The sequence below is a fragment of the Bdellovibrionales bacterium genome (assembly GCA_016714165.1).
GTDB lineage: Bacteria > Bdellovibrionota > Bdellovibrionia > Bdellovibrionales > UBA1609 > JADJVA01.
Genome location: JADJNU010000005.1, coordinates 1 through 57,671 on the forward strand (window position 1 = coordinate 1; position 57,671 = coordinate 57,671).

Annotated in this window: 48 protein-coding genes and 1 pseudogene (1 of these 49 running past the window's edge); 33 read left to right on the forward strand and 16 right to left on the reverse strand. The window is 43.6% G+C overall.

What is annotated here, in order from left to right; genetic code table 11:
- Positions 1-322: 322 nt before the first annotated feature.
- Positions 323-487 (reverse strand): sodium/proton-translocating pyrophosphatase, encoded by a 165-nt coding sequence (locus IPJ71_17765; protein MBK7845496.1) that lies wholly within the window; start codon positions 485-487, stop codon positions 323-325.
- Between the two features lie 1,538 nt (positions 488-2,025).
- Here IPJ71_17765 and IPJ71_17770 point away from each other — a divergent pair.
- The 7 genes from IPJ71_17770 (at position 2,026) to IPJ71_17800 (ending at position 5,461) form a co-directional block, all read left to right on the forward strand.
- Entirely contained in the window at positions 2,026-2,436 is a 411-nt protein-coding gene (locus tag IPJ71_17770) for an AAA family ATPase (protein ID MBK7845497.1), read from the forward strand.
- A gap of 86 nt (positions 2,437-2,522) precedes the next feature.
- The gene (locus IPJ71_17775) at positions 2,523-2,945 is read left to right on the forward strand and encodes a hypothetical protein (protein ID MBK7845498.1); all 423 of its coding nucleotides are present in this window, start codon (positions 2,523-2,525) and stop codon (positions 2,943-2,945) included.
- On the forward strand, positions 2,932-3,309 hold the full coding sequence (locus IPJ71_17780) for a hypothetical protein (protein ID MBK7845499.1): 378 nt from the start codon (positions 2,932-2,934) through the stop codon (positions 3,307-3,309). Before IPJ71_17775 ends, IPJ71_17780 begins: the two co-directional genes overlap by 14 nt.
- Before the next feature lie 100 nt (positions 3,310-3,409).
- Positions 3,410-3,670: a hypothetical protein gene (locus tag IPJ71_17785; protein MBK7845500.1), complete on the forward strand. Its 261-nt coding sequence runs from the start codon at positions 3,410-3,412 to the stop codon at positions 3,668-3,670.
- A 46-nt stretch (positions 3,671-3,716) separates the two neighbouring features.
- Positions 3,717-4,337, forward strand: a complete 621-nt coding sequence (locus IPJ71_17790) for a hypothetical protein (GenBank protein MBK7845501.1) — start codon at positions 3,717-3,719, stop codon at positions 4,335-4,337.
- 291 nt (positions 4,338-4,628) lie between these two features.
- Entirely contained in the window at positions 4,629-4,883 is a 255-nt protein-coding gene (locus IPJ71_17795) for a hypothetical protein (protein MBK7845502.1), read from the forward strand.
- 137 nt (positions 4,884-5,020) lie between these two features.
- Positions 5,021-5,461: a hypothetical protein gene (locus IPJ71_17800; protein MBK7845503.1), complete on the forward strand. Its 441-nt coding sequence runs from the start codon at positions 5,021-5,023 to the stop codon at positions 5,459-5,461.
- A gap of 82 nt (positions 5,462-5,543) precedes the next feature.
- On the opposite strand, the gene IPJ71_17805 is transcribed toward IPJ71_17800, so the two are convergent.
- Positions 5,544-5,942: an excisionase family DNA-binding protein gene (locus tag IPJ71_17805; GenBank protein ID MBK7845504.1), complete on the reverse strand. Its 399-nt coding sequence runs from the start codon at positions 5,940-5,942 to the stop codon at positions 5,544-5,546.
- 230 nt (positions 5,943-6,172) lie between these two features.
- On the opposite strand from IPJ71_17805, the gene IPJ71_17810 reads away from it, so the two are divergent.
- The 9 genes from IPJ71_17810 to IPJ71_17850 all read left to right on the forward strand — a co-directional run bounded on the left by IPJ71_17810 (position 6,173) and on the right by IPJ71_17850 (position 16,373).
- Positions 6,173-9,046 carry a DEAD/DEAH box helicase family protein gene (locus IPJ71_17810; GenBank protein ID MBK7845505.1) on the forward strand — a complete coding sequence of 958 codons (2,874 nt, stop codon included), beginning with the start codon at positions 6,173-6,175 and terminating at the stop codon, positions 9,044-9,046.
- Between the two features lie 375 nt (positions 9,047-9,421).
- A complete protein-coding gene (locus IPJ71_17815; protein ID MBK7845506.1) occupies positions 9,422-10,846 on the forward strand; it encodes a hypothetical protein in 1,425 nt (474 codons plus the stop codon).
- A gap of 52 nt (positions 10,847-10,898) precedes the next feature.
- On the forward strand, positions 10,899-11,129 hold the full coding sequence (locus tag IPJ71_17820) for a hypothetical protein (GenBank protein ID MBK7845507.1): 231 nt from the start codon (positions 10,899-10,901) through the stop codon (positions 11,127-11,129).
- A 298-nt stretch (positions 11,130-11,427) separates the two neighbouring features.
- Complete coding sequence (locus tag IPJ71_17825; GenBank protein ID MBK7845508.1) at positions 11,428-11,826, forward strand: hypothetical protein; 399 nt, start codon at positions 11,428-11,430, stop codon at positions 11,824-11,826.
- 385 nt (positions 11,827-12,211) lie between these two features.
- Entirely contained in the window at positions 12,212-12,526 is a 315-nt protein-coding gene (locus IPJ71_17830) for a hypothetical protein (protein MBK7845509.1), read from the forward strand.
- Between the two features lie 371 nt (positions 12,527-12,897).
- On the forward strand, positions 12,898-13,383 hold the full coding sequence (locus tag IPJ71_17835; GenBank protein ID MBK7845510.1) for a hypothetical protein: 486 nt from the start codon (positions 12,898-12,900) through the stop codon (positions 13,381-13,383).
- Between the two features lie 7 nt (positions 13,384-13,390).
- The gene (locus tag IPJ71_17840) at positions 13,391-14,458 is read left to right on the forward strand and encodes a DEAD/DEAH box helicase family protein (GenBank protein ID MBK7845511.1); all 1,068 of its coding nucleotides are present in this window, start codon (positions 13,391-13,393) and stop codon (positions 14,456-14,458) included.
- A gap of 108 nt (positions 14,459-14,566) precedes the next feature.
- Positions 14,567-15,718 (forward strand): hypothetical protein, encoded by a 1,152-nt coding sequence (locus IPJ71_17845; GenBank protein ID MBK7845512.1) that lies wholly within the window; start codon positions 14,567-14,569, stop codon positions 15,716-15,718.
- 241 nt (positions 15,719-15,959) lie between these two features.
- Positions 15,960-16,373, forward strand: a complete 414-nt coding sequence (locus IPJ71_17850) for a hypothetical protein (GenBank protein MBK7845513.1) — start codon at positions 15,960-15,962, stop codon at positions 16,371-16,373.
- A gap of 842 nt (positions 16,374-17,215) precedes the next feature.
- Here IPJ71_17850 and IPJ71_17855 read toward each other — a convergent pair.
- Both IPJ71_17855 and IPJ71_17860 read right to left on the reverse strand, forming a co-directional pair.
- A complete protein-coding gene (locus tag IPJ71_17855) occupies positions 17,216-17,416 on the reverse strand; it encodes a hypothetical protein (GenBank protein MBK7845514.1) in 201 nt (66 codons plus the stop codon).
- 839 nt (positions 17,417-18,255) lie between these two features.
- Positions 18,256-18,621, reverse strand: coding sequence for a hypothetical protein (locus tag IPJ71_17860; protein ID MBK7845515.1), 366 nt, complete (start codon positions 18,619-18,621; stop codon positions 18,256-18,258).
- 387 nt (positions 18,622-19,008) lie between these two features.
- Between IPJ71_17860 and IPJ71_17865 the strand changes: the two genes are divergently transcribed.
- Positions 19,009-19,359, forward strand: a complete 351-nt coding sequence (locus tag IPJ71_17865; protein ID MBK7845516.1) for a hypothetical protein — start codon at positions 19,009-19,011, stop codon at positions 19,357-19,359.
- Entirely contained in the window at positions 19,346-19,513 is a 168-nt protein-coding gene (locus IPJ71_17870; protein MBK7845517.1) for an excisionase family DNA-binding protein, read from the forward strand. The genes IPJ71_17865 and IPJ71_17870 overlap by 14 nt, the downstream gene beginning before the upstream one ends.
- A 94-nt stretch (positions 19,514-19,607) precedes the next feature.
- On the opposite strand, the gene IPJ71_17875 is transcribed toward IPJ71_17870, so the two are convergent.
- The 5 genes from IPJ71_17875 to IPJ71_17895 all read right to left on the reverse strand — a co-directional run bounded on the left by IPJ71_17875 (position 19,608) and on the right by IPJ71_17895 (position 23,045).
- Positions 19,608-19,814 carry a hypothetical protein gene (locus IPJ71_17875; protein ID MBK7845518.1) on the reverse strand — a complete coding sequence of 69 codons (207 nt, stop codon included), beginning with the start codon at positions 19,812-19,814 and terminating at the stop codon, positions 19,608-19,610.
- Between the two features lie 3 nt (positions 19,815-19,817).
- On the reverse strand, positions 19,818-19,991 hold the full coding sequence (locus tag IPJ71_17880) for a hypothetical protein (GenBank protein ID MBK7845519.1): 174 nt from the start codon (positions 19,989-19,991) through the stop codon (positions 19,818-19,820).
- A 267-nt stretch (positions 19,992-20,258) separates the two neighbouring features.
- Entirely contained in the window at positions 20,259-20,426 is a 168-nt protein-coding gene (locus tag IPJ71_17885; protein MBK7845520.1) for a hypothetical protein, read from the reverse strand.
- A 289-nt stretch (positions 20,427-20,715) separates the two neighbouring features.
- Entirely contained in the window at positions 20,716-22,053 is a 1,338-nt protein-coding gene (locus tag IPJ71_17890) for a hypothetical protein (GenBank protein ID MBK7845521.1), read from the reverse strand.
- Positions 22,054-22,247: 194 nt separating this feature from the next.
- Positions 22,248-23,045: an AAA family ATPase gene (locus IPJ71_17895; protein ID MBK7845522.1), complete on the reverse strand. Its 798-nt coding sequence runs from the start codon at positions 23,043-23,045 to the stop codon at positions 22,248-22,250.
- 847 nt (positions 23,046-23,892) lie between these two features.
- Here IPJ71_17895 and IPJ71_17900 point away from each other — a divergent pair.
- Entirely contained in the window at positions 23,893-26,373 is a 2,481-nt protein-coding gene (locus tag IPJ71_17900; GenBank protein ID MBK7845523.1) for a sodium-translocating pyrophosphatase, read from the forward strand.
- 172 nt (positions 26,374-26,545) lie between these two features.
- On the opposite strand, the gene IPJ71_17905 is transcribed toward IPJ71_17900, so the two are convergent.
- The gene (locus tag IPJ71_17905) at positions 26,546-27,247 is read right to left on the reverse strand and encodes an SDR family NAD(P)-dependent oxidoreductase (GenBank protein ID MBK7845524.1); all 702 of its coding nucleotides are present in this window, start codon (positions 27,245-27,247) and stop codon (positions 26,546-26,548) included.
- 113 nt (positions 27,248-27,360) lie between these two features.
- Here IPJ71_17905 and IPJ71_17910 point away from each other — a divergent pair.
- The 5 genes and pseudogenes from IPJ71_17910 to IPJ71_17930 all read left to right on the forward strand — a co-directional run bounded on the left by IPJ71_17910 (position 27,361) and on the right by IPJ71_17930 (position 34,021).
- Positions 27,361-27,546 (forward strand): annotated as a pseudogene (locus tag IPJ71_17910) (hypothetical protein).
- Positions 27,547-28,663: 1,117 nt separating this feature from the next.
- The gene (locus IPJ71_17915; protein ID MBK7845525.1) at positions 28,664-29,449 is read left to right on the forward strand and encodes a hypothetical protein; all 786 of its coding nucleotides are present in this window, start codon (positions 28,664-28,666) and stop codon (positions 29,447-29,449) included.
- Positions 29,450-29,500: 51 nt separating this feature from the next.
- On the forward strand, positions 29,501-30,877 hold the full coding sequence (locus IPJ71_17920; GenBank protein ID MBK7845526.1) for a hypothetical protein: 1,377 nt from the start codon (positions 29,501-29,503) through the stop codon (positions 30,875-30,877).
- A 2-nt stretch (positions 30,878-30,879) separates the two neighbouring features.
- Positions 30,880-32,493 (forward strand): hypothetical protein, encoded by a 1,614-nt coding sequence (locus IPJ71_17925; protein ID MBK7845527.1) that lies wholly within the window; start codon positions 30,880-30,882, stop codon positions 32,491-32,493.
- Positions 32,477-34,021 (forward strand): hypothetical protein, encoded by a 1,545-nt coding sequence (locus IPJ71_17930; GenBank protein MBK7845528.1) that lies wholly within the window; start codon positions 32,477-32,479, stop codon positions 34,019-34,021. Before IPJ71_17925 ends, IPJ71_17930 begins: the two co-directional genes overlap by 17 nt.
- Positions 34,022-34,345: 324 nt before the next feature.
- On the opposite strand, the gene IPJ71_17935 is transcribed toward IPJ71_17930, so the two are convergent.
- Entirely contained in the window at positions 34,346-37,819 is a 3,474-nt protein-coding gene (locus IPJ71_17935; GenBank protein ID MBK7845529.1) for a fibronectin type III domain-containing protein, read from the reverse strand.
- 339 nt (positions 37,820-38,158) lie between these two features.
- Here IPJ71_17935 and IPJ71_17940 point away from each other — a divergent pair, with 339 nt between their 5' ends.
- Both IPJ71_17940 and IPJ71_17945 read left to right on the forward strand, forming a co-directional pair.
- Positions 38,159-39,616, forward strand: a complete 1,458-nt coding sequence (locus IPJ71_17940; GenBank protein MBK7845530.1) for a TolC family protein — start codon at positions 38,159-38,161, stop codon at positions 39,614-39,616.
- Between the two features lie 29 nt (positions 39,617-39,645).
- On the forward strand, positions 39,646-42,780 hold the full coding sequence (locus IPJ71_17945) for an efflux RND transporter permease subunit (GenBank protein MBK7845531.1): 3,135 nt from the start codon (positions 39,646-39,648) through the stop codon (positions 42,778-42,780).
- 15 nt (positions 42,781-42,795) lie between these two features.
- Here the strand turns inward: IPJ71_17945 and IPJ71_17950 are convergent, their stop codons facing one another.
- Positions 42,796-43,668, reverse strand: coding sequence for a hypothetical protein (locus tag IPJ71_17950; GenBank protein MBK7845532.1), 873 nt, complete (start codon positions 43,666-43,668; stop codon positions 42,796-42,798).
- Positions 43,669-44,036: 368 nt separating this feature from the next.
- Here IPJ71_17950 and IPJ71_17955 point away from each other — a divergent pair, with 368 nt between their 5' ends.
- Positions 44,037-45,266: an ankyrin repeat domain-containing protein gene (locus IPJ71_17955; GenBank protein MBK7845533.1), complete on the forward strand. Its 1,230-nt coding sequence runs from the start codon at positions 44,037-44,039 to the stop codon at positions 45,264-45,266.
- Positions 45,267-45,304: 38 nt separating this feature from the next.
- On the opposite strand, the gene IPJ71_17960 is transcribed toward IPJ71_17955, so the two are convergent.
- Both IPJ71_17960 and IPJ71_17965 read right to left on the reverse strand, forming a co-directional pair.
- Positions 45,305-46,753, reverse strand: a complete 1,449-nt coding sequence (locus IPJ71_17960) for a peptide ABC transporter substrate-binding protein (protein MBK7845534.1) — start codon at positions 46,751-46,753, stop codon at positions 45,305-45,307.
- 34 nt (positions 46,754-46,787) lie between these two features.
- A complete protein-coding gene (locus IPJ71_17965; protein ID MBK7845535.1) occupies positions 46,788-47,072 on the reverse strand; it encodes a hypothetical protein in 285 nt (94 codons plus the stop codon).
- On the opposite strand from IPJ71_17965, the gene selD reads away from it, so the two are divergent.
- The 4 genes from selD (at position 47,063) to IPJ71_17985 (ending at position 53,349) form a co-directional block, all read left to right on the forward strand.
- On the forward strand, positions 47,063-48,121 hold the full coding sequence (selD, locus tag IPJ71_17970; protein MBK7845536.1) for a selenide, water dikinase SelD: 1,059 nt from the start codon (positions 47,063-47,065) through the stop codon (positions 48,119-48,121). The two genes, IPJ71_17965 and selD, sit on opposite strands and share 10 nt — an antisense overlap.
- 165 nt (positions 48,122-48,286) lie before the next feature.
- On the forward strand, positions 48,287-48,598 hold the full coding sequence (locus IPJ71_17975; protein MBK7845537.1) for a hypothetical protein: 312 nt from the start codon (positions 48,287-48,289) through the stop codon (positions 48,596-48,598).
- Between the two features lie 221 nt (positions 48,599-48,819).
- A complete protein-coding gene (locus IPJ71_17980; GenBank protein ID MBK7845538.1) occupies positions 48,820-52,896 on the forward strand; it encodes a hypothetical protein in 4,077 nt (1,358 codons plus the stop codon).
- Positions 52,897-53,013: 117 nt separating this feature from the next.
- Positions 53,014-53,349 (forward strand): hypothetical protein, encoded by a 336-nt coding sequence (locus tag IPJ71_17985; GenBank protein MBK7845539.1) that lies wholly within the window; start codon positions 53,014-53,016, stop codon positions 53,347-53,349.
- A gap of 55 nt (positions 53,350-53,404) precedes the next feature.
- Here IPJ71_17985 and IPJ71_17990 read toward each other — a convergent pair whose 3' ends face one another.
- Together IPJ71_17990 and IPJ71_17995 are read right to left on the reverse strand one after the other, a co-directional pair.
- Positions 53,405-54,136, reverse strand: coding sequence for a VTT domain-containing protein (locus IPJ71_17990; GenBank protein ID MBK7845540.1), 732 nt, complete (start codon positions 54,134-54,136; stop codon positions 53,405-53,407).
- Positions 54,123-55,184: a cupin-like domain-containing protein gene (locus IPJ71_17995; protein ID MBK7845541.1), complete on the reverse strand. Its 1,062-nt coding sequence runs from the start codon at positions 55,182-55,184 to the stop codon at positions 54,123-54,125. Before IPJ71_17995 ends, IPJ71_17990 begins: the two co-directional genes overlap by 14 nt.
- Positions 55,185-55,292: 108 nt before the next feature.
- Here IPJ71_17995 and IPJ71_18000 point away from each other — a divergent pair, with 108 nt between their 5' ends.
- Both IPJ71_18000 and IPJ71_18005 read left to right on the forward strand, forming a co-directional pair.
- Complete coding sequence (locus tag IPJ71_18000; protein ID MBK7845542.1) at positions 55,293-56,888, forward strand: B12-binding domain-containing radical SAM protein; 1,596 nt, start codon at positions 55,293-55,295, stop codon at positions 56,886-56,888.
- 48 nt (positions 56,889-56,936) lie between these two features.
- A protein-coding gene (locus IPJ71_18005; GenBank protein MBK7845543.1) for a hypothetical protein crosses the window boundary here: on the forward strand, positions 56,937-57,671 show its 5' end (the start). It continues 2,043 nt past the right edge of the window; only the first 735 of its 2,778 coding nucleotides appear in the window; its start codon is at positions 56,937-56,939; its stop codon lies beyond the right edge, outside the window.

Genomic DNA, 57,671 nt, shown 5'->3' on the forward strand with positions numbered 1-57,671 from the left:
CTGGCCCAACATTAAGTAGCTCACTATACATAACTCCAATTAGAAAGGAGGCAGGGAAATCCCCACCCATACAAGCCCAATTAGGGGGCTTCAAAATCAAAATGCTTAGCTTGGGAATATTTGGCTTTAAGAAATGGCCATAGTGACCCAATATGATCCAATAGATCGGAAGAATCATAGGAACCCTTGCAAAAATCCAAACAATAAATTTGGCTTGCAATGTCTGTCCTTCTCCCATCAGAAACGCGCCTTCAGGAACCATTGCGTTCCGACGGCGAAGATAATAAAGGAAATAAGGGCTACTCGACCAACACCATAAGTCTCAAAACCGGCCGCTGTTGGGCCTACTGAGGTCCCCCGCGTTGTCGCCCACACAATCAGCTATGACACCAGGATTTCTCACGTCATCCTCCTTGATCTGAATACGATCTTCATCAGATCGAGCCGATATCTGAGATTTTGTGAAAATCCCTCCGCAAACACGCAAAGCTCAGGGCACCAGAGATTCCCCAATGGCGATCCAATGAAGCGGGAACCCGCCGCCTCGGCGAGCTTAAAAAACAAAAATCAGGATCGCGGGAACCAGCTCAACACAAATCAATACGACCCCGATCGACATACCCGCACGAAGGGACCTCCATTACAGGATAGGGTTTGCCTGCCAGAGAAGAGAAACTGGTGCGACTGTTTGCGTGGGTGTTAAGTCAATTCAAACCAAGCTACAAAAAGAAGCGAGAATCCCCCAAACCGACCAAAAGAGAATGAGAGCCACCCGTTCAAGCCTTCTGTCAACAAACCGAAATAACCGATAATGCATACGCCAATGCAAGCTTCAGAACCACAAATAGCTTCCCTGTTCAAACAGAAGTTAGGTTTTGCAGGTCTCATAAATTAAGATTGGAGACCTCAAGCATTGATTTGAACAGGCAAACTTCTTACACAGAGGAACTCCTTAAGACCAAAAATGATGCAAACCGCAGCAGGCCACCGAACACCAAGATCTGGGGTTCACAAGATCGCCCATCAATGGAAAATGAACGTCCAAATTAGGCAAAATCAAATCAGCCTCTGAGCCAAATGCAAGACCTGCTAGGCCCAAAGCAAAGACCGCAACAGCAAACGAAATAGGGTTTCCACGTCAACTTCATATCGTCCTCTTATGTCAGTTAGAAAATTCTTTTGTTTGGAGTTGCTGTTCTTAGCTTCACAGCAGTCAGCTTGTCAAAAATTTCCTGAATAATTTCCTGGAGTAATACGAAGCAACGCGACGTATAATCATAAGGAAGAATCCTCTCACGATTCAGATGCCCGGGGAATCCATCTAAAGGCACTTTTTGAGAGTACAATTTTGCGATGAGCCATTTGGATTCTGGAGGGCAATGAGACTGCAAGCGAAGACTGGAAATCTCACCATTCAGTCCCGATCTGGGCCCCGTCGCTAACACTCTGGGAAACCCTATGAATATAGACACAGTCCTCACCTTTCTCGCATAGCCACCCTCCCTACAAGATGGTCGCCATAAATTTCAATGGCGTTTAGCAAAAAGCGAAGTAACGAACCTAGCAGGTTCTCCTGACTCGCAGAGTCCATTTTCGACCGCCAGTTGCCAAATCGCCTTCGAAAGCCTTGATTGGCATATGTATAGGGACATGCACAGGCATAAAGAGAAATACGCATATGGATGATATTACCGCTGTTAAAAAATCCGAAAGGCCCCAGGTCTCTTGTCCTGACTCATCGAAGAGGCCCAAAGTCGAATGAGCTGGAGAGCACTCAGATCCCCATTTCTCCCATTTAATGTGACCCTCGGCCAATCAGCCAATCATAAGTGGCTGGCTAATCATCTATGGCTGATGCCAATAGACTTAGGGACGGTAAAGTAAAAATTTTGCTTTACCGAAGCTCGTCACTATTTCACCATAATGTTAAATGGACCTTTATTCGAAATAGCAGGCCAATTACGAAAGCCCCAATGGAGGCGGGTTTATTGGATTTCCACGCAAGAACTATCCGATTCGTTAATTGTGACTCCTCAACGAATTAGCGCTTTAAGCAAGGCTAATATTCTTGATGAAGAATCAAGTCTCAAGAACAAATGTACGCGGCGGCGTTCAGCTTTTCAGTCACCGCGGTATAGTTATTCAAACAAGAAGACAATCGCGATCAGCAACAATAAGGGTGGAGTAGGCAAGACCTCCATCGCCACTTCTATGGCCCGCAGAATGGTAGACCTCGGTTTTGAGGTACTTGTGGTTGATTTGGACCCACAGGCAAACAGTACCATGTTTTTTCTTAACGATGAAAGTCTCCAAAAGAAGATCAGATACGTGCTCCACGATGTGATCACTGGAAAGTGCAATATCGAAGATGCTGTCATTGATGTCGATGATGGCCTCAAGGTGCTGCCATCTAGTCTGCTCAACTCCACGTCTTGAAACTGAGTTGAGTGGGTTTCAGAAGAATCCTGCAACCTACATTGAAACCTCATTAAAGATCAGAATTCCAATTTTGTTATTTTGACATGTCGCCCAGTTTTTCACAGATCAATTTTCTTGGAAGTTTGGCAGCGGATCTCATTATTATCCCCACTCTCTTGACCAGGTTTAGCATCGAGGGAGTCCAGATGACTCTGGAATCTTTGCGAGAGTGGCTGATGGAATATGAATTTTACCAGCCGGAGGTGAGAATTCTCATCAACCAACTGGATAACCGCCTGTCGTCCCAGCTCGGCTGGGTCGTGTCCTTAAAGGAATCCCTCGGAACATTAGAGAGCAACACGAAAGCAGAACTGTTTTCCACGGTAATTCGTGCAGACAATACGATAAATCGTGTTCAGTCTGGACAGTCAGACCTGTCGCCAACTTCAAATTTCTATAAAGACATCGCTCAACTCGTTGACGAGATCATTGGCCTTTCCAAACTCCCAGCTGATGTTAGTCAGTAAGCCTAAGGCAGACGGGACATGGCTAAGCTTGACGATCTCTAGAAAAGGCATCGAAGGGACCAAAGGTGCCCTCGGTGCGCACTGGAAAAAAGGGCTATGGAATAAAGGAGACCATGGCCTCCTTGAAGGCCAGCGAAGAAAGAAGAGACTCTGGAAAGAGACTTCTACAAACCTTGACGCCGATGTGAAACCTTTAATGGTCTCTGATCTCAAGAGCGAACTGAATCCTAAAATCGATTTAAACGATCGAGGATTGTCGACAGAGAACGTTGATCTACCCCTTCTAATGACATGGCAATTTTCAATTCAGAGGCTTCTGATGCCTCTGAAAAAAGCGAACACAAAAAGCGAACACAAAAAATGAAGAAAGCGAACACAATCTCGCTGATAGTGTAGATCTGAATCGCAATCACTTTGTTTTTCCATCGCCAAATCTCACTCTAAAAGATACCTCAAATGAGGTTATGCGAACACAGATAGCGAACACAGATAGCGAACACACTGACGACTTATCTAATGGACAGACCCACGCGGATTTTCTGAACAATCCGAACACAGATAGCGAACACAAAGATGGTGAAAAGCGAACACAAATAGCGAACACAATTTTTGATATACATAGTGATTCTAATGAATTAGACAATAATGATGGATTGACAACCACGCAGAACTCAAATCCTAATCGAACACAAATAGCGAACACAAAAATAGTTCATTCTCGTTAAATAGAATTGATAGCGAACACAAAATGATTTAAAGCGAACACATTCTTTGTTAGAGAAACGCGATCAACGGTCTCAATACCCCAAGAATCATCTAGAATTCGAAATTCAAAATACTGGCAAGAGTTTTATAAATGCGAACACAGATAGCGAACACAAAGATGGTATAAAGCGAACACAGCAGGAATCGAACACAGATAGCGAACACCACACGAACACAAAGCGAACACTACACTGGACACAAAACCCGAACACACCGTCCAGCCAAATTTATCGAACTGATCACTCCGTGCAAAATCTTTCAGGCAATCGCCTAAAGATCTTTGAAAGTATTCTTGAGCTCTGTTTGCAATCAAGAAGCCGCACGATTTCGACAACTCATGAATACCTCGCAAAGGCTTCAAACATTAGGCTTGGCTCAGTAAAAACAACGACACAACGGATGAAATTAGACGGTTTTCTCACAAAAAGGCCGCTTGGATTAGGAAGGGGATGTCTCATCGAATTTGGCATTCCAGATCAGCATTTTGATGGCTACCTGGCCATACAAATGACCTCTAAAGCGAACACAAAAATCCCTCAAAGCGAACACAAAGCGAACACGTTACCGGACACAACGCGCTCTAGTAGTAGTAGTGTAAATTTAATTAAAAAATACTACTACTACTAACAACCAACCATCAGAAGCAAACCAAAACCCTGCACTCTCGTTAGGACCAGTAGATCTCCCAATTGATTGGTCAGATATTCAAATACCTCCTTCTCTCCAGGATATCGGATTTGGAAGAACACAAATTCGACAGCTTTTCCATACGGGTACACTTTTAGCGTCGGAAGTGCAGGACTCTTTAGATGCCTTTGCTTACGATCTTGATTCAGGACGGGTAAAAAGCCGGGGATCCAAGTTAGGCTTTCTGATGGGCATTCTGAGACGTTCTGGAACCTATGTTTCGAAGCCTACATGAGCGAACTTAAAATGCAGGTAGAGGCAAATGAGCTTCGCAGACGCGAAACAATGGACCTTCGTCGTAAAACAGAAGAGTCAGCCTTGATCGCGGCGGCCACCGAAATATTTGAAAAATTGACAGACGACGAAAAAAGACGCTTAGTGCCAGAGACGCATCTTGCAAAGTTAGGCAGCGTCTCATATCAAAAACTAGTCTTGGCAAGAATTATTGAAAACGAAAAAGTGCGCCACGGTGCCAATATCTTCTGATCAAGATCTTAACCAGATGGACCATCTTGATAAACGATTAGGCGCATTTTTCTATTGTTTCGGGGATTAAAAGAAATTAAAAGTAAGGCGCTTCATTACGCAACCGGCAAATATTTCCGGAGAAGGTGGGAGACGATATGCAGCTTATGGACTTCTTGTCTCAAATGGATCGGACTTCTGTGAATCTTGAATACGCGAAAAATCAACTTGAGCAGGCTAGACTTAAGTTTGAACAGGCAAAAACTGAGTTTGATGAGACGCTGATGCTGGCTGATAAGTTCAACCTTTCAAAGGCTAAGCTAAAAAAACTAACCGATGATCGAATTCAATCTCTCAGGGAGAATGTGGGAGGACTCATCGGAGCGGAGCAAGCGACAGAATCATCAAAGTCGCCCAAGTTAAAGCCGAAGAAGTCCGCTGTTAAGAAAATATCAAATAAGAAGGAGCCGGAGTCGGAAGGTGGAATTGATACAGACAGTCATGGTGGCGCTCTTTTTGAAGGTCAAGAGGCTGAATCGGTAGAGGAACTTGCAGTCAAACAATCTGAGATTTCTGGAAGTTCTGGTCTGAATCACTAGCTGCGAGCCTGATGTTTTCAAAATGGTGGCGCGAATTATTATTCCTTTTTCATGCAGTGCTTCCTTTCGTAGGCCTTTAGGTTCAGTTCGGAAAGCGAGAGTGGCGGCCCCTTGTTCTAGTGCAAGTCAGGAGGCCCTTCTCAACCAAACGATGTACCGTCATGCGACTGACACCGAGTCGCTCCGCTACCTCAGAGGCTGTCATATATTGAATTCTCCCCCCATCAACTGACATTTTCTGCTTAGACGGGGAGGGAGCACTTTTCCCAGCGGACTGATGTTCCAGAAGTCTTTTCTGAACTTTAAGCCAAACATTTGCGAGTGCGGTGGCAATTTTAAGAACATATTCGGGGTTTAGTTTGCCTTGGGTAGGGGCGTTTTCAACGACACTAATACCCAAATCAGGCACAGAAAGAACAATAAAATCAAGATGTTGCTTTATGACAACAGGATAATGAAGCGAGGACAATCTAGGTTTCACACATCGAATCGTAACAAACGTAACATCAAAGTAACAGCCAAACTCCAATTTTTACGCTTCAAATCATGTATGATTATTGCAGTTTTCTTACGTCAATTGAACTTGACACTGCGCATTTAATTGCCCTAGATTCAGCCACCCTGATTTTGATGGCTCCTCTCAAGAATTGTGGCTAATGGGAAGATTTAGGGGAAGTTGTCTTTTTCGGGCCTCGTAATGGGAGCAAATCAGTGCCGTCTTTGAGAATATTGGCTTTTTTTTCAGCTGCGATCATTCTGGGTAGTTTTGGTCATTGGTTTGAAGCCAGGGCCTCCTCGTCAAATTCTAAGTCTTGCAGATTATTTGTAACAGACTCAGCCAGGCCTGAAGAATCCACCCTTCCCTATAATGGCCTTTCCCAGTGGCTTTCAAAAGAACCTTTGTTTTCTGGTCTTCCGTGGACCGTGACCTCAGAAGGGATAAGTCTTAAAGGGTTGGTGATTCAGTCGACAGAGGACGTTGAGGCAAGGCTTGTGATATCCCCTGAGCTCAAGCGACTCTATTGGCCAAGCCGTGGCCTCACGGATGGAGTCTCTGCTGGAGATATTATTCTCCAGGCTTTGGTTGGAACGCAATTTCACCCCTACAATTCAACAGCCAGTGGGCCAAAAATTCTAAAAGATTCTCAAAAAGAAGCCGTTGCAGTCATAGAATCTTTTCGTAACCGTGGCCGTGATAGGATATTGCTGGTAGCCCCTCCCGGGTTTGGTAAGACCGAGGTTGCAGTTGAATTTTTATCTAAGTCTAGATCCGCTTCAGGTCTTCGCCTTATTATTGCAGACCGAGTCCTTAATCTAAGAGACTTTTCAGAGAGTCTAAATCTTAAGGGTATTCCACACGGTCTTTGGTCGGCAAAATCTCAAGAGCCTCCTAATTTAAGAGCGGCCGTTCCGGAATCCATGTCAGGTGAAAAATATGTCGTCACAACGACGGCCACCCTTAGAAATCAATTTAAAAGTTTGAATGAGAAAGAAAGAGGGGAACTCGCGAGGGTCTTAAAAGTGATGGTCTATGATGAAAGCCAACATTTGGGAGCTCCCCTCATGCGCGAATTCTTAGAAGACATAAGTGCTCGGGATGATTTTTCTGGGTTTATTCTTGGTCTTACGGCAACTCCTGTCCACCGAGACATCTCTCTTCAGGAGATGTTCTACAATCAGAGCTATTGGGTTCATCTTGACCGTGCGGATAATGTGATGAATCAGACTGAGTTTCTCGAAAGAAATGTCAGCGATGTGGTTGAGCAGCTTTATCGGACTTTTTCAAAGGGAGAGCTGACTCCATTTGATCAGTTGTTTTTTCTCTCAAAAGAGATCTTTGAGATTGAGGATCTCTTTGTTCAAGGTCTGGACAATCTTGATGTGCCAGGCGGTCGCTACGTCATAAATCCAAAACATTACGAATATATTGCTCGGTTTTTAAAGAGTCTGATTCAAGAAAAAAATAAGATACTGATTGTCGCAAACTCAATTGAAGAAGCTGAATCATTGAGCAAGGTTTTTAAGAACATTTTCTCAGACTTTTTTGTCGATTTTATCCACTCAAAGCAGGAGATGGACGCAAACTTAGAAATTTTGGAGAATTTTAAGAAATCACAAAAGGGAATAATTGTTTCGGTCCGTATGCTCGATGAGGGGGTTAATTTATCAGATCTTGATTTATTGATCGATCTTAACTCCTCGGCCAGTGTCACTCAGTTTTTGCAAAGACTGGGTCGATTATTGCGTCTTAGGGAAGGAAAAACTTGGGTTGAAGCTGTGAGTTTAGTGGTGATCAATGAGGAAACAGCAAGTGAATTGCTGATCCTCATGAATGAACTAAAAAATATTAGCCAACCCCGGTCGAACGGACGAAGACAACTTGAGAGAATATTTCCAGCGGTTTCAACGGTTGGTTTCAATCAGGATATCTTAGCTAAAGTTTCGTGGGGCAGGCTGGAATCCAGCATTCAGCAGTTCTGGCAAAAAAGCCGGAATAAATGGCGAAGTTTTGAAGCAGCAAGGGAATGGGCAAGGGGAAGTGGTATTCAATCTTCAATTGAATGGAATAAGGCCTCAAAAAAAGGTCTCCTTCCTGTGGATATCCCAAGTAGTCCACGTGACGTGTATTCAGGAGAGTTCCAAGGTTGGGGAGATTGGCTGTCTACTGGCAGTCATTCGCGTTGGGGTATGCAATGGCGAACCTTTGAAGGAGCAAGGGAATGGGCAAGGGAGAGCGGAATTAAATCCAGTACTGAGTGGATTAAGGCCTCAAAAGAAGGCCTCCTTCCTCAGGATATTCCATCTAACCCAGGTAGTGTGTACCGAAGTCAGTTCCAAGGCTGGAAGGATTGGCTTGGTACGGGCTGGCGATCTTTTGAAGAAGCAAGGGAATGGGCAAGGGGAAGTGGAATTAAATCTAGTTCCGAATGGAGGAAGGCATCAACTGAAGGTCGGCTTCCAGAGGATATTCCAAGTATCCCAAGTAGGGTGTACCGAGAAGACTTCAAAAATTGGAAAGAATGGCTTGGTACGGGCAGGCGTTCTCCTCGCTGGGATATTCAATGGCGATCTTTTGAAGCAGCAAGAGAATGGGCTAGGGGAAGTGGCATTAAATCTGGTCCTGAGTGGATTAAGGCCTCAAAAGAAGGTCTCCTTCCTCAGGATATTCCAACTGGCCCGCGTAACGTTTACCCAGGAGAGTTCCATGGTTGGGAAGATTGGCTTGGTACGGGCTGGCGATCTTTTGAAGCAGCAAGGGAATGGGCAAGGGGAAGTGGAATTAAATCTTACTTTGAATGGATTAAGGCCTCAAAAAAAGGCCTGCTTCCTGAGGATATTCCAAGTAACTTAAATAAGGTGTACCGAGGACAATTCCAAGGTTGGAAGGATTGGCTTGGTACCGGTTGGCGATCTTTTGAAGCAGCAAGGGAATGGGCAAGGGGAAGTGGAATTAAATCTAGTTCTGAATGGAGGAAGGCCTCAACTGAAGGCCAGCTTCCTCAGGATATCCCAAGTAAACCAAAAGACGTGTACCGAGGACAGTTTCAAGGTTGGAAAGACTGGCTTGGTAAAGAGATCAAGTGAACCAGCACTCGAGATAGTGCTATTTTACTAGGTTCAGACGGATCCCTTTCGTCAGAAGCTTCAGCGCATTACAATCATCCAGACAGATTATAGGAATTTTCTTACATAAATGAAAACAATTGACAAGAATAGTGCATTACGTCATAAGGGGCCACCCAAGGTGTGGGGGAATGCCCAATTTAGATTTTCTCATCGCGCCCTGTCTGTGTGCCCGGGATTCAAGAAAAGGGATTTTAATGTGAAAGAAATTATTGATTGTCTGCTTATTAGGTCTATCTACCACGGCTATTTTAGCTGAGGAGCCCGGGCCGAATAAGCTCGTTCAAAGCCACATTTGTGTATCACTGTTTTAAATAGTTTCTATTGGAGAATGATATGAAAATGATTTTTAGAATGCCTCTGATCTTCTTGGCCGTCTTATCTTTCTGTGGGTGCAGTGAAAATAGATCGGAGAAAGGCAATCCAACTCCCGAACCCAAAGTCCAAAAAAATGATGATAAAAGCACCGCTGGCGGAAAGCCCAGTCTGGAGCTGGGGCCCGAAGAACGTCTGCACGATGCCGAGGTGAAGTTACGACAGTATTTGCAAGTTAATTCAGAGGACAAAGTGAATTTTGAACTTAAGCTGAGAGAAACTGGCTCAGACATTGATTCAATTTCAGAATTCAAGGTTACATCATTTTATTACAATCGTTGCGATCAAATATTCACAACATTCCTTGGTAACGATCAAGAATCGTTTTCATCCGACCGAATTTTGTCCGCTCTCAAGTCGGTACTAAACTCAGGCGACCAAAATGAAGTTGGACCTCAGAGACGTCAAACAATACTATTTCTGGGCTGTTTGACAGCGAGCCCGACTATTCAGAAACTCCTGTTTCATAACGATATTAATGATCTCAAATCAATACTTGCTGCGATTGAGGATATAAATAAAGATGTTGTTTCTCGTTGGAAAGATAATTCCCTCGGAGAATACGACTACGTACTGGCTGATTTTGGCTATACGTCCAGAAATTTGATTTCTCATTCAATTTTGGATTTATCTCATTCTTTGTGCAAGGAATATCCGTTTTTGCTGGATAACGGTGAAATCGGTTTAATATCAGGCTATATGAGAATCCGACAGCACTTAGATAAAATTCTGGAAATTCTTAAATTAAATGAAGACGGCGTTCCACAAATTGCTTTGGATTTGAATACGATTTCAGAACAACTTCACAACATCGCGGCAGAAACCAAGATACAAGACACTTCAGAAAGTGTGAGCCCCGTGACGAAATTAGCGCGGGACTACATGGGAAGAAACATTGTACGTAAAATAAATCAGGTTTTACGCCAAGCCAATGAAATTCCGCGAATAGACGATACGAAATCGTATGAGGATTTCCGAAATGCACTAAAGAACTTCCACTCGCTCGTTATGAAATTCAACCTCCATTTTCACGTTGAGATAGAATCATTCGACGCAAATGAAGGTGCCAAAAATGATTTTTCAGAGATCGACCAAATTACTAGCCAGATGGAACCAACAGGGAAAAAATTTGGTCTTTCGTTATTACGTTTTCGATCCCAATTTGAGGAACATTATTCACAGGATTATCTGAACGGCATATTGGAAATTGGAAGCCGCCACCAGCAAGGCACAGCGAACGTCAACAGAGGTATTAAAAGTAACCAATTTGGCTACGAAACTGACTACGTATCTGACTCATCTCAAAACCTGAATCCAGAAAAATTAAGCAAGTGCTTTGGTAATCCGAGCATAGATTTACCTGGTGAAGGTGCAGATCAAAAATAGTTGTTTGTATATGTGAGATTCCGCAGTAGAGCTTCCATTTCATTTGCGGCCAGTGAACGGATACAATTGGACAGATGGACGTAGGATTCGACCCATTTCTACCCTCGACCAACAAAAGTTTGGAGGTGAATTTGAAGTTCAACTGCGAAATGTCACCATCAAGGTGCGAGTAAATATCTTTGGGCGCATATATGAAGAGTTTAAAGGGCTTGATGCCGCTCAGCGAATTATCATCGAGTGCTTCGGCCCAAGCGCGCAAGAAATCTACGGAAGCAGCCCTTAGCTCCTTCAAATCGAAGCTAGATTCAAATGACCTCTGATCCCATTTCTTTGGGAAAGGGAGAGCTCCGTTCGGACTCCTTAGAATTTCTCTAGAAAACCCAAAATTTGACTCCAACAGATAAAATTGGATAGATGGACGTAGGATTCGACCCATTTCTACCCTCGACCAACAAAAATTGAGAGGTGGATCTGAAGTTCGACTGCGAAATGTCACATTTTGAAGGAATCAAAGACTCAATCGACGAGGTAAGTTGATGGGTTACACATTTTTGCCTCTCTGAGAAAGAAAAAGTGAGCCTGTGAAGACAAAGAAGCCGGAAAAGAGCAAGGCTACACGAGTTGCGGCTGTATCCACACAACATGAACTGATTGAATGCGATTTGGAATTTCCAAGGCTTGTTGAGGAACTATCTGAGCTTGAAGCTCCAGAGATGGATCAACTTGAGGCTACAGTTGAAAAAATCAAGCAAATGACCTGGGATCAGGTATATAAGACCTCATCAAGAACCCAAAAGCGAGGTCTCAACTGGGAGCCGATTGAAGGCCAGCTCACGCAGTCAGGTAAAACCATAGCTTCCAATCGAATATCAAAGAAATTTCGTGCGAGGGTTTGTCGAGATGGAAAATTCATGGTGTTCATTTCCTTACATCCAGATCATGACAGTGCCTATAATGAAGGCGGTGGTGAAGACCTTTAGCTTCCCCAGTGCTTTCACTGCGAGGCTACACCTTGAAGGTGCACATTCGGCAAAATGACGGATTGGGCTTTCAAATTCGAGAGCCGCTGAGTCCTCGAGAGACGGTTATAAGCCTAAAAAAATCAATCAGGTGACGGTTTTTCTTAACTCGAGAGTGATGGCTCATCCAATTAAAATGTAACAATCGTGACGGGCGGGAAGGACATTATCGCCGTCAAATTCTGCGCCTTGTTAGCGCGAATTGAAATTAGCATGAATATTGCTGGAGGGAGGACTAGCAACGGTGCCAGTCCAATTGAAATGGTTTACGGAGCCTTTTGCATGCCGATTATTGGATTTTTTGTGTCACAAAGTGTAATTATAACCGAACCAAGGAGACCAAATTATGAAGAAATTAATACTGGTGGCAGCCCTACTGGGCGTAGTGCCATTATCAAGTTTCGCAGAAGAAACTAAAGGAATCGAAGGCCTTCGACGGTATAACTGCAATATCGTTTCAGAGACTGGTGAAATTGAGGCCGTCTTACCTGTCGAAAAGACAGTGTTGGCAGAATCTCAGAACCAAGCCACAGCTTTGTATCTCCTCCACATTGAAGCGAATGCGGTATCCAGGCTGGTATCCGTCCCTTACATGACTGCTGGGACTACCGTGACCAAATACGCTTCTTTGCGCGAAGTATCTTGCGAGTTAATTAAATAGCTTTCTCCGCCGTAATGCTATTCTAAGGTGGGCGCATGGTGTTACTTATTGTTCTATGCTTGAAAAGGCCCAGGAATCCTTACCTGGGCCTCTCCAGAGAACTTCAGACCCGTCCGCCCTTATTGTTTTACACGTTCACTGACCGCACCTAACGCGAAGATAGTGGTGAAGACCTTTAGCTTCCCCAGCGCTTACTTTGAGATGCCGTTCTTGAATGTAGGAATTTTCTTACATTAAATGAGGATTGACACTGCGCATTTAATTGCACTAGATTCAGCCACCCTGATTTTGATGGCTCCTCTCAATATTGCGGCTAATGGGAAGATTTATTGGAAGGTATCTTTTTCGGGCCTCATAATGGGAGCAAATCGGTGTCGTCTTTGAGAGTATTGGCTTTTTTTTCAGCTACGATGATTCCGGTTTTTTTGGGAAGTTGGTTTGAAGCCAGAGCTTCCTCGTTAAATTCTAAGTCTTGCAGATTATTTGTATCAGACTCATCCAAGCGTGAAGTATCCACCCTTTCCTATGGTGACCTTTCCCAGTGGCTTTCAAAAGAGCCTTTGTTTTCAAGTCTTCCCTGGGTGGTGACCTCAGAAGAGATAAGTCTTAAGGGGTTGGTGGTTCAGTCGACCGAGGAAGTTGAGGCAAGGCTTGTGATATCAACTGAGCTCAAGCGACTTTACTGGCCAAGTCGTGGCCTCACGGGTGGAGTCTCTCCCAGAGATATTATTCTACAAGCTTTAGTTGGAACGCAGTTTCATCCCTACAATTCAACAGCCGGTGGGCCAAAAATCCTAAAAGATTCTCAACGAGAGGCTGTTCGAGTCAGCAGAGTCTTTTCGCAACCGTGGTCGTGATAGAATATTGCTGGTAGCCCCTCCCGGGTTTGGCAAGACCGAGGTTGCAGTTGAATTTTTATATAAGGCTAGATCTGCTTCTGGTCTTCGCCTTATTATTGCAGACCGAGTACTTAATCTAAGAGATTTTTCAAAGAGTCTGAATCTCAGGGGTATTCCACATAGTCTGTGGTCGGCAAGTTCGCAAGAGCGTCCTAATTTAAGAGCGGCTGCGATCGAATCCAGGTCAGCTGAAAAATATGTCGTCACAACGACGGCCACCCTTAGAAATCAATTTAAAAGTTTGAAAGAGAAAGAAAGAGATGAACTCGCGAGCGTCTTAAAATTGATGGTCTATGATGAAAGCCAACATTTGGGAGCTCCTCTCATGCGTGAGTTTTTGGAAGACGTGAGTGCCAGGGATATTTATTCTGGGTTTATTCTGGGTCTTACGGCAACACCCGTCCATCGAGATGTCTCTCTTCAGGAGATGTTCTACAATCAGAGCTTTTGGGTTCATCTTGATAGCGCTGAAAAGGTGATGAATCAGACTGAATTTTTCGAAAGAAATGTCAGTGATGTGGTTGAGCAGCTTTATCAAACCTTTTCAAAGGGAGAGCTGACTCCATTTGATCAATTATTTTTTCTCTCAAAAGAGATCTTTGAAATTGAGGATCTCTTCGTTCAAGGTCTGGACAGTCTTGATGTACCAGGCGGCCGCTACGTGATAAATCCAAAATACTACGAATATATTGCTCGCTTTTTAAAGAGTTTGATTCAAGAGAAGAATAAGGTACTGATTGTTGCAAACTCAATTGAAGAGGCTGAGTCTTTGAGCGAGGTTTTCAAAAATGTATTTACAGATTTTTTCGTCGAGTTTATCCACTCAAAACAAGAGGTTGATAGAAATATAGAGATTTTAGAAAAGTTTAAAAAACCCCAAAGGGAATCATTCTGTCAGTTCGTATGCTTGATGAGGGGGTTAATCTATCAGATCTTGATCTATTGGTCGATCTTAACTCCACGGCCAGTGTCACTCAGTTTTTGCAAAGACTTGGTCGTCTTCTCCGACTTAAGGAAGGAAAGTCTTGGGTAGATGCTGTAAGCCTTGTTGAAATAAATGAAGACACAGCAGGAGAGTTGCTGAGCATCTTGGAGTGAGCTAAAAAACATAACTCAACCCAGATCAAATGGTCAAAAGCCATTGAAGAGGCAGTATCCATCAGTCTCGGCAGTAGGCATAGACCAACATATTTTCGCACAGGACTCGTGGAATAAGCTTGAATCAAGTATTCAACAGTTTTGGCAACGAAGGCAGTCCACGTGGCGGCCTTTTGAAGAGGCAAGAGAATGGGCGAGAAATAGCGGGATTAAATCCAGTCCTGAGTGGAAGAAGGCCTCAAAAGAGGGGCGTTTGCCTGTGGATATTCCGGGTGCTCCACATACTGTATATAAAGGAAAATTCAAAGGTTGGGGCGACTGGCTTGGGACAGGTAGGATTTCTAAACTTGGGACTGATTGGAGATCCTTTGAAGAAGCGAGAGAATGGGCGAGAAGTAGCGGGATTAAATCCAGTCGTCAGTGGAGGGAGGCCACTAAAGAAGTGCGTTTACCTGATGATATTCCAAGCTATCCCGATGTTGTGTATAAAGGAAAATTCAAAGGTTGGGGCGACTGGCTTGGGACAGGTAGGATATCTAAACTTGGGACTGATTGGAGATCCTTTGAAGAAGCGAGAGAATGGGCGAGAAGTAGCGGAATTAAATCCAGTACTGAGTGGATAAAGGCTTCAATAGAGGGGCGTCTCCCTGAAGATATTCCAAGTAATCCCAATGTTGTGTATAAAGGTAAATTTCAAGGTATGGGCGACTGGCTTGGGACTGAATGGCGATCCTTTGAAGAGGCGAGGGAATGGGCGAGAAGTAGCGGGATTAAATCCGGTCCTGAGTGGATAAAGGCTTCAATAGAGGGGCGTCTCCCTGAAGATATTCCGGGTACTCCAAGTACCGTATATAAAGGAAAATTCAAAGGTTGGGGCGACTGGCTTGGGACTGAATGGCGATCTTTTGAAGAAGCGAGAGAGTGGGCGAGAAGTAGCGGGATTAAATCCGGTCCTGAGTGGAATAAGGCCTCTAAAGAGGGGCGTCTCCTGAAGATATTCCAAGTAATCCCAATGTTGTGTATAAAGGTAGATTTCAAGGTATGGGCGACTGGCTTGGGACTGAATGGCGATCTTTTGAAAAAGCGAGAGAATGGGCGAGAAGTAGCGGGATTAAGTCCAGTTCTGAGTGGAAGAAGGCCTCAACAGAGGGCGTTTGCCTGTGGATATTCCGGGCAATCCCTATGCTGTGTATAAAGGCAAATTTCAGGGTATTGGCGACTGGCTTGGTAGAGAGATCAAGTGACACAGAACTTGAGAAGGTCCTTTTTTACTAGGTTCAGACGGATGCCTTTAGCCAGAAGCTCCAGCACGTCACAATCATCCAGATAGATTATTGGAGTTTTCTTACGTCGATGGCAGAAATAATGCTTGACGTTATTTAGCTCAACGAGTCATATGGCGGAAATCTACTCGATACCAGCCGAAGGAGGCGAAAATGAGAGTATCTAAAACTGCCATGATTCTTCTCGCCGCTTTTCCGTTCATTGGTATCTCAGGCTTAGCTGGCGAACACATTCCCATCATCAGCATTACTCCATCACCTTCACAAATTCAATTGGGTGAGAAGATTAACACCGAAGTTTCTATTGAGAATTCGGATGAGATCTTCGGGGACAATAATGGTTACGCCATTAAGGTTGAGGGGCCTTCGGCTCGCAAAGCCTATGACATGTTGAAGAATGTCGCCGCTAAGAAGTGGTATGCGACCGTTGATGTAAAAACGGGAAAAGATGTTGTTTGTGTTCATGGGGTGCAGAAGTATGGGTTTCGAAAAACGAAAGAAAGAGATACTTATACATGTTGGTTTAAATTTGAAACTGAAGTGGGTTCAGTTGAGTCATCAGAATAATTAAAAATACGAAAGTAAAGTATAGATGAGCGCGTCCAATCGGCCTTCCTTAATTTTTTAACCACGAGGTGAAGTGGTGGATAGCAAATTGATTTTGTGTATAGGCTTAGCTTTTGGGTCTGCAGCTGGAGCAGTGGAGTTGAAAACACTGAATGTCGGAGACCGTGGAATATTAACGGGTCCAATTGAGGAAGCAAAATTACCTGTATAGATAAGCAAACACGTGAAGTAAATGAATTTTCAGCCACTCTCGCTCCCTTGAATTCGTTTGGTCTTGAAGTAATAGGTGTGGATGACCTGACCGTAGTTGCTGTATACTGGCCCAGAGGCAATTTGAGCGAAATATTTGCCAAATACAAAGTCACATTTAAAAGTGAAGGACTTGACATAGGGATGGGTGCCCTTGTGCTATCAATGTTTCTAAACCGGAATTTGGATTTAGAATAAATAAAGACTCTTCCAAATGAAGTAGGGTGAGCGCAAACAGCGGTCCTCTCCATGCTTTTCCATATTTCCGCAGATAATGTGACAATTGAGGGTAAAAATTTTTTATAAATTTTACTTTGTGACTACCTGAAGAACTGATGCACTAAGTTGTGAATCGTCTCGACCGAGAGAGTCATGTCCACGCAACTAAAAACTTCCGCAATTGAAGAACCGAAACACATAACGATCAAGAATTCATTCTTCCGCCTCAGCTTCCTTAACCGATTTCAAGTGGCAAACAACCGATTCCGTTTTACCCCAATATTTCCATTCAAGAATAAATTGCAAATTCTGATCATCCTCTTCATCTTCAGGTCCCTTAACTTCTAAGGAAGAATAACTCGTATTGAGTGCTACTAAGTCTTTAATCTTTTCAAGGCACTCTTCGCGTTCTCTATCTGATAGGTGCTTCCTAAAATGGAGTCCGTTCTCGTTCGATAAGGAATTGTAATCTTATCGTTATCTATCACCTTAAGACGACTTAATAGATTCACAATATTCTCTGTTCCATCTATTATTGTGAGGGTCCCTTTCTGGAAGTCTGATCCGCCACCCATTACAACCCATCTTCCATAGCCATTCTCAGCGTAAAAAGAAAAATAGAGAGGAAAATCACGATCGGGATTAATGGCACTTTCATCGTTCTCATTTTGGAGAGCTCCTCATGTTACAAGTTAAATAGGCAAGGCCTAGCTTTGGACATTATGCATTAATTGACGTCAAGGATTATTCTTTCTGTCATGTAAGAAAATTCCTATAACCTTACAGTTTTAGGGCCAACCACCCACCAGGTAAATCTATTTGGGCAACCTCCGGAACAAGTGCCGCTTTGACGGCACTCGTTTGGAATCCGGGTGTACAGAACACTATTTCTTTCTTGGCATGACCTGGGTTCTTTCTTGCTGATCATTTCCAAAGATTCTGGACCGGCTTTGCTCGGCTTTGTTTACCGATACAAAAATCGCGCAATAAAATATCAGAGATCCAATCAGCTACTACCTGCACATATAGCGCCTTATAACTTTCGCTGGGGATCTCTTATGGTTGTGTGCTCATCTCACAATTTGTGGCGTTCAGCTCGAGATTTGGTCTTCATGTTTAACTTCCAAGTATCCGTAGCAATTCTCATGCGGTGCTCTTCGTCCTTGAGCCTTGACCCCGGATCCCATCCACTCTTTTGCCTGAGTGAGCATTGGTATATTTCACTGTCCACTTTTTGATTTATGGCAAAATCGAATGTTAGTAAATTATCGAGCGCGAATAAAATATCCATGTCCATTTGATCCATCCAAGATTATCTTGAGATGTTTTGGAGTTCTTTGCCTAAACGCATGGGTAAATCATTACTTCAACTATTCGGGGCTAGCTCATAGCCGAGCTCGTTCTAACTAGGCAATTAACCAATAATGACTCCAGCCGGCTTACAAGCTTCTTTAGCTTTATTCTCCAGCTCTTCAATTCCATCTTGCTCAAAAATGTTAAAGTAATTAAATTTAAAGAACTCATCATGTGCATCTGTCGGGGTGTTATACATTTTTGGGCCTCTGCATACACAGCCAGCTACCATTTCATCAGTTGCTTCAAAGCAAGTGTAAAACAATCTATCAGCACCACTAATTGATTTCCAAAATATATAGCGCTTTACAGGATTTTCCCAAGAATCAATTCCTTTTTCTACCACCATTGGCCCTGAGTCAGCTGCCATAGCGTGCAGTAAGGGCACACAAGAAACCACCAAAATCAGTACGATCAATTTTTTCATAAAACCTCCATCCAAAACTCGATCAAATATATTTAAAAAACACCTTTAACGTACTCTTCCATCTACAAATAAAAATCTATTCTTTCGAAACCACGATAGTCTGGATCAATTCCTCAGGTCTTCCAAAACTAAAACAATGGGTTGTGCTGTCCACATCCCTCAATGCCGATCCCGAAAAGAACAAACTACTATTCACTGGTCCTGACAATTCCTGAACCTAACAACCCGCTGCCTACAATGCCGCGAACAGGAGAAAACAATTCACAACGAACCATACGGGTTCCCTGACACATAATTCTCACTTGGCGGTTAATTACTCAATGCATTATATAATGTCAAGCGTCAAGTCTGTGTCGACGTAAGAAAACTGCAATAATCATACATGATTTGAAGCGTAAAAATTGGATTTTTGCCTGTTGCTTTGATGTTACGTTTGTTACGATTCAATGTGTGAAACCTAGAATATCCTCCCTCCATTACCCCGTTGTCATAAAGCAACACCTTGATTTTATTGTTCTTTCTGTGCCTGATTTGGGTATTAGTGTCGTTGAAAATGCTCCCCTCCAAGGCAAACTAAACCCCGAATATGTTCTTAAAATTGCCACCGCACTCGCAAATGTTTGGCTTAAAGTTCGAAAAGACTTCTGGAACATCAGTCCGCTGGGAAAAGTGCTCCCTCCCCGTCTAAGCAGAAAATGTCAGTTGATGGGGGAGAATTCAATATATGACAGCCTCTGAGGTAGCGGAGCGACTCGGTGTCAGTCGCATGACGGTACATCGTTTGGTTGAGAAGGGCCTCCTGACTTGCACTAGAACAAGGGGCCGCCACTCTCGCTTTTCCGAACTGAACCTAAAGGCCTACGAAAGGAAGCACTGCATGAAAAAGGAATAATAATTCGCGCCACCATTTTGAAAACATCAGGCTCGCAGCTAGTGATTCAGACCAGAACTTCCAGAAATCTCAGATTGTTTGACTGCAAGTTCCTCTACCGATTCAGCCTCTTGACCTTCAAAAAGAGCGCCACCATGACTGTCTGTATCAATTCCACCTTCCGACTCGGCTCCTTCTTATTTGATATTTTCTTAACAGCGGACTTCTTCGGCTTTAACTTGGGCGACTTTGATGATTCTGTCGCTTGCTCCGCTCCGATGAGTCCTCCCACATTCTCCCCTGAGAGATTGAATTCGATCATCGGTTAGTTTTTTAGCTTAGCCTTTGAAAGGTTGAACTTATCAGCCAGCATCAGCGTCTCATCAAACTCAGTTTTTGCCTGTTCAAACTTAAGTCTAGCCTGCTCAAGTTGATTTTTCGCGTATTCAAGATTCACAGAAGTCCGATCCATTTGAGACAAGAAGTCCATAAGCTGCATATCGTCTCCCACCTTCTCCGGAAATATTTGCCGGTTGCGTAATGAAGCGCCTTACTTTTAATTTCTTTTAATCCCCGAAACAATAGAAAAATGCGCCTAATCGTTTATCAAGATGGTCCATCTGGTTAAGATCTTGATCAGAAGATATTGGCACCGTGGCGCACTTTTTCGTTTTCAATAATTCTTGCCAAGACTAGTTTTTGATATGAGACGCTGCCTAACTTTGCAAGATGCGTCTCTGGCACTAAGCGTCTTTTTCGTCGTCTGTCAATTTTCAAATATTTCGGTGGCCGCCGCGATCAAGGCTGACTCTTCTGTTTTACGACGAAGGTCCATTGTTTCGCGTCTGCGAAGCTCATTTGCCTCTACCTGCATTTTAAGTTCGCTCATGTAGGCTTCCGAAACATAGGTTCCAGAACGTCTCAGAATGCCCATCAGAAAGCCTAACTTGGATCCCCGGCTTTTTACCCGTCCTGAATCAAGATCGTAAGCAAAGGCATCTAAAGAGTCCTGCACTTCCGACGCTAAAAGTGTACCTGCATGGAAAAGCTGTCGAATTTGTGTTCTTCCAAATCCGATATCCTGGAGAGAAGGAGGTATTTGAATATCTGACCAATCAATTGGGAGATCTACTGGTCCTAACGAGAGTGCAGGGTTTTGGTTTGCTTCTGATGGTTGGTTGTTAGTAGTAGTAGTATTTTTAATTAAATTTACACTACTACTACTAGAGCGCGTTGTGTCCGGTAACGTGTTCGCTTTGTGTTCGCTTTGAGGGATTTTTTGTGTTCGCTTTAGAGGTCATTTGTATGGCCAGGTAGCCATCAAAATGCTGATCTGGAATGCCAAATTCGATGAGACATCCCCTTCCTAATCCAAGCGGCCTTTTTGTGAGAAAACCGTCTAATTTCATCCGTTGTGTCGTTGTTTTTACTGAGCCAAGCCTAATGTTTGAAGCCTTTGCGAGGTATTCATGAGTTGTCGAAATCGTGCGGCTTCTTGATTGCAAACAGAGCTCAAGAATACTTTCAAAGATCTTTAAGCGATTGCCTGAAAGATTTTGCACGGAGTGATCAGTTCGATAAATTTGGCTGGACGGTGTGTTCGGGTTTTGTGTCCAGTGTAGTGTTCGCTTTGTGTTCGTGTGGTGTTCGCTATCTGTGTTCGATTCCTGCTGTGTTCGCTTTATACCATCTTTGTGTTCGCTATCTGTGTTCGCATTTATAAAACTCTTGCCAGTATTTTGAATTTCGAATTCTAGATGATTCTTGGGGTATTGAGACCGTTGATCGCGTTTCTCTAACAAAGAATGTGTTCGCTTTAAATCATTTTTGTGTTCGCTATCAATTCTATTTAACGAGAATGAACTATTTTTTGTGTTCGCTATTTGTGTTCGATTAGGATTTGAGTTCTGCGTGGTTGTCAATCCATCATTATTGTCTAATTCATTAGAATCACTATGTATATCAAAAATTGTGTTCGCTATTTGTGTTCGCTTTTCACCATCTTTGTGTTCGCTATCTGTGTTCGGATTGTTCAGAAAATCCGCGTGGGTCTGTCCATTAGATAAGTCGTCAGTGTGTTCGCTATCTGTGTTCGCTATCTGTGTTCGCATAACCTCATTTGAGGTATCTTTTAGAGTGAGATTTGGCGATGGAAAAACAAAGTGATTGCGATTCAGATCTACACTATCAGCGAGATTGTGTTCGCTTTCTTCATTTTTTGTGTTCGCTTTTTGTGTTCGCTTTTTCAGAGGCACATCAGAAGCCTCTGAATTGAAAATTGCCATGTCATTAGCAAGGGGTAGATCAACGTTCTCTGTCGACAATCCTCGATCGTTTAAATCGATTTTAGGATTCAGTTCGCTCTTGAGATCAGAGACCATTAAAGGTTTCACATCGGCGTCAAGGTTTGTAGAAGTCTCTTTTCCAGAGTCTCTTCTTTCTTCGCTGGCCTTCAAGGAGGCCATGGTCTCCTTTATTCCATAGCCCCTTTTTCCAGTGCGCACCGAGGGTACCTTTGGTCCCTTCGATGCCTTTTCTAGGAGATCGTCAAGCTTAGCCATGTCCCGTCTGCCTTAGGCTTACTGACTAACATCAGCTGGGAGTTTGGAAAGGCCAATGATCTCGTCAACGAGTTGAGCGATGTCTTTATAGAAATTTGAAGTTGGCGACAGGTCTGACTGTCCAGACTGAACACGATTTATCGTATTGTCTGCACGAATTACCGTGGAAAACAGTTCTGCTTTCGTGTTGCTCTCTAATGTTCCGAGGATTCCTTTAAGGACACGACCCAGCCGAGCTGGGACGACAGGCGGTTATCCAGTTGGTTGATGAGAATTCTCACCTCCGGCTGGTAAAATTCATATTCCATCAGCCACTCTCGCAAAGATTCCAGAGTCATCTGGACTCCCTCGATGCTAAACCTGGTCAAGAGAGTGGGGATAATAATGAGATCCGCTGCCAAACTTCCAAGAAAATTGATCTGTGAAAAACTGGGCGACATGTCAAAAATAACAAAATTGGAATTCTGATCTTTAATGAGGTTTCCAATGTAGGTTGCAGGATTCTTCTGAAACCCACTCAACTCAGTTTCAAGACGTGAGTTGAGCAGACTAGATGGCAGCACCTTGAGGCCATCATCGACATCAATGACAGCATCTTCGATATTGCACTTTCCAGTGATCACATCGTGGAGCACGTATCTGATCTTCTTTTGGAGACTTTCATCGTTAAGAAAAAACATGGTACTGTTTGCCTGTGGGTCCAAATCAACCACAAGTACTTCAAAACCAAGGTCTACCATCCTGCGGGCCATAGAAGTTGCGATGGAGGTCTTGCCTACTCCACCCTTATTGTTGCTGATCGCGATCGTTTTCTTGTTTGAATAACTAATACCGCGGTGACTGAAAAGCTTTCGAACAGCCGCTCGCGTGTACATTCTTGTTCTCCCTTTGAGACTTGATTCTTCATCAAGAATATTGAGGGCCTTGCTTAAAGCGCTAATTCGTTGAGGAGTCACACTTAACGAAACGGATAGTTCTTGCGTGGAAATCATAAACCTGCCTCCATTGGGTGGCTTTCGTAATTGGCCTGCTATTTCGAATAAAGGCCCCATTTAACATTATCGTGAAATAGTATTGTGCTTCGGTAAAGCAAAATTTTTACTTTACCGTCCCTAAGTCTAATGGCGTCAGCCATAGATGATTAGCCAGCCACTTATGATTGGCTGATTGGCCGAGGGTCACATTAAATGGGAAATGGGGATCTGAGTGCTCTCCAGCTCATTCGACTTTGGGCCTCTTCGATGAGTCAGGACAAGAGACCTGGGGCCTTTCGGATTTTTAACAGCGGTAATATCATCCATATGCGTATTTCTCTTTATGCCTGTGCATGTCCCTATACATATGCCAATCAAGGCTTTCGAAGGCGATTTGGCAACTGGCGGTCGAAAATGGACTCTGCGAGTCAGGAGAACCCTGCTAGGTTCGTTACTTCGCTTTTTGCTAAACGCCATTGAAATTTATGGCGACCATCTTGTAGGGGAGGGTGGCCTATGCGAGAAAGGTGAGGACTGTGTCTATATTCATAGGGTTTCCCAGAGTGTTAGCGACGGGGCCCAGATCGGGACCGGAATGGTGAGACTCTCAGTCTTCGCTTCGCAGTCTCATTGCCCTCCAGAATCCAAATGGCTCATCGCAAAATTGTACTCTCAAAAAGTGCCTTTAGATGGATTCCCTCGGGCATCTGAATCGTGAGAGGGATTCCTTCCTTATGATTATACGTCGCGTTGCTTCGTATTACTCCAGGAAATTATTCAGGAAATTTTTGACAAGCTGACCGCTGTGAAGCTAAGAACAGCAACTCCAAACAAAAGAATTTTCTAACTGACATAAGAGGACGATATGAAGTTGACGTGGAAACCCCTATTTCTGTTTGCTGTTGCGGTCTTTGCTTTGGGCTCAGCAGGTCTTGCATTTGGCTCAGAGGCTGATTTGATTTTGCCTAATTTGGACGTTCATTTTCCATTGATGGGCGATCTTGGGGGAACCCAGATCTTGGTGTTCGGTATTCTGGTTGCGGTTTTTGGCATCATTTTTGGTCTTAAGGAGTTCCTCTGCATAAGAAGCTTGCCTGTTCACAAATCAATGCTTGAGGTCTCCAATCTAATTTATGAGACCTGCAAAACCTATCTGTTTGAACAGGGAAAGTTACTTGTAGTTCTTGAAGCTTGCATTGGCGTATGCATTATCGGTTATTTCGGTTTTTTGATGGAAGTTGGCTTTGAACGGGTGGCTCTCATTCTTCTTTGGTCGGTTTTGGGGATTCTCGGTTCTCTTTTTGTAGCTTGGTTTGGAATTCGACTTAACACCTACGCAAACAGTCGCACCAGTTTCTCTTCTCTGGCAGGCAAACCCTATCCCGTAATGGATATTCCCCTTCGTGCGGGTATGTCGATCGGGGTCGTATTGATTTGTGTTGAGCTGGTTCTCATGATCCTGATTTTGCTTTTGGTTTCGCCGGAGGCGGCGGGTTCCTGCTTCATTGGATTCGCCATTGGGGAATCTCTTGGTGCCTCAGCTTTGCGTGTTTGCGGAGGGATTTTCACAAAAATCGCAGATATCGGCTCGGATCTGATGAAGATCGTATTCAAGATCAAGGAGGATGACGCAAGAAATCCTGGTGTCATAGCTGATTGTGTGGGCGACAACGCGGGGGACTCAGTAGGCCCAACAGCGGACGGTTTTGAGACTTATGGTGTTACCGGCGTAGCCCTTATTTCCTTTATTATTCTCGCCGTCGGAATGCAAATGAGTCCTGAAGGCGCGCGTGTTCTGATGGGAGAAGGACAGACATTGCAAGCCAAATTTATTGTTTGGATTTTTGCAATGCGGGTTCTCATGATTCTCACATCTATTGGATCATATTGGGTCACTATGGCCATTTCTAAAGCCAAATATTCCCAAGCTAAGCATTTTGATTTTGAAGCCCCCCTAACTGCGCTTGTATGGGTGACTTCGCTCCTTTCAATTGGAGTTACGTATGGGGTGAGCTACTTAATGTTGGGCCAGCTTGCCGACGAACTCTGGTGGAAGCTTTCGACGATCATAAGCTGCGGAACTCTTGCTGCTGCGGTAATACCCGAGGTGACGAAGGTATTTACTTCGTCTAAGTCTAAGCATGTTGCGGAAGTCGTTGAGGCCTCAAAGGAGGGCGGGGCGAGTCTTAACGTACTGAGCGGTATTGTGGCGGGTAATTTTTCAGCTTTTTGGAAAGGTCTTGTGATTGTTGCTTTAATGTTTGTGGCTTATCTGACAAGCACAATGGGACTTTCTCAGTTCATGATCCATCCGGCAGTATTTGCCTTTGGTTTGGTCGCCTTTGGGATGTTGGGAATGGGTCCCGTGACAATTGCGGTGGACTCCTACGGTCCCGTGACTGACAATGCTCAATCTGTATTTGAACTCTCCCAAATTGAACAGATTTCTGGAATTTCCAAAGAGATCGAGAAGGATTTTGGATTCGTACCAAACTTTGAACAGGGCAAGTTGTACCTTGAAGAAAATGATTCAGCAGGAAACACCTTCAAGGCCACTGCCAAGCCTGTATTGATTGGAACTGCCGTCATCGGTGCCACAACCATGATCTTTTCCATTATCCTGATGTTGAATCTCAAACTGGATCTTCTTGATCCTTTGGTTCTCCTTGGTCTGATCAGCGGTGGGTCTGTTGTGTATTGGTTTTGTGGAGCTTCGACCCAGGCGGTTGTTACGGGTGCCTATCGAGCTGTGGAATTTATCAAAAAGAATATTAAGCTTGATAGCAGTGTAAAAAAGGCTTCTGTTGGAGATTCAAAGCACGTCGTCAGGATTTGCACGCAATATGCCCAGAAGGGAATGGTTAATATTTTTGGAGTCATATTTTTTCTCACTCTTAGTTTTGCGTTTTTTGACCCAACCTTCTTTGCAAGTTACTTGATTTCAATTGCCGTATTCGGTCTATTCCAGGCGATGTTCATGGCTAATGCCGGTGGCGCATGGGACAACGCTAAGAAAATGGTTGAGGTCGACTTGAAACAAAAGGGCACAGAGCTGCATGCAGCGGCTGTCGTTGGGGACACTGTGGGCGATCCGTTTAAAGACACGGCAAGTGTGGCCTTGAATCCTATTATTAAGTTTACAACTCTCTTTGGACTTCTTGCTGTTGAAATCGCTGTCAAGATGAAGGGTGGCCATGGAAATGGATCTGAAGGAGTAGTCGGAGCTACTGAGGTTTCTATGAGTTCGTTGACCACGATGCCAACAATGATAGCCTTGACTTTTCTCGTCTGTGGGCTGTTTTTTGTTTGGCGTTCATTTTACGGTATGAGGATCAAAGGAAACTAGGTATGCCTTACAACACCCTACCTTGTATTGTACTAACAACACTGATACTGACGGGGCCTCGTGAGCAAAACAGTTTTTGTGGGTAAACGGGGACCCTGAGTATGCTTGTTTGTCCAGCTAGACAATTGCGTTAATTGTGTTGCATCTGGCCTTTCGTAAAGCAAAAAGCGAGTTACCAGGGAATCACCTGCCCATCTCTAAACGATTTTCCGCTCGGTCCATCTTTTGGCAATTGGACGAGAAAGACAATCCCTTTGATTCCTTCATCAAGAGATCTAGTCGCGGAGGGACCGCCCATATCAGTCCTTACCCATCCCGGACAAACAGCATTTACTCTAATGCCAAACGGGATTGCTTCGTGATGAAAAAGAATTGTCATTACGTTCAAGACAGCTTTTGATATTCGATAGGCCGGATATTCAGAGCCCATCTCGCTTATAGCTCCCATTCCTGAACTAATGTTGATGATTCGGGGGTTTTTACTCATTTTTAATAGGTCCAAAAATTCTTGCATGAGAATCAGTGGTCCCACGGAATTCGTTTGTAAACTCTTGTAGAGGCTCTCTTCAGTGAGGTCGACAATGTTCATTTGGGATTCGTTCAGTATTCCGGCATTGTTAATAAGGCAATCAAGCCTTTTGAACTTTTGCGAGATGAAATCACGAGCTCTTTGAATCTCTTGCCTGTTGGTAACATCCAAAGGGAGAATGTCGGCTGATCCAGACTGAGCTTCAATGGTTTTCTTAATTTTTTCCAGAACATCGAGTTTCCTGCCTGTCAGTATGACGTGATAGCCAATGATGGCTAACTTTTCAGCAAGTGCTTTGCCGATTCCTCGGTTTGCCCCTGTTATCAATACGATTTCTTTGGCCATTTTAATACCTCGCTAGAATTTGGCGATTTGCTATCAGTTTATTGAGCCATATCGCGCAACGTCGACTATATTCGATCTTGTCACTAAATTGCACTCATGCTCAGATATTATTAATGAGTATCCCACCGGTGAAGAGCTTGCCCTATTCTCGTTCTTGGCTCCTGGCTCTTGGCTCCTGGCTCCTGGCTCTGGCTCCTGGCTCCTGGCTCTTGGCTCTTGGCTCCTGGCTCTTGGCTCTTGGCTCCTGGCTCCTGGCTCCTGGCTCCTGGCTCCTGGCTCCTGGCTCCTGGCTCCTGGCTTCGGCTTTTTCTTTCACCATTCTCGTTGCTCTCGTCTATGCGCTTCTGAATTCATCAGATCTTGGATTGGATTTATTATGGAATTTAATTATTCCTCTTGCTCCAATTATTTTCTTTCTTGCGCCCAGTTGGTGGGTTAATGTTTGTCCGTTGGCTATCGTGCAGTCAATTCCACGTCGGTTAAAGATTTCAAAAAATATTGATTTGTCTTACAGTCAAGTTGGCGTACTTCAATTTTGTTCCTGGGTTCTTCTCTACCTTCTCGTTCCTGCGCGTATTTTTATGTTTAATCACAATGCAGAAGTTGTTCTTTGGATTATTCCGGCATTGGCTATTGTGGCCTTTAGCAGCGGAGTTTTATTTTCTGGATTTGGAGGGTGGTGCTCCGGCTTGTGTCCGATCAGACCTGTAGAGATGCTCTATGGGCAATTCTCGATAGAGTCATCCCGCCCGGAGGCCTGTCGACCGTGCAATTTGTGCCAGAAATCCTGTTCCCGACTTTATGGTATTGACCACCATAACAAAGTAAAGAATCAAGTGCCCTTTGAGAACCAGATCTATTCCTTTCCAGGTTTTGTTTTGGGCTACTTTTTCAGTGAACGGACCGATGAGATTAGTTTAATTTACATGAAGTGCCTTGGCTTGGCTTTATTGAGTTGGATTTTCATTTATTTTGTCTTCAGAAGGAAAAGGAGCATTGAAATCTCTGCTGTGCTAGCTCTTCTGATTTACTACGGTTTTACAATTAAAAATGTAGCAAAAGTCTGGGAGCTTTCATCAACGGCCTCAAGCTTCATTTACGCGTCAATCCTAGTACTACTAACAATTGGGATATGGCGGGCACTCCGAGTAGAATGGCCTCAAGGGAAGCTCTCTTCCTAGGAATTGGTCGAAGTTGAGAACCGCCTGTGACACCAATAATCAAATAGATATGAAAGAAGTTCCGCCGCTGTCAATATTTGAGACAGGCGTGTGGCAAAAGTTGTCGATTTAAATGGGATGCTTAAGGGGCAGCCCATATCCCGTCAATGCATTTGAATAACGACCAAACCGATGGGTCTGGCTGGCACCGCGTTTGAATTATTCGATAGTAGATTTATTTTTTAAGGAGTTGGACTTGAAAGAACATGAGGAAAATAGAAGAGAGCCTGGTGGGTTCGAATCTTGCCAGCACCGCATAGCTAATTGTGGACTTATAATTCCAGTCATTTTGCTTCTTTTGGCACTTTCGGTAGCGGAGCAAAGAGCGAGCGCCCAAGATCAATTTTCTGCAGTAGTTGTCAATTCTTGGTTCAAATTCTACGGGCCTCACGATTTTCGTAGAAGTCAATATCCGTACTTTTCATCTTCAAATGGCTGTGGTCCGGATATTATGAGGGAAACTGTTATAGGGTCGGCGCTAAACAAGATGCTGAATGAAGTAACTTTGAACGTGGATGAAAGATCAATCAAGATTAGTTTTGCGAATCTGTGCAATGCTCATGATCGCTGTTATATGACAATGGGAAAGACGAAGGCGGAATGTGACCGCAATCTCAATCAGGCAATGTATGAGCACTGCAATAAACTTGAAGTTGGCTTTCAACCCAACTGTTCTGGTATCCGTGAGGCTTATATGAGGTCGATTCGCAGTACCTTGGGTGATAGTTCTTTTAAGATTGCTCAGGAACAGCAGAAACGCTACGAATCGATCATAGCGGAGAATACTCCTGAATTGCGAGCCTATGCGCTAAAGACGTCTGAAATATCCGCAGTGAAGAGTGAAGGAGGAGGAGGGTATTTGGAAGTCGGCACGTCTTTCAAGGGGAGTTTTGGTTCCTATAGCAGTGTAAGTGGTGCCGTCCGTTCCCCCTCTCTAGACGATAGAAGGCCATTAACATTAAAGGGTCAGGGAGCCATATAGCCAATTTGGGCCCGCTGTTGTTTTCATTGTCCTGCTCTATCAATCTACCAAGTGGTGTTGTGGGTTGGAATGGTTCTTGCTGACAAGGAGGGAATTCAGAGAATTCCTGGAGTAATTTTTGTGAATCTCTATCACATCCCTTCTTTTGTTGCCTTCTCAATCACAATCACCCTTTGTTCTTCCTGTGGAGACAACCCGGAAAAAATGGTCCCTGGAATCAGTGTACGTTCGCAATTTTTGGCATCAAATCATGGAAAATATACATCAGTCTCTGGGGATTTTCTATCTGTCGCCAGTGATGGTTCAGTGGTTCAAGGAAAAGTCGTTTCTCATGATCTGATGCTTTCCGAAGTAAACCAAAATGAAATCAAAGTTCAGCCAGATCAAGGACCTTCTCGCACGATTACTGTGACCTCAGAGCAAGTAAAGCGGGCAAAATCGATGGAGAAGCGCCCTCTAAACGATAGAAATCCGCAGCGAGTGTCGTTTACCTGCTTTTACGGGCAACGAGGCTTGCTAAAGGATGTGATGATTGTACCCATTCGCAAAAAGGGTCTCAGATACGTTTGGGAATTGGAGCGCTTTATGGCGGAGCAGGTCAAATATGTGGCTACTTTCGCCTTAGATGGCCAGAATTTTACTGAAGTTAAAAAGGAGTCGGTCGATGGAAATCTTGCTGAAGTACTTTCTTCTCAGGACCTTCTTTCATTGATGAATGAGGTCTGCAGCAGTAACGCTCCAAATTATTTCGATATTAAAGGTTCTTTGGGACTGATTAGTTATGATGAGAGCAAGCTTGAAATCTACCCTGGCAATACTTACTCGAATCAGCACTTGGACTCGATTCATCGGATCGATCAGCGCTTCCTTTTCAAGGATGGAATTGGCGAGGTCGACGTTGGGGATCGCTTTTGGGTCTTAGCAGATGGACTTTTTCTGAAAGCAGATCATACCTACAGTCGCCAAGCCAATAAATACGTTGGATGGGAAATCAAAAGTCCCAGAGAGGAACTGAATTTCTCATCGAAAGACCATCGTTTAGTGTGGAAAAAAGAACCAGACCCGTCGTCTGGTGAATGTGGATTTGAGATAGGCCTGGATATCACGGGATGCCATATCCGGCCCTCATCAAAGCGATCACCAGGATTTTTTGATGCCAGCTTTCGGGTCCTCAGCGCCAATGTGAATTCAGTCCCTGGAGCTAACAATGGCAATCATTGTGAAACGGAAGGGATTCTGGAAAATTTGAAGAAAAATGAAAATGGGAATGACAAAATCAGATTGTTTCTAAAAGTCAATGAAGACACCGGAAACGGTATTTCAATTGAATTGCGAGAGGGATCTAGAAACATTCTCTCCATTGACCAAGCGCTGCCTTGGTCGGACAAAGAAAATCGCTTGAAGCCACGTTTCGGCGGCGGAGATTGATCATGAGGATGAAGGGCCAAGGATCTTCTGTCGCTTATTTATTGGTTTGTTTTCTCGTTGTGCTTTTAACGAATGCCGCTTCGGCTCTAGAGGTATATTCAGTTTTGACGAAAGACTGCGAACTAACTGAAGGTTTGATCATTGGGATGGACTCTTCCAGAATTGAGGTTCTCACTCTTAAGGGTCAGTACAAGTCTGTCTTACAGGATGATTTAAGGTATTTGGCTATTTATAATACCATTGATAACCCCATTGAAAAGCTGAACAGTCATCCGCGTCTTGCGCGAGCACTACTAGAAGTGTATGTCGATGATCAAAAAAGTCCGCTGTTTATTGGATGGCCAGTCAAGTTCGTAGAAAATCTTGTTATCTTTTTTGATCTTCAAGGTAAAAGTCACGTCTTTGAGTTGTATAAGATCCGCAAACTTCGTCCTTATCTCGAAGAATCAATCAGGTCAGATAGACTCGAATTTCAGCCAGTTTCTCTGAGTTACAAGTCATGGGTCACACAATGCCAGATGCCGGAACCCAAAAGTGGGGAATTTGTTCGTCCAACGAGAGTGATTGGTGATCAAATTCAGATCAGTGAATTCCTGTCTCAGATGGACGAGGGGTTTGAAAATGTTAAAAGCTTCCAAGAGAGAACCTACGTTTACTCTCGTCCCTTTTTGTTTGATCGCCAGACGAAGCTTGGATTTCTCGTGTTTGACAAGGACAATTACATACTTTCGCCCTCAGCCCCGTTTCCCTTGTATTTTCAGTGGACCAAGGGGAGAGAATTTCGTTTTCAGAGTTTTAATCAAATTGGCTCTGTTCCAATTGAGTACTTGCCCACCGTTGAACCTTTGACAGTTTTTCGCTCAGATCTCAAATCCCATGTTTTTCACGCTAGCTTTGTTGGGAATCTTGAGGCCCTTTCTGCTGGTACCGAATACTTTACTCCGATCATGACGGGAAGAGGTGGTGCCGGAAGCCAATCCCGTCGGCCATTTGATTCAAGTAAGCCTGGATTTAAGGCTCATTCTGCAGCTTCGATTAACTATATGGCTTTAATGGGTGGAGACTGGGGGCCCTGGTCTGTGTCTGCAGGTACCTATTTTCCAAATTTTATGGTTCAAGCTGGTGATAATTTTCGCGAAATATTAGCTTCCAAATTGGCCCCATTATTTCGCCTCATGTACACCCGAAAGAATTTTCGTTTGAGAGGAATTCTGGGCTTTACTAAGCTAGATCAGGACAACGAAGTCCAAGACTCCCAAATCAGTCGTGATGGTGAACTCAGCGTCGTTGGATATTTGAATCAATTTTCATTTTCCTCTCATTATTTGCGGACTGGAATTGACTATCGCTTCAATCCAGAGATTGAGGTGGCGCTTGATCAGCTTTGGCTAACTGCCTCTTACAAAGAGACCTCAAGCACCTCCGAACAAAATATTTTTGATTTTTCTCATTTAGTAACTCAGGCATCGATTCGTCATAGTTTTGGTGAGTATGTGGCACTGAGAGTTTATCTTCATTTATTTCATGTCGAGCAGGACTATCGATTTTTTGGGCGCAGCGAAAGTGAAAAGAGCGATCAACTAGCTTATGGGGGAACATTTGAATTCATTTTCTAAGTCAAAGAAGAGGTTCTTCGTTAGATTATTGATTATTTCTTTTCGTGTGATGAGTCTCCATGTGATTGCATTTTCGTTCCTGCCGATAGCTCAGGCGATCAATATTAATTCGATCTATACGGCTGCGTGCCGTCGTGATGTGGGTCTCATCATACAGGTCGATGATCATGTTATCCAGTTTCTGAGCCTGGACGGAGAGATGAAGAGAATTCCGAAACATGAAATAATTTATCTTGCCTATTATCCAAGCGATCTTCTTCCTATGAAGGAATTTAGAAATCCTGAATCCACCGATTTTTATCGTATTACCACCTCGACTCCGAACGGAAAGCTGATCCCTCTTGTGAATGGTTGGCCGATCGGATTTACTGATGACAAAATTGCATTTTTGAGCGTTGATGGGAAGGAGTCTGTCGTTGGTCGTCGCAGTATATTCCAAGTCTCACGTGAAAGAATAAATTCAGCTCAAAGATTTTCTTATCCTCGCGATTTTAAGATATTTCAATTTGTGCATCCGCATCAATTTCGGGACTGCCCTAGTGATCGATTTGGAGGGGGAAAAACTCAAGTGTTCCCTCAGCAGATTTTGAGTCAACCAGTTATGATTAAGAGAGAGTTGGATCATTTTCAAACTGAGGCAGTTCGCCTTAATCGATATTATCGAGAACAGAATTTTTATTCTGTTCCTGAAATTCATGGAAATCTTACTTCGCTGGGATTGTGGCATACCTTTGGGTATCGCCATGGTGGATCCTCTAGACGAGTCAGTAATTTTACACCGGTTCTAACGGATTCCTATTCTTCTGATATTTTTGATTACCAGCATACGTTTGTGGCAGGAAGTGCCCCTCTGATGACTTCCTTTCAAGAGGAACCGCAGGTGCATTCGCTCTACGCCTTCAAGGCATCATATTTTCATTTCTCAGCTATGGCAGATCCGAATCTAATTCTGGTTGGACGTAATTACAAATGGCAGCTCAATGACTTTGAGTCTCCGGACGATAAGTGGAATAGTGTAACACAAATTGAAACAGGTTTTGATTTTGGCAATTGGTCGTTGATGTTCTTTCTTGCGGATGGCTATCAAGTTGGCGTTTATAATGGCGTTGATATCTCCAGTGAAAATTATCCAATTAATCGAGTGGGGATTCAATATCGAACTCATCGATTCGGATTTGAATTGAGTGGTGGAAATGGTTCAAATGTTGATGATCGAGGAGGAGGCTTAGTTTACAAAACTCAATTAAGCGGATTGCGAGTTAACTTGTCTGCTTATAAACTTCTAAAAATGGATTGGGCTCTGAGTTTTATCCGGAGAGGTATTGACTATCAGTCTGAGCAATTTTTTTATGTTGCCGACGATCAAACTTTGGCGCTTTATGGATCATATCCGCTTTCGGCCCGCTACCGAGTTGGTGGTTTCGTTTCAATAGAGGGTCACAACAATAAATTCACGCAAGATAATAACTGGTATTCTGATTCAAACTCTTACATAAAGTTGGGAACACAATTCTCGCTTAACTTTTGAACCTCGCAGCAGAGCCAAGAGGCTTTTCAAAAATTGGCCGATTTTTATAAAGCAACTGAAGGAATGACTGACGAAGAAAGAAAGGAATTCTTTGACAACATTGTTAATGAGGCACTGCTGCATGGTCAACCACCGCTACCAAAGCCACTAGCTATAGGTAGTAAGGTATTTAAATCTCTGGAAATTTGCCATAAGGACTAATTTTGATGGTTGTTTTGATGAGGGATATAATTATCTATCTGTGGCTGAATCATAAATACTTAGGCAGTTCCTCGTGTTTTATTTCTTATGGCATAATTATTTTTGGGTAAAAAGGTTATGGATTTACGGAGTGATTTTAAAGGCTCCAAAATCATATTGGCCGTCCCGGTTCGTTCTAAATCCAACAACCACACTGTTGTCGCTAAGCTGGATTGCCTCCACTCCAACGTCATCGGTTCCACCTAAGTTGATGATTAATATTCCCGTTCCGTTAAACGAAGTGTCTACAAGGCCAGACGAGGTGAGTTTGGCGACGGCGATATCGCGGTAGTTTCCGCCAAATTCAATTGTTCCGACAAGAAGGAATGAGCCGTCGTTTAAGCGGAGCATTCGACTGCTGTCACAATTGCTGGGGAATCCAGGCAAATCAATCACTGTGTATCCGGAAGTGGCGCCAAAAGTAAGGTCCACAGAGCCGTCTGTGTTGTAACGAGACAAGGCAAAACTGGCATCTTGGACACCGAAGGTGACGATCTTTGCATCGCCTTGGATGAAAAGATCGCTCAAATATTCGCGACCACTGCGGTTGACCGTGATGGTTCCTGAACTATTAAAGCCGTTATCTAAAGTGCCTGTGGACGTGTATCGAGCGATGATTCCCGCATTGTCTGCTTTGGTCCCTACGGTGACAATCATTCCATCGGCTTGGACGGCCACTGCTATGCCCTCGTCATAATTGCTTCCGAAGCTTGTCGTCACAATGCCGGTTCCATTGAAGGAGGTATCGAGTGCGCCACTTGTCGTCAATCGAACCACTCGCAAGTCAAGGTTGCTTCCACCACTGTAGCCAGTCAGAATTGTTTTTCCGTCCGGTTGTACGGTCAATCCATTGGCAGTTTGAGAATTGGATTGACTCAAAGTGAGGGAACCAATCCCATTAAATGTGATGTCAAAGAGCCCAGTCGCGGTCCAGCGACCTGAGGACATTTCTGAACTGCTTCCCCAACCGGATCCAGCGGCGGACAATGTTCCGTCCGTATTCAGAAAGAAAGCTTCCATCCTGTCTAAATTATCCCCGCCAGAGTTGGAGACATCAAAAAGATCTTTCCCACCATGAGCGAATGTCGAATCAAGTACGCCGCTGGAGTCAGTTTGGGTAAATGAATAGTTCCAGCCGTAATCGCCCTGAACAGACAATCCAAATATAAGTTTGTCAGTTCCGGGTCTTACCTTTAAGCCAGCAAGTTCTTCATGATCTTTTCCCATATTTGAATAAGCTTTGACTCCGTAGGTACCGAAGAGGTTTGAAGGAGTCCCATCAGAATTATACATTCCAATGAGAGAGGAATGGTTCTTGATGTGCCATCCGCCTCCAACGACGATAATTTCTCCAGTGCTGAGAATCCCCCCGCTTTCGCCGTAGGCATTCAAGGGGGATGCCCAAAGCTCATTTACTCCATTGTGTCCAAAACCAGAATCGAGTACTCCGTTAATTGAAAATTGGGCGACAAGAAGCGAATTATTTCCCACGGCAGCAATCTTTCCTCCCGGGCGGATAAAGGCTTTTCTATAGGTCTCTGAGACGCATTCTTGGGAGAATCCACCCGTACCAAAACTTGAATCCAAGACTCCGGTCTCTTGAAATCGCATCAGAAGACCGCAATTATCCATAGAGCCTGCGGCCAGCATTTTCCCATCGGCCAGAACTTTAAGGTCATGAAGGGTGTCATTATTTGAAGACGGATCAAGAACGGTGATTCCAGAAGTCCCAAACCCCGAATCCAATACCCCCGCACTGGATATCTTCGCGATATAGAGCTGAGCTGAATTGGCATTATCGCCCGCCACGACGAGGGAATTAAGTGTTCCCTCCGCGATAGTTAAGGATCTCGTGTTTTGTCCCAAAATATCAAACGAAATATATCCTGTTGTATTGAAGAGGGGATCATATCTTCCATTTTGATCAAGGCGAATAACAACAGTCTGGTCGACGCCGCCATTATTGATTGATCCGCTGACACCAATTTTTCCGTTTGACATGACAACGGCTGCATTGAGATCGGTATCGTTTGCGCCAATTTGCACGGTAATAAAGCCGCCATTTCCAAAACTGCTATCGAGAGTTCCATTGGCATTGTATCTCGCAACATACCCTAAGCCTTGATCTGTGCTATGTCCTGCTTGGATAATTTTTCCGTCCACTTGTATGGCCAGTTTTGCTCCATATGAGACTCCGGCCCCAGGTAATAGGAGATGCCTATAGCCCTTCCCTTCGCCCCCAAATGTCGTATCCCAACTGCCATCAGAATTAAGTCGACCCAAGAGAGGTTTCGGATGGTGTCCAAAGTAAATCCATCCGCTAACAAGGATCTGATCGTTGGGAAGAACGAGGGCATCGCTAAAGCCGGAGTTTCCAAAATTGCTCTCAAATATCTTGAAACCATTAATTCCGAAGCCAGTTATCAAAGGTGTGGGAGTGGTTCTGACAATTTCACCTGAACAGGTTGGAGTACCCGCATTATTTGATTTATCATATGGCGTGATATTTAGGGAATTAGATCCGGCTTGCAGATTGTACCACCCATTGGCTTCCGTTTGCATTACCGAGAAAGTTGGGCTTCCTGAGCAATCAGAACTAGTGAATTGTTCGACTTTGTAGTCGCGAATTCCAGATTCGGTGTCAATTCCCTGTCCGGACCAGAAAAGAAAAATTTCGCCTGTTGAGAGGCCGTTCGATACATCGGGAACCTGTACCCATGAGATCGGACCTGGGCCAGAATTATCCGGAGAGTAATCCGTTACCGCAGACACTGTTACGCCGCTCGACACATTGGGAACATTGTTGCCATTGATTGCACAGATGCGAAACGAATACTGAGTAGCTGGGGTGAGCCCCGTAACTGCATGAGTCAGACTGTTGATTGCGGTTTCGTCGATGGTGCTTCCCAATGAACAACTGGCCGGAGCTGTGGCACCCGATTGATAGGAAATGCGATAGTCCAGACTGGTTCCGCCCCCAGAAATCCATGAGAGAGCGATAGCTGTGGAAGAGGTAGTTGTTGCTAATGGGGAAGTGGGATTGGGGGGTGCCATCTGATCTTCATCGCTGAGCTCAATCATCAAAACCAAACTGTTCTCGATTCCCACCGAACCAACAATCATTAATGGAAATGATTTTATATCTTCATTTGTCGAATTATCTATTGTATTTAGATTGATTTCAAAATTCGAAGTTCCTTGAGAAATAGTAGAAATTCCCATATGGGGAGAAAAATCACCGGAGCCTCCAACGACTTCCCAGGTAACGCTTAATGGTTGAGTTGAAGGCTTACTAAGAGAAATGGACACAGCGTAAGAGTCCCCCTCCGTGAGAGAAATGGAAGGTGGACTGTTACTGAACAATATTGTTCCACTGATGCCAATTCCTGGCTCATCATTTTGATTACTTTTATTTCTATCGTTAACATCGTTGCATCCACATAATAACAGGGCGCCGGAGAGGATGAATAATAGAAACAAGAACGATAAAATAGATGATCCAAATCCATTCTCAGTTAAATTGAAAGGATAATTTGGACTGTTATTCGAGCGTTTCAAGACAGCCTCCGCACTATGGACCATTGGCTAGGTAATCAGTGCATTTTCTCAGAACTTATTAACTTATCGGAACTTCAGGACTTTGGACTAAGTGAAGGTTTGGTCATGAAAATGTCTCAACCAGGGATTGTTATATAGGAGTCCATAGCAATACAATCGTCCTTTATCCACCGATTTCTGCTACGTGCCTAAATGAGGTATGCCGAGTTGGTGTGAGACTTGAGACTTGAGACTTGAGACAATTAAGGGAACAATCATAAAACTATCTAAGCTGAGGTTTTCTTGCTTTTGAGGGCTATGAATACGGCTCATTCTGAAACTTGAGTGCGTGGAGGATTTGTGGAATTACGAAAGCTGCTTGAAATCTTTTTTATTAGGCTCTCGATTTTTGTATTTGGTTGCTGGATCTTTTCAGTTTTAACTCAATTGCAGGCTGGGGCGGCAATTAGTTTATCTCAATACCGAATTCAAGTTGAAAATAATTACTCAGGCTTTTCATCTTCCCAGCTGAGTCAGCAGGGATCAACGGATCTTGAAAAGAATCTACCTTCTTTAGCAGATACGCAACTGACTGCAAATATTTATTCCAATGATGATCGGCGGCCGACCGGTAACCCCTCCTTTCAGGGGTTTCGAACAAACACCGTTGGAGCCTCCATCGGAATTCAGAAGCAGTTCCTCTCTGGACCAAGATTGGAACTCGCCCAACACGTTTCTCATTCAAGCATTGCGGGAGCTTCGTCGGTCAGTCTTCCTCTGGCCGACTATTATGATACCTATCCGAAATTGTCATTGAATATTCCACTATGGCGAAATTTGTCTGGATCGGAAATAAAGATTAAAGAGGAATCACTGAGGGAAGAGGCACGAGCTGATTCCCTTCGTACTCACCTACAATCTGCTCAACTGGACGTGCGAGTAAACATGGCCTTCTATTCACTAGCGGCGGCACGCGAAAATATACAAGTTCAGAAGGAAATCTTGGATCGTGCCACTGTTATTCTCGAATGGATTACAACAAAATTTAGTCGAAATTTAGTGGACAGCTCTGACTTATACCAATCAGAGGCCGCCGTGACTGCGCGAAAAATGCAACTGGAAGAGGCAACAACATGGCTAGGGGAGGCCCAGCGTGAGTTTAACGTTTTGAGAGGAGTCAATTCCAATGTCGAGGTCTCAGAGGAACTTCAGGTGGAAGTTCTTCCAATTGAAGAATTGGTTAATTTGGGTGACCAAGTGAAACGACGAAAAGATCTTGCTCTCGGTCAGGTTGGAACTAGGGTTCAAGAATTGAATCAAAGAGGAAGGGCACAAATGTCAAAGCCAACATTGGATCTTTCGGCGGAGGGACAGTGGAGCGGACGAGATGCTCGACTTGACGAAGCGCAGAGAGAAATTTTAGATAAAAATCAGACTCTTTTGTTTGTTGGATTGAAGTTTTCCATGCCACTTGACACTTCAAAAAGCACAACAATAGGAGACAGTTTTCAAAAAATGTCAGAAGGCAGCCGGCTTTCAGTGCAATCTCAAGAAAGCGACCAAAAGCGAATTTGGTCTGATTTCGTCAGTTTAGGAAAATCCCTACATCAACAAATCAAGTTAGTTCAGGAGCTTGAAATTATTCAAAGAAAAAAAGCAGATGAGGAAAGAAAGAGATTAAACGCAGGCCGCTCCACAACCTTTCAAACTTTGAGCTTTGAGCAGGATTATAGCGCGGCAAAGAGTCAGCGGATCAATATTGAATTAAAAGCTCGTCAGTATATTGCGCAAAAAAGTCTTTTTGAAGAGGTTCGATAGCAACTAAAGCGAGTTCAACAGGAGATCTTATGAAAATTTGGGAACTTTCCATTCGACGGCCGATTTTCATGTCTTGTATTTTAGTGGCGCTTATTGTCGTTGGGCTTTTCAGTCTCAAGAAATTGCCCCTTGAACTTTTTCCTGATGTCACTTTTCCCGTCGTGACGGTGACCACCATATATCCTGGTGCAGGGCCTTCTGAGATTGAGACTTTAGTAGCGAAACCCTTAGAAGAGGAGCTGAGTACATTAGCTGGGTTAAAGGTGGTTCGATCTATCAGTCGGGAGAGCGTTGGAATTGTCGTTGCTGAATTTGCTCTCGATGTTGATATAAAATATGCTGAGCAGCAAATCCGTGATCGGGTTTCTGCCGCAAAGAGAAAACTGCCAGACGACATCGAAGAGCCTGTTATTCGCAAGGTAGATCCATCTGCGCAACCAATTGTAGTGGTTGCCATCAAGTCAAAATTGGAAGGTGGAAAGCTCTATGATTTAGCGAACGAAATCATTCGACCAAAATTTGAACAGCTCAGTCAAGTCGGACAGGTTGAAATATTTGGAATCAGAAAACGAGAAATTCAAATCCAATTGGATCGCGATAAACTGCGGTCTCGTCAGATTTCAGTGAGTCAAGTGGCCAGAGCCCTGACAAGATCAGGAGACAATATTCCCGCTGGTAAACTAACTCAGGATGATAGCGAGACCGTCTATAGAACAATGGGTGGATTTGATTCACTTAGTGATATGAGTCAATTTTTAGTAAATTTTTACGGAAATGACGTGTCAACTCGAGTGCGAGATGTTGGCAGGGTGGTTGATACATTGGAAGACGAAAAGATGCGGGCTTATGTCGACGGCCAACCGGCCGCACTTCTTTACGTTTATAAGCAGTCAGGCGCGAATACGGTGAAAGTGTCAGACGCTATTTTAAAATTAGTTGAGAAGTTGAATTCAGACCAAGCCGGCGTCAAAGATCCTGTATTTAGTGTAGAAGTTGTGCGTGACTTGTCTCGTTTTGTGCGCGCGAATATTTTGGACGTAATGGAGTCAATCGGATTTGGGATTCTCTTGACTGTGATTGTGGTCTTTTTATTTCTTGGCTCGATTCGTAGCACAATCATCACAGGACTGGCTATACCTGTTAGCTTGATTGGTTCGCTGATTTTTATATCGCTCGCGGGTCTCAGTATAAATATTATGACCCTCTTGGCTTTTTCTTTAGCAGTTGGCCTTCTGATAGATGATGCGATTGTGGTTAGAGAGAATATATATAGGCATTTAGAAATGGGCAAAACGGCGTTCAGAGCGGCGCTTGATGGGACTTCTGAAGTGGCACTTGCCGTGACGGCTGTGACTCTCGCTGTGGTTTCTGTTTTTGGCCCCATTGCCTTTCTGTCAGGAGTTGTTGGTCAATTTTTTAAGGCTTTTGGTCTTGGTGTTTGTTTTGTTATGTTGATCAGTCTCTTTGATGCCTTGAGCAATGCTCCGATGTTATCGGCCTATTTTGGCGGAATGCACGAGAAAAATTCAAGCGAGAAATTGTCTTGGTTGAGTCCGGTGGCATCGCTACTCATCATTTTTGAGCGATTGCAGACGAAGCTTGCGGTGAGGTACGAGCGGTTACTTCGTCTGATATTGAGACACCAGCTGATTACGCTGCTGGGGACTTTCATTGTGGTGTTTTTTTTGGGTTACTCGGTCAAGTTCATCCCTAAGACTTTTCTGTCTCCTCAGGACAATGGTGAATTCTTGGTTTCGCTCGAGCTCAAGCCAGGAGCCTCTTTGGATGAAACCACGAAACTGGCTCTTGATGTTGAAAAGCTGATCAAAAGCAATCCTTCTGTCGTTCAGACGATAGTGTCGGTGGGAGATACCAGTGGTACTTCATACAAGGCGGATGTTTTTGTACGTTTGCTTAAGTTTGGGCAACGTCATCTGACTACGACGGAGGTTAAGGATCAGGTGAGGATTGCTCTGGCACAATTTTCAAAAGCAGCACCAAAGGTTAAAGATGTTGACATGGTAGGTGCTGGGCAGCGTCCTTTTGTTTTAAATATTAGAGGGTATGACTTAGATCAGGTAAGACTTGTAGCCAATAGGGTTTATGAGAAGTTGAAACAGCATCCTGGGCTGATTGACCCGGAGATCACCGACAAGCCTGGAATTCCCGAATTTCAAATGAAAATTGACGGGGGCAAAGCCCTTCAGTATGGGGTCACGCCAGCCTTGGTGGGTGGAGAACTTCGGGGTCAAATTGAGGGCCTGACGCCAGCAAAATTTAGGCAAGCTGGTTTGGAGTACGACATCAGAGTTCGCCTTAAGGACGATCAAAGAAATCTAGAGGATTCCTTTCGTCTTATTGAGATACCGAATGTCAATGGGAGGTTGGTTCCTCTGCATGAATTTACTTTCTCAAAGAAGGAGACGGGTGCCGCCGCCATCAGTCGTGAAGATCGAGCCAGATATATCAGCATAGAAGCGGACATTAAACCAGGTGGGCCAGGTATGGGTGGTGTGATTTCTGATATTCGCAATTGGTTTGAGATTGGAGAGGTTGCCCTTCCTGAGGGAATTAGCTATCGCTTTGTTGGACAGGCGGAAAATTTTCAGGAATTGGGTCAAAGCATTATAGTAGCCGGTATTTTTGCTCTGGTATTTATCTATTTGGTTTTAGCTAGTCTTTATGAATCTGTGGTGACACCTTTTGTTATCATGTTGGTTATTCCATTGGCCGTATTTGGGGGCTTCTTTGGACTATTTGTAATGAAATCAAGCTTGGATCTGTTCTCTATGATCGGGTGTATTATGTTAATGGGTTTAGCAACGAAAAACTCAATTATTTTGGTCGATTACATCAACCAAAAGCTCCAAGACGGACTGGATTTGACTGATGCTATCGTGAAAGCGGGGACAACGCGGCTGAGGCCTATTGTCATGACGTCTCTTGCCCTTATCATGGGTATGATGCCGATTGCCATCGGTTTGAATGAGGCCTCCAGCCAAAGGAGATCTTTAGGGATTGCAGTTGTGGGAGGGGTATTTATTTCCACTCTTTTAACCTTGATCGTAATTCCCGCCGTCTTTAGTTATATAGAGCTTGGTCGTCGGTGGATGATTAATAGGGTTGGTTCGAAGATTGTTAACGCTGATACTGATAGTAACTGATCTTGCTTCTTTCATTTATTCATCAACAAGGTCAACATCAAGTCCAAGCCAAGCACGGAGCAAGCGCCGATAGTAGCCGCTTTCATGTTCTGTTTTGTCAGATGAATCGCCTGAGCTTTGTGAGTCTAGGTGGTCTGGATTCATTGCGTAAGGTCCTTGTTGATGGATGTATTCCATTGTCTCATTGTATAACTTATCTGGGTCATCTATTGCAGCCAGGATAGAAGTTCTAACCGCACTGACTATTGTGACTTCATTGGGATCAAGATCTCTAAAATGCCGATAGGTCAACATCGCGGCATCGCCCAGCAGATGGGCAATTCCTGTCCTATTTCCCGATTTGACTAAATCGCGAATGACTAAGAGATTAAACTGCAGTGCGCCTCTCAGTGACAGGATTCGATCCGTTGCGTGTTGTTCGCGAAGCGTGTAGGTCGCTTGAACGACATCGGCTTGTCTCTCTAAACTTTGGTGCTCTGGGCTGATGCTCCCATTTTTTCGGGCTAAGGCAAAAGTTGCCCTCCTTATCCGACTGGAAATCGGTTCAAGAAAAGGTGCCAGCAAATTAGCTGTCAAAAGAGAAATTTGGCCAAAAACTGCCACAGTGAATGCTGGAAAAAAATCAATTCCCTTATCGTTAACCAGTGCCAAAGTTCCAGCAGTTAGGGCGGAAGTTCCTGCGATACCGGAAACCAGATAAAAATAGCGTTTTCCACCTGAAAAATTCAATTTCTCAAATGAAGTTTCGATTGCCTTAGCAAGATTTCTTTCTAAGCATTCGTCTCCTTCTTGACACTCCTTCAAAATGCGAACACGAATTGAATTCCGTGCAAACAACTGAATGTACCAAGACTTCAAAATAGGCTGTTTATCTAGTTGCCTTTTCATTTCAATTTCAAAAAAATTTGACGCCCTACCATTGAGAGAGCTTGCGCAAGAAGTCTCTTTACCGAAACACAATGATCCAGAAAGAAAAATGGCCGTGAAACAAAATCTGAGAATTGATTCTTTTGACAAGCTGATGGCCACGGTAAAATGCCTCTAAAAAATTTACGCGAATGAGTCTTTTTAAATTTGATCAAGATCAAAGTCAAAATTGAAGAGCTAGTTTGAAAATAGACCAAAGAGCAGAGCCTGACAAAAGCAAACTTTAGCCCTGATTGCAAATATAAAGTTAAATAAGGCACAACTGCTCATGGTAGACATGATATCTTCTTAAGAAAGTCAAATAAAATAGGAAGTCTCAACAGATTTTTATGAAGTCAAAGTCTGCTAAAGCCTACCTCAAAAAAATTCTCACTAAATATTCTGACCACAGAGGTCATCATGTCAGCCACGATAAGGATTTGATACAATTGTCAAAAAAATCAGATGTTTCTGGAGCATTAGCGGCCCTCAAGGCCGGAGCCAAAGTAAATGCAGTTGATGCAGTGACTGGACGAACTGCGCTTCACTTTGCTGTTGAAAAAAACTGTCTCCCTTTGGTTGGAATACTTCTCAGATACAAGGCCCGGAGTGACATTCAAGACAATTCTAAAAATTACACTCCTTTGATGTTGGCGGCGACCGAACTCAACTTGCAGAGGGCCATTCTTGCAATGATGTCAACAGAGGTGAGAGGATTGGATAAGTTGGATCATCTTGGTCGTAATCTCATCAACATCGCACTGGACAGCGAAAAGGATCTTGTCGCCGTTTTTTTTGCCGAAAAGGGAGTAAGCCTTCAACAAGCATTTATCTGGGCTCTTGAAGAAAAACACATTGAGCAAATATCCTGGTTCCTCAAGCGAGGATGTTCTGTGAACACAGTTATGTCCAATGGATTCACTCCCCTGATGCGCGCTATTCTGGAGAAAAACCAGGTTGATGTTATTTATTATTTGCGGAATGGGGCTAATCCAAATTTAATCGGTGGTGGAGGCGACTTGGTTTCTACACATGGAAAAACCCCACTCATGGTTGCGATCGAGACTGCGGGCGCTGAGGATATCGTACTGGAAATACTGGAAGCAGAGCGAACGGACCTGGAGGTTTGCGACCCCCACGGGGAGACAGCTATTTTTAAAGCTGTGAGGACTTTTAATTTTTCGGCCGTGAGGTCCATGATAAAGAGGGGCGCTAATACAAAGGTAGTTTCGCGCGAGGGGCTTTCTTTGTTTCATGCTTTAGTTCAAAGTGGAAAGGCGCAAATGGCCCAGTTCATTTGGGAGATGGGCGGTTACGACGTGAGCCATCCAGATAAAAGGGGATGGAGCCCCTTAATGTATGCAGCGAAAGAGGGCTTTTTGCCGATGGTAGAGCTCTTGATGACTTATGGAGCAGATCCAGGATATAGATCTCCTCATTTGGGTATAACAGCCGTAGATTTGGCTATCGGAATTCGACGCAAAGGTCCCAGGGAGCTATCAGTTGAAAAACAGATTGAATTCGATCGGGTTATCAGCATTTTATCAAAGTCCGTTTCTTCTTCGTCCTCTTCATTTTGATCAGACTTATTTTAAAAAGAAACCAAGACCAAAAAATTCTATTTGGGGCCATTCTGAGTTTTTGCCACTTTCAGATTTGTGAGATCCAATTGATTAAGTTCATTGAGTTCCCATCCGATAAATTGCCCATCCTGAAGCATGGAAAAATGAATCTCACCCAAGGGTATCATGATATTTTCAGATAAAAGAAGATCCAGGCCTTTTTGACAGAGTTGGCGCATTTTTGGGGAGGGCTTAGTTTTTCGCATTGTCCCCAGGATATTATCAAACTTAATATTAGAGTACTTGAGATAGTTTTCAGGGTTGTCGCTCCCGAAAACTTCTAAGGCAGCCAAACAAGTTGGTCTATCCAGACTGACCCCTTTGCGAAATACAGTGGAGGGACGCACTCGCAGCTCGTTCATATACACTCCCTGTTCCTTGCCCTCGATGGAAAAATGGAGATTAAGATTGTCGCTCCACTGGGCTTGAACCCACTCCATCCCTTTTCGCATGTCATCTCCGCCCATCGTGCTAAATGAAATTCGAGCATTTGATACAATTTCAGACGGGATTCGGGTGGACTGGAGTATTTTCTTGGCTCTATTTGGATCAAATGGATAGCAAGAGGATGTTTCCCTGTAGTTTTCGGGAAAACTCGGGCAACCTGGCCGGCCGAGTGCAGAAAACAGCCGCTTTAGTCCGTCATAATCAAGAGACAAAGTCAGGGCACGTCGAAGGTTTGGCTGATCCTTCAGTTCCGGGCCAAAGCCCAAATAATCAAATCTTGAAAGCGGTAGCTGAAAAAAATCAGATCGTTGGCGATATTTCGACAGCAAAGTGGTTGGTACACGACGAAGAAGATTTAAAAATCCGGTCTCGTAGAGTCGCAGAGCGGTTGTGTCGTCATCGACGAAGAGAATTTCTACTTCTGGACGGCCTTCGGGATTTGGATAGTACGGATTGGGACTCAAGCGAATTGAGCCCGACGACTTCCAGCTGGTAATTTGGTAGGGGCCGTTGACGATCAACCGATCGGCTTCTTGACGAGGTGGGAATTGCTCCGAAAAAAGGGGCGCCGTCGCGGGGGAGGCAAGGCGATATTCAAATTCAAAATCGGGCTCTGAAAACTCAAACTGCAATGTCAGATCGTCTAGAGCCCTAACTCCCAAATCGTGAGGTTTCAGCTGGCCTGACAGTATACTTCGCGCGTTTCGAAGGCTCATCAGCAATTCCATTTGGGTTGTTTTCAATTCAGGATTCATCAAATGGCGAAAGGCATGTAAATATTGATGGGCAGTGACGGAGCTTCCATCGCTCCATTTCATATTCGGTCGAAGAAAGCAAGTGAGGCGAACATATCCCTGTCGTTCGCAATGAGTGACTCCCTCAGGAGTCAAACCCCCATTCTTTTGGTACCGAAATAGGGATCGATAGAGGTTGTGGAAGAGATAGTTTCCCGATCCGCCAGAGATTTGTGCTGGATCTAAGCTAGTGGGTTCGCCCAATAAATGAAAACGAAAAATAGCCGACCTCTTTGGCTCAATTTTCCTGGGAAAGAATGGGAAAGAGGCTAGACAAACAAAGCCTAAACCAAGTAGGAGTTGAGCCCATTTCGATTGAATGAGAGTTGAAAGCATGAGCATCTATAGCATTGAGTATTGATCTATCGTCTATAATAAAATATTCACAGAAGGGAATCTCCCTGGAACCTCGAATCCAACCGTTGTAGCCTATGTCGTCTTGGCCGCCAGGAGCTTTTGTGTGCAACACAATCTGCCGATTGCTGGTCTTATTCTTATTGAGGTATTGACTATATGGAATCATCAAAGACTAAAATTCGTCTTACCCAGTCTGTTAAAAAAGGTGGTTGTGCCGCTAAGTTGCCTGCTGGGGAATTGAAGCGCATTCTGTCCCATCTGAAAATTCGCAGGCCGAGCGAGTTGATCCTTGGAATGGAACACATGGATGATGCCTCTCTTTGGGATCTTGGAGATGGGCGGTTGATGATTAATACTTTGGATTTCTTCACGCCAATTGTGGACGATCCGGCGGATTTTGGTCGAATCGCTGCTGCCAATGCTCTAAGTGACGTTTATGCGATGGGAGGAGCTCCGGCCCTGGCCTTAACAATACTTGCCTTTCCTATGTCTCAGCTCCCGATTGAACTTTTGGAGCCTATGATGAATGGTGCGTTAGAGAAGATCGAAGAGGCAGGAGCGGGCCTGGGCGGTGGGCACAGCATTGATGATGAAACCCTCAAGCTGGGCTTTTCAGTGACTGGATTTGTCGATAAATCAAGAGCGTGGACGAACTCTGGAGCGAAGCCTGGTGATGTTCTGATTCTGACAAAGGGACTGGGTACAGGGGCCATCATTTCTGCCCATAAAGATGACAAGGCCGATTCTTCTTGGGTTAATTCAGCGATCGAGTCTATGACAAGACTTAATTCGCTACCGCTAATGCTTTCAGACATTGATATTCATGCGGCCACTGACGTAACTGGATTCGGTCTTTTTGGTCACGCTCTGGAAATGGCACTAGGAAGTCAAGTTCGGATTGAACTGCAAAGTTCCCAGTTTCCTGTTTTGCCTGGGGCTTTAGAATGCCTGCGTGCCGGTGTTCGAAATCGAGCCCATCGGACGAATAGGGAATACGTAGATCGTTTTCTTCAGGCTGATGAAGGGTTGCTGGAAGAGCTTCTTCTGCTCGGGCTTGATGCCCAAACTTCTGGGGGATTGTTGCTCGCGATATCAGAAAATGATTTAGGTGTCGTCCTTGATAGAGTTGGGGGCGAGTTCTCCCTATCTCAATACGTTGGGCGCGTGACGGAAATTGATGGGAAAATCCAATCGACACTTGTCGTTACCTCCTAACAGCCCCAAAAAATGTGTTTCTTACACGGATTTGCAATTATTATATTTTCTCAAAACATGTTGTAAATTCAATCTAGTCCTTTCCTAAGGGAATTTCCAGTGTCGTGCTATATGGCTCCTCATTGTTGAAAAACCAATGGCCGAGGCCTTTAAGAGGAGTATCATATGAACATTCGTGTTCCTGCATTTCTTTTTTTATTTCTTGCACTATATTCGGCCGAAGCTCGAATTCCACAAAATCTCAGGATCGTTCCTGGCTCAGAGCTAGTTGTCAGTCAAACATTAGAGTCAGCTCATGATTTAGCCAAGATTCATCAGATTTCCTTTCAAGCCGCTCTGCTCGTCCATTTTGTTGGAGGTTTGCAGAGAATGGAATCAGATAAATCTTTGGCAGTAGGGAAGGAGTCGATCGAAAAACTGATAAAGGGCTTAGAATCAATGAGAGAGAATCAGGTGGAGAGGATGCTCAGGATTTAGACAAGTATTCAGGTGATCATGTAATTTATTTTGATGAGGCCAAGGTGGCCTTTTTAGTTGACGGAATACCCGGAGATGTTCAAAGCAAAGATCCATTTGCAGCGCTGGTCCGTCAATTTATTGCTGAAGCCAAAGCCTTGATAGAACAGCAAGATAAAGAAAAGCTACAAAATTAAATTTGAGATTTGCCAGAGTCAGTTTAGAAAAAATAGAGAAATTATTTGAAATCACGTTATAGTCCTGCCTTAAGTCTTCTCGCCTTATTAACGGTATTTGGTTTTATTGGATTTTCCCATGCTGATTGGGGGCCAACAGCTGAAGACGCGATTCAGTTCTACCGAAGAATTGCCCAGAAGGGCAGGGCCCCCTATTCTAATAAAAGCAACTACAGAGCGTTGAGATATTGGTCATCACTCACCTACAACTGGGAGAATCCACTCGTCCGACAGTTTTTAGAGAGCAATCTTGAAGTTCTAACTAGCATAAATGAATGTGGATACTGTGACCTAACCCTGGCAGCCTATCTCGGAGGAGATCCAAAAATTCGTGAAAGGGCAATTTTCCTCGGAAGAAAATTGCACGAAAGTATTAAAGAAAACGAAGATGAAAAAAGGAATGTTTTTCGTGATAAGATTCAAAACTATCTTTACCAATTGGTTCAGCAGCAACAAAATTCGATGCTTCCCTACGACCTGATCGGGGACTATTGGCGCGATTTGCATTTTCCATTTGAGTGGTATATCGAATCATTTGAGGCCAACCTTAATTCCTATCAAACATCAAAACAAATTGAATTGGCCGTAGATGGAATTTTTTCATCCTTGCTAGGTGGCAAGGATGCATACAAGCAATGGCGGGAAGCCGAGCGACGTCGAAGAGTAGCTGAAACCTTAAGCGCATTAGATTGTTTTGTGGGGGATTCAGCTTTTGCAAATAGCCAGGAAGAGGCAGATACAAAAATGAACAATCTGCGAAATAAGTGGTATCAAACGCGCTTTCTAATGTTTCAGATGATTGACGAATTACCTGCGGACCTTCTCTATTCTGGGTATATAAAAATGTCTCTGACTCGTGAGTTACACGAAGAAATTTCTGCTGATATTCTCTACTTTTTGTCAGCAACAAAAGATCAGAGTATTCTACTGAGTACAAAAAAGCTAATTTCCGATCGTATAGCAGGTATCGATTCGGCATATGAAAAGAAGATACAGGAGATAGGCGATAGCGGAAGACTCCATTATGGTCGCAGTGGGTGGATGCGTGATATGTTTGATGACCATGGCATGGGAATGGTTCACCGGTACCGGTATCCGATCAATGATTTTCATAAAAGACTGCAGGATCGTAGTACGGATTTGACATCTCCAGCGGGTAGGAAGAATGCCTACGTAGATCAGATGGTCAATATTTTCTTGAGATTTCATTTTGGAGCAAATTTAGAGTCGAATCGTCTACCTGCTCTAGCTGAGGTTCTGGGTGTTTCTTTTGAGGATGTAGAGATCTTTGTCGAGTTTTCTCTCCTTAATCCAAAGGGTCGATTTCAAGGCTTCGCTGGGCCTTTGCTCCGTTACTTTAAAAAAGAGAAGTTTTTGGAGGATCGTGTCGTACAAATAGACAGTCACAGAAGAGATAAGGCCAAGGAATTTCTGGGTGGAATCCAAGTGGACGCCATGCATATGTATGAAAAATTCCAACCAATCCAAGCTTATTTCTATAACATTTATTTACATTTCAAAGACTCTGAGATTCAGAATGAATTCAAGAATAAATGGGAAGCCTTACGAACGAAAGAAATGTTTCGGCAATTTTGGAAATGGTACACGTTAATGATCGCAGGATCTCAGGATTCTGAATTGAATGGATTGCTTCTTAGAGAAATTGAAAGTGAATTTGTTGAGACGGAGGGGGGTCAATGGGGTGGTTCTGAAACTCTACCGAAAGACAAGGCCTCTCGACTAACCGAGGAGATGGAGGGATTTCTTAATTATGACTATGGCCTTATCGAAAATGCTGAGAATGCTGAGAATGTTAAAGAAGTAGATAGCATCGCGCATCTTTTGGCTCAACTTTCAGTCATGAAGAGTAAAGAAGTTCAGGATGAATTGGTGAAGAGGACAAACCAACAGTCAAACAATCCGGGCCAAATGATGAAAATAGATTTCTCACGCAGGCTTTTAAAATATTTGATGAGCGAGGAGGAGTACAAATCCCACTTTTCAAACAAGACTCAGAGCGAAGAGGATATCCGGAGGATGAATTGGTATCAGGAAATTGTTGGCAATATTGGCCTCATTGAAAATCTCTTTCAGGAACGATCGGATTCAAATGGCAACCCAAATCAGTTTGAAAATTTGCAAGAGCAGTTTCAAAGTATTGAAGCTGAGATATTTGCTGAACCTGTCCAGAAACTTGTGCTGGGGAAAATGGAAAGATGGACCCTCTCGAGGGAGGAGGTTTTGTCTGGATACATCTGGTACCTAACTTTACGGAGTGACAAGGAGGAGCTAGTTAACTCAGCTTCCAAATTGTTTTGTTTGAGAATTATGGGAGACGACCTAGACTTTAATCGCATCTGGGGGCGAGAGGGCGACACATCTGTTAAACGCTTTAAAATTCTATTTAACCAGCTTATGTCTTCTCGTTTCGGGAGAAAATGGAATCCGGCGGACGAGGATTTTTTTGTCAATTTTGTAGTGGGTCTTCGTTTAGAATATGAAATAATTGGTCCGCACCTTGAATATTTGTTTAGCTCATCCTTGGATTCCTTCTATAGGAACATTTCAGGCAAACTAATTCGGGAGGTAAAGGGGCCAATTTATCTTGAGAGCCTTCCGGATTTGCGGGATCGAAAGAAGTTTTTGTACGTAAATGGTGGTTACACTGAGTTGGCGAATAATTCGACCAATGAAGAGGATCTTAAATCATTTCATTACAATCTATTTTATGGGAAATCTACTATCTTAAATGCCGGTGGTCCGGGGGGAACAGTTGTTGCGATCAATAATGGCCAGCAGGTGAGAGATGAAACTGGTCTCATTAAGTTTAGTCCAGGCTTGGAATTAGAAAAGCCGTTTCTAGCGGCCACAACAGAAAATCTCAAGAACAGCTTAGATGATATTAATCGATCCAATCCCATATCATTGACGGCCGTTTTTGGTGATCATGGTGGTCCTCAGTCTCTTTCTTTGTGGAACGGGGATTATTTGACGGCTCCCGCGCTCCAAAAAATCTACCGGGATTTTTCTGATCAGACTTTGATCAGAACGATATTTCTTCAGTGTTATGCCGGGGCCTTGATTGTTTCGAGGGAAAGAAAGCCACCGCCATTTATCACGGGTCTACTTAAATTTTTAGATTACCATTATCCCGAGAATCGCTGCGCTTACGCAAATAGTCACCACGATGAGTTGGGCGCGTATTACTCAGAAGGATCGAAGTGGGATGTAAGTAGTTGGAGCAAACTTTTTAAACTGAAGAATCAGTTAACCTTGAGAACACTCAAGGAATTTATTTTGACAGAAGGTCGAGTTCATTCAACGCCAGTTTTATCTAGTGATTATTTAGTATATGACGTTGTTCAAACGTTTTGCCAAGAGGCCGAGCTGTTTTCGAAGTTGTCTCGTGACTATGGCGCTGATTCGGGAATCTGGCCAGATAAAGGAAAGAGGCAGCTTCGTTTTCTTACATTTCATAAATTGGATCCAGAGATTCGAAATGCAGCTCGCGAGGGACTTTGTCAAAGTAAGTTGGAAGTCGAAAGAAGTCAGATACTGGTCGAGTATGAAAAAATTTTTGGTCTTATCTATCAGGATTTAATGGTCTTAGATAATCAATGGAGACGGGAGATTATCAAAGAGAAATATGCAAGTATTTACAATCAGATGATTGAGGGCAATCGACAGCTTACAGAGATTATCGCCAAATACGCTAATGATGGAAATGATCTAGAAGTGATGAACGAGGAAGATCGGCAGAAAATTCGTGATATCCAAAATCGATATCAGTTCCCTTACCAACACCTATTATTGTCTCTGGATCACAAAAAGGAGTTTGATCTGGTTCTTAACAAAAAGGCAATTGATTATTTCGCAGCAAATCGAGTCAAGTATGGTTCGTTCATTTCCACTGATTTTCTGAAAGTCGATCATTCGCGTCGTGTTATTGATGAAGTTATGTCAAATGCAAGGGGGCCATGCGTTCAAAGCAGATCAATCGAAAGGATATTGAGAGGCGTATTTATCGAGAGAGAGTTGAAAACCTTGGCCTTTTATTTCCATATCCAGAATTTCGTTTTATAAAGGAACGTTTTGAGAGGTTGCTTGATTGTGAAAATTCTGTACTCAATTAGCCTGATGCATGTATGTTGCTTATTTTTCCTTGGGTGCAGTTGGAAGTCTCACCACAACCGTGGGACAGTGATGCCTTGGTCTCCCAGTCCTTCTTTTGATTGCGGTATTTATTTGTTAAATGGGAACTTGAGAACAAGTGAGAATGGCCTACACGTATTGGTCATGCGAGAAAAATCGCCCTCGGCCTTTGAAGTGGTTCTATTGGGTGGAGAAATGAAAGATGTTTTGGACAGAGAGGGCGCTCACGTGGGGGCCAAGGTCTATTTTCCCCGGCCAGTTAGGAGCAGTCGAAATCCAATTGCCTATCTTCAGGGCTTTGTACAGGGCGATTCTCAACAACAAAATCCGATTGTTCTTTCTCAGGAGCCTTGCGGTCAGAAAAGTAAGTTAAAAAATAAATAGCAAACGATAGCCTGACGAAGTGCCGCTGATACAAAGTAAGTCTTTCCTTACGATCTCACTTAATTTTTCCTTTTTCAGGAACTAAGGGGATTTTCCATTTTTTAAAACCCATCGCGAGAAAAAGAATTAGAAATAGAAAAAAAAATCCGAGGATATTGCCAAACTCATGAAGACCAAAACCTTGAACTCTCTTAAGCGATACTCCGATTTGGATGAGTAGAACTATATCGAAGAAAACCCCAAGGGATGTCGAGGCAAAGAAATGCAGAATTGGAAGGCGAGTATAGCCAAAAGTGATGTTGAGCACTCCAAACGGAATAAAGGGACTGAGTCTTAAAAGAACCAAATAGAGAAACTTGCGTGCGCCTAGTTCCGGTTTAAAGCCAATTAATTTTGATTGACGACCAATTCTGGGAAATGCTCGAGACATAAAGTTGAAAGCATAGCGTCCCGTTGTGTATCCAAGAGCGGCGCTGAAAAGCGTTATCGCAGATATTGATAGGACAGCAGGCCAGAATCCCAATAGATAACCGCTGGCGATGTTGATTGGAGTGCAAAAGGGAAGGCCGAAATAGGAACAAATGAGGTGTGCAGCCATAAGGAATGCGACTGTGTAGGCCGGATTTGATCCGGTTAGCTGTGTGAGGGTTTCCAATTGAGAAAGGATCTGCTGTTTGGTCTCATCTGAGCTCAAAAGAGAAAAACGCTTTTCAATAAAATAAAATACCAGGCTTAAAATGAGAGCCAGACAGAGAAATTCGATCGATTTTCTTTTAGTGACTATCAAGCTCGCTTCGTGCCTTCTCTCGATTTTGTAGTTTGTCCATAACTGCCTTGAGAGTGCCATTTGCCTCTGCCCATATGAGGTTCGTGTCTATCTTCCCATATTTGGATACCTTCCATACGGAAGGGCTCTGTGCGAGGATTCGGAGGGTGGTAAAAAGCCGAGAGGATTTGAGTGCCGCAGATAAAGAGGACCATCGAAACGCAAGACTAATTGTATCATCAAGATTTTCAATGTAATGCCAAAAGTGAGGAGGGACATAGAGGACGTCGCCTGGATTCAACACAACTTCATAGCGATTGACCTTTTTTAACAATGGATATCGATCAAAATCTGGGGACCTAAAATCCACCTCAGTCTTGAAATAAGCTGTCTTGGTTACTTGTGGGTATACGAGAGCGGAGTCTTCCATGGACATGAGAGTCCACTTTTTGCGCCCCGAAATCTGAACGTAGAGGTTGCATGGTTGGTCGGAATGGAGATGAGTGACAGAATTTTTTCCACCGATAAATAAATAGTGAGCCTTTCCAAATGCTGGAGGTGTTACAAAGCTCTCGAGCCAGGAGAAATCAACATCGCTTTTTAGAGCCGGGTAGTTATTCACGATTGGACTAAATCTCAGATATTTATCTCCGTCGTTTCGAATGTCCTTAATCAGATCGCCAATGGTCATTATTTCAAATTTTTTGTCGACCCCGCGTCCTGTGAGGCCTTCTACTTCCACCATAAGGGCATCGGTATTGGAATATTCCTTTTCAAAGAAATCTAAACTCCATTTTTTGCAACAAGGCCAGTTTTTCGCGGCTTCCTTAAACACAACAGGCTGAGATTTGTCGTAATATCGCGTCAAAAACTCTCTTTTACCCAGATTTTCGATGCGCGCGATGGGCAAAACCTTTCCGTCCGGAGCATCCTTGAGTTTTGAATGCAAATCTTCGTAAAAAGCTCGCCGCCATGACAAAAATGATTCGGAGCCCGCTGCCAGTTGTTGTCCGATAAGCATGCCTGAGAAGTTCATTTTCTGCAGGAACGAGAGATCCGAATGTGACATACCAGCTCCGTGTAGTCAGAGTTGCAACAAAAAACGATCGTCGAAAACATAAAAAGCTTAGCTGACGGGTATTGCCTTTGCAAGTTCCTCGCAATATCCTGACACCTTGTGACTGTTTTATTTTTTAATCCACAGCAAGAAATGGGCGGCATTCAATGCCTTTCAGCTTTCCTAAGAAAGCATGGGCACGTAACGCAGCTATTTAATGATCCTAGATTATTTGATAATCCGTGGATACAATTCAAGAGATTCAGTCGGCTCTTTGAAAGATTCAGTGTCAGTGAGGGCCTTCTAGAAATTGAAAGGAAAAAGCCTGATCTGATTGCTTTCTCTGCTGTCTCCGATGATTATGAATGGGCTCTAAATTGGTCGAAACATATAAAATCTGTGTTCGATATTCCCATCGTCTTTGGCAACTGCCATCCAACTTTCTTTCCGGAAAAAGTATTAGAGAACGCTTCAGTTGACTTTATCATCCGTGGAGAGGGTGAGCTGACCCTGTTGGAATTGGTCAAAGCGCTTGAGTCAGGCAAAATTGATTTTGGCACGATCTTAGGTCTCGGATATAGAGACAATGGAATCAGCAAAGTGAATCCCATGCGTCCCCTCATTGAAGATTTGGACACACTTCCCTATCCCGACAAGGATTTGTATTATCATAAGATGCCGTATTTAAACCATGGCTATACGACAATGACAGGTAGGGGTTGTCCTTATAGATGTACTTTCTGTGACAATAACTCCTCCATTTTGATGTATCGGAAAAATGGAATAAAGCAAAAATGGACGCGTCGCCACAGTCCTGAACGAGTTGTTGATGAAATTCTTTGGGCTAAAAAACGTTATGATATTAAGCACGTCCGATTTAACGACGAGGATTTTAGTTATAACAAGGAATGGATTCGGCAGTTTTGTGCGTTATATAAAGAAAGAGTGGGCATTCCCTATTTTGCCTGGGTTTACCCAAATACTATCGATACGGAAATTGCTCAGATTTTGGCTGAAAGTGGCTGTGATTCCGTTGAAATGGGAATTCAGTCGGGTTCAGAGCATCTTCGTGTCGATATAATGCATCGTAAGACGAGCGATGCTCAGATATTGAAGGCAATGGAAGCCTTACAGAATGCTCAAATTCGTGTCACCGTTGATATTATCATTGGACTCCCCTCTGAAACGAAGAGTGATCTGGATTGTACAGTGGATTTGGTGCGGAAGGCTCGTCCCTGGCACGTCTATGTTTTTTGGCTTCGTTACTATCCTTCAACTGAGATTCTTGACTTGGCAAAAAAGCGGAAACTTTTGTCGCCCGAGCAAATCGAATTTATAGAAACGAATCAATCTTCGCGGGGTCATATTTCTGGTGGTACGGAGCTTGAGAAGAGCAGACTTTCAAGAAGTTATCATGCATTCATCGTTCTTATGCCTCTCATGCCAGACTGGCTAATTGGTTTCTTTCGCCGATATGATCTCATACGATTTTTTCCGAGCTTCTTAAACCCATTTCTTTTGGTTAATATTACAAAATCCATCAAACGGGATAAGTACAATGAATTTCGAATCCGGGGGGCGCATATGTTGCTTTGGGAGGTGCCTCGTCTGTTTTTGCGTTTAGTTGGTAAGTGGTTGCGAAACTCTTGGAGGGGCTCCGTTCATCCGATTTCAAGGGGTGGAACATGGATTTCGAAAACACATGAATCTTCTTGAGGAAGTCGAGAAGAATGGAACTCTATCAAAACGATAGCGTAGGAAAAGATGTCTTTTAGCCTCGGCCGGCTTATAATTACGCTTTTAGCTGCTGTGTTCATCGTTGGCTTGCAATTGGCTTCGCTTCCCATTCTTAGCATTGTCTTTGGTGATATTGACAATCGGGAAAGCTATATTCTTTTTATTCTTTATCTCGGTATGACAGTTGGCCTAATTCCGAACAAATCAACCAAGCTTCAGGCCTATGTGTTCTCATTTTTTGCGGTCGGATTTGGCATTCTTGGTTGGAATTTGGACGCCATCCTGGAATTGGCTCTTAAAAATTCAATTTTGAGTTTGGGGCTACTCGCATTTTTTGTGATGGCTTTATTCTGGTCTGGTACCCTCTTACAAAGGGCGACTTACGGCGTAGGGCATTTTGAAAATCAGTATCGTTACGTAAATATAGCTAATCTTTTTATATTGGTCGCTTGGATTAGCCTTTTTCCTGTGCTTGGTTACGACTATTCGCTCATTTTACTTTCTATTCTCATCACACTTCTGGTGTTGGCAAGGAAATTCGCTCTTAAAAGACATGTCGATGATGGAGGAAGGAAAGTTTCAATAAGAGATTTTTTGGTATTTCAAAACATTGAATCTCTGGCTGGAGGGATTGCCTCAGGTTTATATGTTTCCATTTTTTTCGACATTCTTCACATCTTTATGTATCCATTGAAAATCAAGTTTGCCATCTATCTTTTCTGCGCCTTTCTATTTTTGGGACTTTCAATCGAAACTCGGAGC

Coding starts and splice junctions, on each gene's coding strand:
- IPJ71_17775 (MBK7845498.1), top strand. CDS start 2,523: ATGTCGCCCAGTTTTTCACAGATCAATTTTCTTGGAAGTTTGGCAGCG.
- IPJ71_17780 (MBK7845499.1), top strand. CDS start 2,932: ATGTTAGTCAGTAAGCCTAAGGCAGACGGGACATGGCTAAGCTTGACG.
- IPJ71_17785 (MBK7845500.1), top strand. CDS start 3,410: ATGCGAACACAGATAGCGAACACAGATAGCGAACACACTGACGACTTA.
- IPJ71_17795 (MBK7845502.1), top strand. CDS start 4,629: ATGAGCGAACTTAAAATGCAGGTAGAGGCAAATGAGCTTCGCAGACGC.
- IPJ71_17800 (MBK7845503.1), top strand. CDS start 5,021: ATGCAGCTTATGGACTTCTTGTCTCAAATGGATCGGACTTCTGTGAAT.
- IPJ71_17815 (MBK7845506.1), top strand. CDS start 9,422: ATGAAAATGATTTTTAGAATGCCTCTGATCTTCTTGGCCGTCTTATCT.
- IPJ71_17830 (MBK7845509.1), top strand. CDS start 12,212: ATGAAGAAATTAATACTGGTGGCAGCCCTACTGGGCGTAGTGCCATTA.
- IPJ71_17850 (MBK7845513.1), top strand. CDS start 15,960: ATGAGAGTATCTAAAACTGCCATGATTCTTCTCGCCGCTTTTCCGTTC.
- IPJ71_17855 (MBK7845514.1), bottom strand. CDS start 17,416: ATGGGTGGCGGATCAGACTTCCAGAAAGGGACCCTCACAATAATAGAT.
- IPJ71_17860 (MBK7845515.1), bottom strand. CDS start 18,621: ATGAAAAAATTGATCGTACTGATTTTGGTGGTTTCTTGTGTGCCCTTA.
- IPJ71_17870 (MBK7845517.1), top strand. CDS start 19,346: ATGACAGCCTCTGAGGTAGCGGAGCGACTCGGTGTCAGTCGCATGACG.
- IPJ71_17875 (MBK7845518.1), bottom strand. CDS start 19,814: ATGATCGAATTCAATCTCTCAGGGGAGAATGTGGGAGGACTCATCGGA.
- IPJ71_17880 (MBK7845519.1), bottom strand. CDS start 19,991: ATGCAGCTTATGGACTTCTTGTCTCAAATGGATCGGACTTCTGTGAAT.
- IPJ71_17885 (MBK7845520.1), bottom strand. CDS start 20,426: ATGGGCATTCTGAGACGTTCTGGAACCTATGTTTCGGAAGCCTACATG.
- IPJ71_17890 (MBK7845521.1), bottom strand. CDS start 22,053: ATGGCTAAGCTTGACGATCTCCTAGAAAAGGCATCGAAGGGACCAAAG.
- IPJ71_17895 (MBK7845522.1), bottom strand. CDS start 23,045: ATGATTTCCACGCAAGAACTATCCGTTTCGTTAAGTGTGACTCCTCAA.
- IPJ71_17900 (MBK7845523.1), top strand. CDS start 23,893: ATGAAGTTGACGTGGAAACCCCTATTTCTGTTTGCTGTTGCGGTCTTT.
- IPJ71_17905 (MBK7845524.1), bottom strand. CDS start 27,247: ATGGCCAAAGAAATCGTATTGATAACAGGGGCAAACCGAGGAATCGGC.
- IPJ71_17925 (MBK7845527.1), top strand. CDS start 30,880: ATGAGGATGAAGGGCCAAGGATCTTCTGTCGCTTATTTATTGGTTTGT.
- IPJ71_17945 (MBK7845531.1), top strand. CDS start 39,646: ATGAAAATTTGGGAACTTTCCATTCGACGGCCGATTTTCATGTCTTGT.
- IPJ71_17950 (MBK7845532.1), bottom strand. CDS start 43,668: ATGAAAAGGCAACTAGATAAACAGCCTATTTTGAAGTCTTGGTACATT.
- IPJ71_17955 (MBK7845533.1), top strand. CDS start 44,037: ATGAAGTCAAAGTCTGCTAAAGCCTACCTCAAAAAAATTCTCACTAAA.
- selD (MBK7845536.1), top strand. CDS start 47,063: ATGGAATCATCAAAGACTAAAATTCGTCTTACCCAGTCTGTTAAAAAA.
- IPJ71_17965 (MBK7845535.1), bottom strand. CDS start 47,072: ATGATTCCATATAGTCAATACCTCAATAAGAATAAGACCAGCAATCGG.
- IPJ71_17975 (MBK7845537.1), top strand. CDS start 48,287: ATGAACATTCGTGTTCCTGCATTTCTTTTTTTATTTCTTGCACTATAT.
- IPJ71_17995 (MBK7845541.1), bottom strand. CDS start 55,184: ATGTCACATTCGGATCTCTCGTTCCTGCAGAAAATGAACTTCTCAGGC.